Source organism: Thermogutta terrifontis, from assembly GCF_002277955.1.
Taxonomy (GTDB): domain Bacteria; phylum Planctomycetota; class Planctomycetia; order Pirellulales; family Thermoguttaceae; genus Thermogutta; species Thermogutta terrifontis.
Genome location: NZ_CP018477.1, coordinates 4,037,007 through 4,094,677 on the forward strand (window position 1 = coordinate 4,037,007; position 57,671 = coordinate 4,094,677).

The following is a 57,671-nucleotide window of genomic DNA, read 5'->3' on the forward strand; positions in this document are numbered from 1 at the left end:
CGTAACCGGTCGGAGCGTCCACGCCTCCGCTGCTGAGGCGGAACCGAGCGAATGTGGTTCCAAGCAATGCCTCGGCCGGTACATTGAACGTGAGGACGTTCGCGCCAGCCACGACATCACGGCGGGTGAAGATGCGTTCGCCGGGATCATTCCAGTCGCCATCCTGATTGAAATCAATCCAGGCATCCAGCTTGCCCGGTCCAGAAGCGGTGACCGTAATCGTGGCTGTAGCACCGACTGCCAGCGGAGTGTTGAACACGACACCGTCTTCATCATCGGAAATATAGGTATCATCTCCATTGGCCTGGGCACTGGGTCGGCCGTTAGGTTCCGCGTCGGCCAGACTACCCAGTCGGAGACCCGGTGTGATCAGATGGCGGGCACCGTTGTCGGCCAAGAGTGTCGGATACGGAGCCGGCGCATCACCATAATCCAAACTGCCGTCGTCGTTCAGGATGAGGATCTGAGCCTGCGGATCGCTGATGACGGCAAGCTGCGGATTGCTGATGTTCAGGAAGAAGTTTTCATCGGGTTCGATCCTCGTGTCACCAACGATTTCCAGCTCGATTGTGGCACGAGCGACAGCCGGCCTCTGCCGCGCCACCATGATCTCGTAATTGCCGGAGCGATAGCTGCGCCAGACGACGAGATCACTCGTGACGGCAGGATACCAGTCGTAGCCGGGGTCAGACGAGATATTGCGCGGGATCACATTGGCATTGAGATCGGTGTAGAACACCTCCCAATTGCCACCGACGAAGGCGTGCCAGACAAGCCGGTCGCCATAGACACGCGGCAATTCGTCGTGCACGGCGTTATCGGTAATCTGTTTGACAGCCGCCGGCCCGATGTTCAGGTTGATGTAATAGATCTCCGTGTCGAAGCCGTCATTGTGCTCGAAGACAACATTGTTACCCGAGATGTCGGGATGGATGTCGTCCTCGTTGTTGGCGGTGAGAAGTGTGGTGGTGCCTGATGGGATATCGTAAATCGCGATTTCCCAGTCGGTACCGTCATGCTGTTGCCAGACAACTTTACTTCCATCAATTCGCGGATAACGGTCGTCGAGGACGTTTCTGGTGATTTGCCGAGTGGTACCCGACGAGTAGAGGTAGATCTCGTTGTCGAACCCGTCGAAACCGTACCACGTGACATTACGTCCTGACACCTGCGGCAGATAATTGTTGAAGGAGTTATTGGAGATGTTGACGGGGCTCCCCCCAGCCGCCAGATCGTAGGCGAAGATTTGCTGCACACCACCCACGTTCGCCGTCCACACCACGAGGTCACTCGAGAGTTGCGGGTCGATGTCGTCGTAATCGTTGTCTGTGAGTTTCTGCGTGGTGTTGGTCGTGAGGTCGTAGAGATAGATCTCCCAATCCTGGCCGTCAAACCCACTCCAGACGACCCGATCACCGAACACGGCCGGCATGCGGTCGTCCGAAGTGTTGTTAGTCAACCGGCGTGTCTGGGTGCCGTCGTACAGATAGATTTCCCAATCCTGACCGTCAAAACTTTCCCATACAACCCGATCGCCCCAGGCACTGAAGTCGTAGTCATTGGATTGATTCTTGGTCAGGAACTGGATGTCCCAGGTTGGCCGCGGCACCCCTTGTGGGGTGAACACGAACGTTCCGGAGGCCGGGATGTAATCGTTGTCGGCCACGGTCGCTGTGCCGTCGGAGGTCTGATAGTTGAAGGAGATCGGAGCCCCGAACGAGTCTTTAACCTCGACCGTGACCTTGACCTTGGTCCTGCCGCTGTTGCCCTCAGCCACGGCAACATCCTGGAGCGACACGGTAGCCAGCCGGTAGTCACCGAAAGTGACGTTGTTAAGCTGCTCGCCGGTGCCGAGCGTGACAATGTAGGAGCCATCGGCCTGACTCCGCGAGGTGACGTCCTGAACCGGGCTGGTCTGCGGATTAAAGATCACCCTCGGACCAGCAAGATTAACGAGGTCACCGTCGGCTGTTGCGGTGATTCCGAATCCCGCAACGCCGTTGATCGCATTGGCAATCGCGGCAGCCACCACATTCGGTGAGTCGGTGGCAGTGAACGGCACGCGGCGATTGCCCGCAGCCACGGTGTTGTTATTGTCGAATTCAAAGACCACGGTTGTGGTGCCGTTCGACAGGGAGAACGTATTACCATCCACCAGCGCGCTCCCGGCCGGGGCCCGCAGGTGCCGGGTTTGACCATCCGGCAGCACGATGCCCGCCGACGGATATGTCTGAATCCAGTTCGTCGGCACCTGATGCCGCACCACATAGGTCCCGCTGAACAGGCCGGTGAACTGATAGAAGCCGGTCTCGTCCACGTTCGGCGTTAACGGATTGTCGTATTGCGTGTAGGTGACCGGCTCGAACGAGTCCGGCATACCGTTGTTGTTAAGGTCCACATAAACCAACACGCCTGCAAGACCCGGCTCGACGCCGAAGAGCTGACCACTATTGGGATCAAGGCGGAAAGAGTACTCCTGTCGAGCCATCAGGGTGGCGAGGTCGGCCGCACTGGCGGGCCGAGCGAACGTGGCGTAGTGGATCCCATCACCAGCGTCGTATCCAATGACAGCCCCAGGGGCACCAAACCCGTTGACACCCTGGCCATCTCCGGTGGTCCACTGCATGTTGAAGTAGTGGAACACAACGATGTCACCACCGGGATCATCCTCGATGTACAGGGAGAACGTGTTTTTCTTGTCGTTATGCTGGTTGAAGTAGCCAACGTCGATCCAGTCGATTTGCACGACCGGGTTACCCCGGGCACTCGTGGACCGCTGGAGCCGGATCTGGCCTGTCGCCCGCGTATCCACATCCGCCCAGAACGGCGCCAGAACTGGTTCGCCCTGTGGGAAGCCGCTCGCGGAGAAAGTGGTCACAGGATTGGCCAGCGACACGAGCCCATTGGTTGACACGTAAATCTGGTTGTACGTCTTACCGAAGAATTCGAAGTCGAACCCGAGAGGAATCGCCGCGCTGGCCAGATCGTCACCGGCTGGGACGATGATATTACCCGCACCCGGTGGCAAAACGTTCACCGGCGGAAGCTGTTGGCTGGGCTGCGTGTCCCAGACACCGTTGGCGTTGAGATCGTTGAAGATGTAACCGCTGAGGGACGAGGTCCCCGCAATGATGTTGACCAGGTAATCTTCTACTTCACCGTCGGGAAGTTGATCATCCGGGATCGACGGCGAGGTGTTGTAGGAAAGCCCCGGCGTGTGGCTGTACCGGAACCGAGCAAAGGTTGCCACGGACTGGAGATCGCGCGGCACACGGAACTGAATCTGTGTGGTCGCACTCGTGATAAGTTGGTCGATGACGATTTGCTCGCCGGGATCCGCCCAATCGCCGTCAGCGTTGTAGTCAATCCACGCATTTAGATACCCGCCGGTCTGGGAGACGGTGACCTGAACCGTCGCCAGCTCCCCAGTCAGCAGCGGCGTGAGGAACACGACACCGTCCTCATCCGCCAGGTCGCTGGTATCGTCACCGGTAGCCGTGGGGTTGGGCTGCCCGTCCAGTTCGTAATCCACGAGTCGGCCAAGGCTGAAACCGCGAACCACGCGGTGCCGGGCTCCGCCGTCGGCTCGGAGTGTCGGGTAGGGTGCCGGAGCATCGCCGAAGTCCACCGGCGCATCCACAATGCTGACCCGGTAATCTTCGACCTCCCCGTCGGGCGCCTGGCCTGTCGAGCCGATATCAGGCTGCGAGCTGATGCGGAATCGGGCGTACGTAATGCCCTTGACTGCATCAGTCGGAACCACGAACTGGAGGCTATGAACGCCCGAGTTGGTGATAAGCTCGTTGGTGAAGATCTGTTCGTTGGCGTCGAAAATGTTATTTGCGTTGAAATCCACCCACGCTTGCAGGTACGCTTCAGACATGCCGCTGGGCAGGTTAACGACGACCTGAACTTCGACGGGGCTTCCCGGCACCAACGCGTCGAGGAATGTGACGCCATCCTCGTCGTCGATTCCAGCCAGGTCGTCGCCCTGGGCCGTGGCCCCCGGCCGGCCATTCAGTTCGGCGTCCACACTCTGGCCCAGATACAGGCCGGAACCGAGAATATGTCGGGCGCCGTCGGCCGCCAGAGTTGTACCGTAGCTGTCCGGGGCGTCGCCAAAATCTTCATGGTAGGGCACCAGTTCCACCTGGTAGTCTTCGACCTCACCGTCCGGGGCGAGACCGGTGGGTGCCAGACCGCCAGTGCCGCTGAAACGGAACCGTGCGAACGTGGTGGTCGGATTGAGTCCCGCGGGCAATGTGATGGTGACAATGTTCTCACCCGCCATCAAGTGGTAGCTTGCCAGCACCTGTTCGTTGGCGTCGGCCCAGTCGCCATCTGCATTGAGGTCAATCCACGCGTCGAGATACCCCTCGGCAGAGGCGATCACTTTGATTTGAGTATCGCCACCAATCAGTAGGCCGGTGTCGAAGATGACACCGTCGTCGAAGGTGTCTCCGGTAGCGGTGGCATTTTGCCGGGCATCGGGTTCGTTGCTGACACCACTGCCGAGATAGAAACCGGGCACAATGATGTGGCTGGCACCGTTGTTTTTGAGAGTCGTGGGATAAGGCGCGTCCGGCGCATCACCGAAGTCGATGCCCGCCAGGTAGATGACGAAGTAGGTGGTGCCGTCAGGCCGATTCGGTTGCAGCGGGTTATTAGCAAGATCCCGAATTGTCTGATTGTCCAGCTCGATCTTGTAGGTATATCCGATCGACCATATGCCGGACGCCGGCACCAGGTAAATGATGTTGTCAACGGGATGGTATTGGAAGAAGTAATCCTTGCCATCCTCGAGCAGAACATTATCGCGGTACACCTTGACGGCACTGGTGACGACCGTCCGGTCATTGATTCCGACACCCTCCTCGTCTGATAGCCGAATTGCGAACCGGGTGATCCGCCGACCTGCGATGAACACGTCATAATTCGCCGGATTCCTGTCGATACCGGCGGGATCGTTGTCGAGCGGCTCGATCAGACCCGCCGTTGGACCACGGAAGTCCACCCGATCGACGGCACCCCGGTCTTTGTAAATGCTCAATCCGGAACCGGGACCAGGATTCACGGCCGGATCGTCTTTTCGGAGCTGGCCGTACAGATCGTACGACGGGGCAATGATCGGGGACGGAGCCAGACCGATCGGTTGCAGCACCGAGGTGTAGTATCCGAATCGCTCCTGCAGTGCGTCGATGGAGCTATCGATGATTTCCGAACCGCGGTCAGGAATGAAGTTGTAATTGGCGGGATCCACAAAAAGCGGAGCGCCGGGGGCCAGAACTCGGTCGAATGTCCCGAGACCCATGCCCTGAACATTCTGGTTGTTGCCCTGGTAGGCATTGCCGCCAAGGACCGTGTTCGGAGCTGAGGATGCATCGACGCGAATGCCCGTATTCAGATTGGCGAGCACGTTGTTGAGGAGCGTGGGACCAGCGTTATTGACCACTTCGATACCCACGCCCGTGGCAGCCAGCCCACCGTAGACCGTGTTGTTAACAACCCGCACGAACGGGATAGCACCAGTCGGCTGACCGGTGGAGCCACTAATCCGGATTCCACCCTGCCCATTGAATGCGAGCAGGTTGTTCTTAAGAGTCACACCCGACACGAGCTGGTTCGGAGCGTTGAGAGTCCGACCGGAGCCTGGATGCGGGTTGTTTGAGCCAGCATCTCGCGGGCCGGGCTCAACGCGAATTCCATACTGCGACGCGTTAACCACGCTTATCGATTCGACGACAATGTGTCCCTTCTCGCGATACTGGTTGCGATCACCGATGAGGGGATGACCGTTGGGGTCTGAATGGAAGAGAGTCACTCCTGGTGGCAGTGTGGGATCGAAGAATGTGGTATAGCGCACGCCTGAAACGCCACGAGCATTGGCCGAAAGATCCACTATCCCCGGTCCCGTCACAGAGGCAGTCACCATCAACCGCCCGAGGGCATTTGCCTGATTGATAGCTTGGGCCACGAGGTTGGCGATGGTAATGTTCGTCATCCCGAAGTTGAACGAGATTCCAATAACGCCCGGCGGTGGTGTCTCACCGCTGTTCTGATGGATGAACATGAAGGTGACCACATTGCCGTAAGCGTCCTCGATGGTGAAAGTGTCACGATGGGCAATGGAGTTTCCCGCAGGAGGTAACAAGCGGAACCGAGTGACACCCAGAACGTCCGTGGCGCCAAACAGAATCTGCTGAATAGGCTGCGGGTTCGCACCGCCCAGGTTTCCGCCTACATACGTTGCACCCCACAGATCAACCCTGTTGCTGGTTGGGATCGAGGCAGCGCTCACATTGAGCCGCCCTTGTGAACGGGCAAAATTGACGGCGTCGGCAACCGCGTTGGCAATCTCTCCGGCTGACATGACCGCCCGGAAATACACCGGAATTTCCGACCCATTGAGTGGTGGCGTGATAGGTCGGTTCGTTCCGATATCCTGATCGAGGAAAACAAACGTCGCACGGCGCGTCCCGTCTTCGATGAAGAATCGGTCACCGTGGGCGATCTTGGTTGCATCAGGAAAGATCAGTGTGATGTCCTGCGTCCAGCGATCGTTGGTATCGGCTTGCTGGGCAAGGACTACCACCCGATAAGGATCGACCACCAGAGTGCCGAACTCATCACCGCGGCGGATTTCCAGTTGATAACTTCCCTGCACAACAATCGGCTCATCCAGACGTGGCTGCCGGAGGAAGTCAAAACCCGTGACCCCCGCCGGGGCGTTTGTGACCATCTCGCCGCGTTCGGCGAAGCCGATGATGATATCATCGATGTACCAACCCTCATGGTTGTTATTCTGGCCGCGGCGATAGTCGAAGAAGCGGTTATTCGAGCGAGCCGTTGGACCGTAGTATTTGTCAGTGCTGTCGCCCTGCAGTACGTTAGAGTGGAACAATGGCCCGGCGTTGGTGACAGATACGCCGTACAATCTCATCAGGGGCTGAGTTCCACCAATTGTGTCTCCGCTCCGATCGTCGAGTTTGATCGACGTGCTATTGGGATCACTGGTCAACAGCGGACTGTTGGCCGGGTTAAGCAGATTTCTCCCGTCAAAGGCCACCTGCGGCCCAAACAGTTGTACAAACCCGGTTGTCGTACTCGTGGCCGAGACTTGCACACCTGTGTCACGAGCCAATAGATTGAGCGCATCACGGATGCGGTCCGCGATCTGGGCGGGTGTAGTGGCCCCCATCAGACCGACATTAAGTCCGTAATCAGCGCGCGCTCCCGCGGGAAGCCTTGTGAAGAACTGATTATTTGGATCGTTTGGATCATCCGGTCGTTTCACCGCGTAACTGCCCGTGTTGCCAGGATCGAAATAGAGAACCACAAAGGAGGGGACATTCAGCGAATTGAGCGCCACCAGCGTGGCGGTAGTGCCGGCCAGAGTAGCCACGGTATAGGTCGGCGGAATAAAGATCTGGTTGGGCTGAACTCGGAACGCCCTGTTGACGGCATCCGTGATCAGTTTCGACACTTCGAGCTGGGTCATATCCGGCCGAATGTAAACCGGCACGCGACCCGGTGTGTATTGCCCCGGCGTCGATCCTTCGATGGACCACTGGAGAGGCTGGCCGGATGAAGTACCCTGTGTGACGCCAGTCGCCGAGATCAGGAACACGCGATATCCATTAGGACCAGTAAAAATGCTGTCCGGCGGCACATAAGCCTGCACGCCCATGTTTGCGCCATTAACAGCAGCCGCGATGGCATCCGCGACCTGCCGGGTGGTCATATTATTGTTGATGGAAATTGCTCGCCGACCCGACTGCACGCTACCATCTTTATCGAATTCGAATGTCTCGACCTGCGGGCCAATTTGCACGGTGAAGTAGTCGCCGTCGTTGATTTTAATCCCGGCGACGTTGGGCAGGACGAGGGCATAGCCAAGGTCGAACTCGAACGTAATGCCACCGACAACGAAAGTCGCTCCATCATGGAGTTCGGCTGCTGCAGGGGCAGTCAGATATTCACCGCCGGTCGTAGGATCACCGATGTCCATGTCGCTGGCGGTGCTGAAGTCAAAGCGAAGCCGCAGGTTATCCAATCCCGCGAACTGGCTCAGATCCAGTCGGGCCTGACGCCAGTTCCCGCCCAGATCGATAATTTCGCGGATGTAACCGCCATAACCGGGTTGCTCACGATTGGGGGCAATGAGCATCCCGTCGTTGAGGTCCGTGTTGGTGGCGAGCAGCGTCCAGTTCGCGCCGTCGTTGGAGATGTAAACACGGAGACTATCAAAATCGTTGCTGTTTTCCGTGTCCGCGTAGTAGTTAAAGTAGAGGGTGGGCTTATCAGCCGGGCTGTAACCTTTCAGGCTGAAGGTTCCGCTTGTCAAACTCCCGTAGGCACCGCCGGGCAGATTATACGTCATGAGGCGGCTGCCATCGCTATTCTGACTGGTCGTAAAGTTGGTGGCACCGGGTTGCGTCTCGTTACCGATACCGTCGTCCGGAGCATCCAGGCCGAAGTAGTAGCTCCGGTTCCCTTCCAGGAGCGGATTATAACCCTCTTGTGGAACACGGCTGCTATCGAATGTGGAGTAAATGCCGTGTCCGTCGTCGTTTTCACGCCGGGCTGTCCAGTGCCACAGATTGTAATCAATTGGTGAGAAGGCAATTCCGTAGATATTGCCTACATATGGATCGGGATTGATACTCCTCTGCCCCTGCACAAACACGCCGAGCAAATTCCCGGTGATGTCCATCGCATACACATTGCCTGAAAGATCCGAGGCGAAGAGCGTGGTGGCATATTTGCCGTCCTCCACGTTCTGTGGACCGGCGGCCAGGCCGCTGAATTGTATTGGGGCCCCAGTGGTGGGATTACGAACCTGAGTGATGTAATGGAGCTGCGGACCACCGTTGGGGTTCCGTGTGAAGTAGCGTACACCCTGTTGTGGATCGACCGGGGTAAAGCCCCACGAACCACCGTTTGCGTGGGCACTTATATTGTCAACATAATACAAACCACCGGTGTTGGAGACTGCGAAGAGCCGCCACCCGGTTCCGGGGACGTTCAGCCAGGCCAGTCCCGTAATATCTCCGCCGACGCCCTCGCCCGTAAAGTCGAGCTGCGGGGCGTTGGTGAGATTGACGGGATTCGTCGTTGCAACATTGTTCCGGAGCTCAACAGTTGCTCCCACGGCCACAGCCGTACCGGGACCCATGGTCGCGTTGATGGCGTTGGCGATGGCCTGTGCCATTTGCTGGGCCGTGTCGCCCGCCCCAAACGTGATGCGAGTTCCATAGGTCGTGCCGTGAGTTCCATCGACCCAGGTCAGTCCAGGAGCGTTGGCAAAATTCGGAATCCCGGCGTTCAGGAAGGAGATGCGATCGCCGGGACTCATCGGATTTGTGGAATCCGTCGTTCGATAGGCGTAGCTCGCATCGACACCGATCCCTGACGCGTCAACAACTGACTCGATATTCTGCCCGAGTTGTCGACTCGTCCAGGTCTCTTCAAACGAGATGGGTTGGCCTGATGTCACGCCGAAATCACCCTGGATTTGCACTAGGGCCGGATTGCTGCTGGTAGGAAGCGTGGACTGCGAATCATTTATGAGGGAGACACGATTATTCACAGAGCTGGCGACCACCGTGAAGCCGGTTTGAGCGTTGATGGCGTTCACCAGGTTCGCCGCCAGGACACTTCCTTGGTCTCCATTGTTAAAGGCAACACGAACGTTTCCTGGATTGGTCAGGTTATTGTTGTTGTCGAACTCGAAAGAAATTGAAGCGGTACCACCACCTGGTGGCGTACCATGAATGGTCACGACCACGCCATCCAACGCCGCCGTGGCCGTCGCCGGCAGAACAATCACCGGCCCGCTGTTGAATTCGAATGTTTGCCATGCACCCGTGATGGCATTAACCAGTGTGAAGTTATCTCCATCGCGGAACGCCGCGGCTCCCTGCGGATCAATGCGAACATCGATACCAAGATCGAATTCAAACCTGTATGTCGTTCCAGCCGCATCTGTAATTTCGAACCAATCTCCATCCCGGAAATCCCGTGGTTGGACACCACCTGGGAACTGGTAAACCGGCTCAAGCTGAGAGGCTGGGTTGACAAGAATTGTGGGGGCTGAGAAGAGCTGACCCACCGGGACGATATTGCTGAACAATCGATCACCGGAAGCTCGCTGGCCGCTGTTAATCAGGTAATGATTGATCGCCGTTCCATCGGGGTTGAGGATCCAAACCAAGTTGTGTCCGGAGGTAACGCCTGTGAGGCCGCCACCGAGATCAGGATTAGGCACATTTCCAACGATCATCACCTGGCGGCCCAAATTGCCGGTATTTGAGTAATGATGGACAATCGCCTCCACATAGAGGCTATTATTGGGATCATTCTGCAAGGCATTCAAATTGTTTGGATCGCGGCGAATAATATTGATCCCAGTGTCGGTATCAAGGAGCAAGTTATTCGCATTACCTGTATCGAACTCGCGATAACGCGGATTGAAATCGTTCCCCGGTCCCTGCGTGACCGTCATCAACCGGCCATCGTTCCGCATGGCAATATCGTGATAAGCGATGCTGGGACTGCCCGGCAGATGGAGATCCGACCAGTCGGTCACGTCGGTTTCCACAGCCCCTGTGAAGGGATCGATGGTGAACAGGTCGGAAGGCCCAGCGGAAGGCCGGCTGGAACTCGTGAGAGCATAGAACACCACGTCACCCAGGTGGAATTCATCGGGGACAAGGCTCAGACGCTGTTGAACCGTGGTGACGCCCGAGTTTGCCCCACCCTCGATGTGCTCCTCGACAATCCGCGTGATGGAGTTGATCGGTTCGAGTCGTACCAGCGGATAGGCTGTGGAATCGGCGCTCCATGTTCCACCGATCACCGACGAGAGGACCTGCGGCGTTGCCAGCACAGAGGTCACAGCGATGTAATAGGTCGCCGTGTTGCTCTCCGGCAAATAGACCGGCCCGATGTAAGGATCGCGATTGCCAACTGATCCACGGTTCAGGTCTTCAATGGCGTTACCAATGACCAGGGCCATGTCATCCGCGATGTTGGAATCCGTGCTCCGGAGGATCAGACGCCCCTGGCTGTCGAAGACCCAGATCGACAGGTCCGGTCGGGCCATTCCATCGGCGTAATCGATATCGAAAATGGTGGACCAAATCGCACCCAGGTCGTTGAGACCAGCAATCGACTGGATGCCCTGGAGGTTGACATCAAAGCGGTACCAGTCAACGTCAGTCCGCCCGCTGAGATAGCCTGCCACGGAGATCGTGTTGCGGTCGTTGCTGAGGAGATTGCCCAGATATTGGGCATTGCCGATGGTATCGTTGTTTGCCGTCGTTTCGCTCGTTTCACCCAGCAGCGGATGATGCGCTGGCTGGCCGAAGATTTCGATACCGTTGGTGGCATAACGCACGTCAGCGTATTTGACCATGCCGCCGGCCACTTCCTGCATCTCCTTCAAGCGGATCTGAAGTTGGTAATGGCCGGACGTGTTGTTGATGACCCGCACCGGCGTGTTGAGGGCGTTGAACTGGGCGTGAACACCATCCAGGAAGATTTTGCCGCCGACATACCTGGCAGTGACCTCAAACCCTTTCGCGAGCTGCTGCCCATTGATGGCGGCCACGATGGCGTTCGCAACCTGGTCGGCCGTCATCGTGTTGTCAATAGTCACGGGAACGGCATTGGCGTCGTTCAGTGCCCGGTTCTTGTCAAATTCGAACACAATCGTCTGAAAGTTGTCGGAAACCAGGAACTGCGTCCCGTCGGCGATCTGAGAGCCGGAGGGGATATTCGTCACCGCCAGCGGGCTGCGAACCCGGACGTAGTATGTGTGGACCTCTCCGGCCGGGCCGGGCAAGACCACGCGCATTCCGGAATCCCGCGGATTGATGCTGTAGTAATCGCCCAACTCCGACCGATTGCTCGACGTCGAGCGAATCCAGGCGTCCCTGTTCATGGACTGGGCCTGGGTCGTCTGAGAGCCTTCCGGAAGTTCGTTCAGGGAGTTGTCGCTGCGGGCCAGGACGTTGCCGTCGGCATCGATCAACTCCACAATCGTGTCGAGCGCGAAAGTGGTCCGGTCGATGTCAATCCACACTTCCGTGCCGGCCGTGGCGTCAAAGCTGTACACGTCTGAGTCGTTGGGCGAGTTGAACCGTACGGTCCCGTACACATCGAAGCCCAACCGCAAATTGTCATCGCCAGCCTTCTCGTTGGGCGCGAGCTGTCCCAGATACTGCGCCTGTTGTGGATACGGATTACGGTCCACGCTGTCCTGACCGGTTTCGGCTTCCACAACCGTAGCCACATTCCGGTCGTGCGCGTACTCGGTGAATTGGATGCTCCGCCAATCGCCGGGTCGGCCGGTGCTTGTGCCGTTACCATTTGTGTCATACTGCGGATTGCCAAAAATATCCAGACCGGCGCCAACCGAATCATCGGCGAGCGAGGTGAAGATCACCGGATAGCCAGGCATCCCGATGATCTGCAGGATACCGCCGATGCGGTCATCGATCTCGGCGGGACCACCAGCTGCGGTGATGCCGGCATTCTGCCCCCACAACTTGACCACGAGGCTCTTATCGCGGCTGCTTTGCAGGCGTAAGCCACCCTCGTGATGGTAGTTGGGGATGACAATTTCGTCGTAGACGATATGGACGATATCCGTGTCGTCCCAGACTCCCTGGGCATTCAGCGTGCCGGCACGCACCTCCATGCCGTTGAACTGGTTGCCGGTCATGCGGTTGCCACGAACCAGGGGTCCAAAGTTGTCCGAGTATTCTTCGAAGGCGTCGATAAATCCCGTGCTGCGACCCCAGTCGGGTACTTCCCAAGCATTGAGGGAGTTCACATCGATGCTGACGACGTGGCCCTGGTTGTTGACGAACCGGTTGTTTACGATCACCGGTTGAGCGCCCCGGACATAGATGGTGGCAGGTGTGATGAACCCGCGGCCGTTGCGGTCGCCGGCCGAATTGGCCGCATTGTTTTCGAAGCGGGTGTTGGCAATGCGGACGTGTGCCTGACGGATTTCAATCGGGTCGAAACCGGCAAAACCACCCTCAATAGCAGACTGGCCGCCCGCGTACGCGATGATGGCCTGATCAATGCTGCCCTCAGACATCGGCGCGAAGCCAATCCCTGCCCAATCGCCGGGTCGGGGTTGCTGACCGCTCGTGTTCTGGGCCGTATTGAACGTTCCGCCAGCGCCATAGCGATTGTCGAGAACCGAAGTGAAGACCACCTTGTAACCAGGAACTGTTTCGGCAAAGCCCGGACGACCTTCGGCGATAAGCTGGGCGCCCACTTCGGTTTCAATGCGGCTGCCCTGCAATTTGACGATCACGCCGGGATCAATCATCAGCCGGGCGTCGATCCGGGCCTCTCGATTGCCCAAGCCTTCCACTTTCAGTTGCGCACCCAACTGACGCAGCGTCACGGTCGCGCCGGCACTTGTCGCCGTGACATCCAACCCTCGAGAAGTCCTTGCCGAATTGATCGCGTTGGCCAGCGCGGTGGCGACGTCAGCCGCCGTGCTGCTCAGCGTGTAGGGCACGGCAATTCGGCCTGGTAGCACGCCATCGCCGTTGTCGAACTCGAACACCACGCGGGTACGGCCATCGAAGATCGAGAAGTACTGGCCGTCGAGCGAGACACTCCCTGCCGGGAGCTGGATCTGGAAGTCGTTCAGCAGGGTGACTGCGGGAGCGGTGGAAGCCTTTTGGATCGGCCCGCCTGGCGTCCCAGCAATTGCCAGGTTTTCGGGAACATAGTGAACAATGTCCCAGTCATCCCAGCGGCCGAATGTGGTGAGTTTCTTTGTCGCGCCACCAGCCGGGGTTTTCACCCGAACATAAAGCCCGTTGATGGTGTTGTTGACGACATAGTTTCCGTGAATGACCGGGCCAATTCGCTCGTAATCGACGGTGTAGGGTGCATTCGGGTCCCAACTCTGATACTTCGTGTCGGCGAAGCTGTTGGGATCGGCCGACATGGCGGCATCCGCACTGTGGGTGACCCGGCTGAAAACAATGGTTGGCCGGGCTTCCACCATGTGGACCGGATCGTAGACCGAGCGAATACCGTTGACGATGACCTCACCGCCGCCGTATCGGATGTCAGCATTGCCGATGTAGTTGAGGAATATTCCCTGATCTTCCAGAACCTGACGCGGCGGAAGTCCAGAGGCCGGATCGTACGCCTTGATGAACTGGTAGTCCAGATCGTTCTTAAAGACGATGCCGCCCCAATCGCCCGGCATGGGAATTGTGGTGTTATTGGGTTCGGCATCCCGGCCGAGAGACTCGTCATAGTACGAAGTGAAATAGACCGAGTGGAATGGCGTGCCCAAGACCTGAAGAGCGCCGCCGCTTCGATCAATGCCTTCGGCAATGCTGCCCACCATGATGTTCGAACGGAACAGTTTGATGACTGCCCCGGCGTCGATCATCACGGTGACGCCTTTGGGTACATCCATCCGCACACCGTCGGCAAGCGGCGCGTTATCCACCAACCGGCGCCCGATTTCATAGGGGACATTATCCCGAAGGGTTGCCGGGTTGTTTGGGTCGTCGTTGGCAAAGTTGTTACCCACAATGCGCACAATCGTGCCCGGCTGTGCCGCAGCGAGTGCGCCGGCAATTGTGCTGAAAGGATTATCGATGGATCCCGTGGGTGAAGACGACCCGGAAAGCTTGTCGACAAAGATGGTCTTGCTAGCTGGTTGGACGTTGAACCAAAAGTTGTAGTCGCCGCCAGGAACGCCGTCCATGTCGCCATCAAAGTAAACTCCGGTGGCGTCAATCAGATGGGATGGACGGGCCGTGTTCGGATCGCGGAACGTTTCTGGGTTGTTAGGATCCACGCCGCCGGGCCTGTACGTCACCCGAAGTTTGTACTCGCCCTGGGTCACGCCGCCGATTCCGGAGTTGTCCAGAGTTGGGTCGTACTGCGTGTTCCCGCTGGCGCTCACTCCGATGTAGTAACGTCCCGGGGTGAGATAAACTCTCAGTGCCGAGTCGTCGCTGTAGAAGTCGTCATTGCGTGCCACGACCTCATAGGTTGTTTGGAGAAATTCCTTCTCGACGGGCACGCCATTCTCCATTACGATGTACTTCTGCGCGACCTGAACTTCGCGATAGAGTGTGACGGCTGCATTCAGGAGGCTGGAGTTCGTCATTCGCTCCGCCAGGACCTCGACATCCACCAGACCCCGCTCATTGAGGTCGAAGCGGTACATGTCGATGTCCATGTTGTCCGGCCGGAACATGTGGCGGCCGTGGATGATGTCGGCCACACCGGGGAACACCGGCTCAAATGAGCCGACGACGGCCTGGGCGTCTTCCGAACTGCCCATGATCACGAACGGAGGAAGATCGTAGCTGTGCCCATACCCCAGCAGGTGGCCGATTTCGTGCATCGCTACCTGGAACCAGGCGCCGCCGAATTCGCTGGCGCCCCAGTTCTCGGCGTAATCCATGACTGCCATGCCTCCTCCCGCCACACCGGCGACACCGCCCGGTGCAGACTGGAGGCCCATCAGCGCGAGGTCGCCGGTAACAATGGCCAGACCGCCCTGTTCCGATTCATAGAACTGAATTCCCAGATAGTGGCCAAAGATTTCGAAGATTTCCCGCGCCCGTTGCTTTTGTGCTTCGGTAATGAGATTCCAACTAGCCTTGGGGAAGGAATAGGGAATGGTCGGAATTTGCGTGGAACCGTCCGGGCTGGACTCGCCGGTTTGATAGTGGTCTTCAATCAAGATGCTATCGTAATCCGGTAGGTCTCGGTGGCCTGGTTCATCGATAGCGCCCGGCCATTCGAGGTTGTATGAAACCGAACTCGGAGTGACGATGGTGCCGCTGATGATAACGCTTTGACCAACCGTTCCGCTGCCGAATCCGTTCCCGATAACTACGGCGTTATAGAAGGTAGACGGTGCGTCGCCACCTTCTGACATATTCCAGGTTTGAATTGGCCGATATTCACTGCCGATTCGCAACCGCGCGGCTCCGGTGCCGAAGTTCGCCAGATCCTGCCCAAAGTCCAGTCGGACCACATTCTTGTTGGCGTCGTACGTGACGGAGACCGGATTGACAACGACATCATCATCGGGAGAGGCCGTCTCCTTCGTGAAAATAAGCTGGTAAAACCGGGGATCCTGGGCTGCATTCCGATCGAGCTTGTCATCACTGAAGTAAACTTCGATGATGTTGCGTTCCTGATAGAGACTTTTTACGGCCAAAGAGCTGTTTTGTCGGTCAACGTAGACCTGATTGCCCCGCAATGTGATGACTGTACCGGCGAGCTGAACAGTCAGGTTGAGACCCTGGCTCAAAATAGCGTTAGCGATTTTCTGCGCGATAACCTGAGCGCTATCTGAATTTGAATAGACAACGGGAACGTTGCCGCTGCGAACTCCGTTGCCGGTATCGAATTCGAAAGTGACTGCGATCGTCCCGTCGCTTACCCGGAATGTCTGTCCGTCGCTGATCTGATTGACCGCCGGGGCGGTGATTTGCCAGTCGCCGCGGTAGACCGGTTGCGGCACGACCGCCAGGACCTGAGGTCCAAGGTTTATGTCGAACTCCATTGTGAGATCCCGCCCCACCTTCAGATCCGGATCATACCGGAAAGGCAGCGGCGGCGAATCCAGGTTCATGAGCGGATTCGGGCCCGTTCCCTTGATAATGAGGCGATACTTGTCATCGGGAAGATTCTCGGCGAAGCGGACAATAACCTCGTTCGGCTTGTCGCCGATGCCGATATAGCCGATGGGAACCACGACCTCGTTGCCTTCATTGAACGAATCATCCCCGCCGGCGCGGACGAACTGAATAGCGCCCAACGTTCGGGGATCGAGCCGCTGGCCCTCATTGAAGCGGAGGATGAGCTCTCGCGGGGCAACATTGAGCTCCGTACCTTCTTCGATCAGGCTTCCCTCGTTGGGGATGACGGCGACGAGATCCGGTGGAGTACCGGGAACTTGCTGACCGTACACGGTCAACCGCCAGGAATTGAGTCGGCCGACGATTCCGCCGACACGGTCCCGGACAATGAGGGTCCAGTCACCGCCCGAGGTTTCTCCCCAGTTACGATTGGTTGTGAACGTCCATCGAATACCCGTGTCAAACGGATTATGGATGTGCGGTGTGGCAAGGACAGACTGCGTTCCGGAGGGAGATACAAGGACGATTTCCAGATCCCCAGGGCTCAGGTGAGAGATGTCGACCGTTACCTCAACCCATTCGACTTTATTGATGTCCGGCGCCATGCTGATGACGCTGGAAATACCGGCCGGATTGTTGTCGGGGATATTCTGATTGACCTGGAAGACGCCGGAATCGAGGGCAACTTCCGGTCCAACGGGCTTCCAGTTCCTGGCAGCCTGCACCGCCGCGGCGGCATCAATAGCTCCGAATCCATACTTGTGATTGATGTGGTAACCGGCGGCGTTGACTGTCCAGTCGGGATCAGTGGGATCTACCTGCCGCGCTGTTTGGGCAAGAATGTACTCGATATCCCGGTAGCTCAGGTTAGGATTCGCTTGGAGCATTAACGCGATGACGCCGGATACGACCGGGGCAGCGGCAGATGTACCAGCGAAGGTAGAGGTATAATCCGTGTTGACCAGCGGGTCACCATCCGCGTTGCCGGTGACGTTGTAGCCACTATCTCCCGTGATATCCGTTGTGGTGATGCCGTCGGCGTAAGCAGAAACAAAGAGATTAGCACCGGGCTCAGAATACCAGGCCTGGCGACCGTTAGCATCCAAGCTACCGACGGCGAGCGTGAATCGGGAGTTGGCATAGCCGTCGTAGTTGGAATTATCGCCGCCGGCTCCGCCGTTTCCTGCTGCCCAAACGTAGATTGTGCCAAGCCCGTTTCGACCGGTTGTCGCACCCTGCTGAAGCGCTGCGAGAGTCAACGGTCCGGGGCCAGCGAACATGGCAAACGGCAAGCCCACGCCCGCATCAGGAGGCCCCCAACTGTTATTGAACACCTGAATCGCATCCAGGCGATGGGTCAGAGCCTGGGATTCCAGAAGATCACTCGTTGGCCCGGCGATAAGGCGCAAACCCGCAAGCTGAGCATCGAAAGCCACTCCGGCTACTCCCAGGCCATTGTTGCCCGCGGCGGCACTCACCCCCGCCACCGCGGTGCCGTGAAAGTCCCCCGCGCCTGGTGCGGGATCCGCATCACCTTGATTAAAATCGTAGCTGAGGTCGGGGCGGTAATTGGGGGCCAGGTCGGGATGGGTGTACTCGAGTCCGTCGTCAACGATTCCGATGACGACGTTGTCACCCTGGACAGAATCCCAAGCCGACACCACGTTGATATCCTGCCCCGGAGTGCCCCCGCCCTGTCCTGTGTTCAGTAAATGCCACTGATCAGTGAAGAATGGATCGTTCGGAATAAAGCGGGGCTGACGCTCCTGCGGCACCAGAGGATAGAAATACTGAACGACCCCGCCACTGTTTTCCATCCGGCTGACCGCGGTTTGCCAGTTCACGCTGGAATCAAAGCGGAATACATACGCCCCTTTGATGCCGGTGGGCACCGCTACATACTGGGCCCCTAGAAGCGTGGCCACCTGGTTGGGGTTCAGGGAATCGCCAATCCCCACGACCCAGTCGGTGGTCTGCGAGAGTTGGTAGTCGGAATAGCGGTTGAGGTCACTTGCCTGCTGAATTGCACGATTCAGCGTGTCCTGCCACACTTGCTCCAACGTGGAGGGACTGATGCTCAGGAGCAAGCGGTCTTCCACGCGTTCGACACGCAAGTCGCGAGGCCGATGGGCCTTTGATTTCCGTTCTCTCTTGGCAGATGACTTCTTTGCCTTGCGGGTTCGGGACGAGAACAAGCGCATCGCATCCCAAATCTTCATTGCCGGTTCTCCCTCTCGCGGTGCCGGATCATGAATAAGAATGGCAGGATTGTTACCGTCGATTAATCCGAAAAAGTTACCTTTGCTAAGTGTTCACGAGTCCGGATTTGCAGCTGTATACCGATTAAAATTGCCCGGTCTCCAAATTGCAACCAAAATCCTCCAGATTGCCTAAAACTCCGTTTTTCCCGAGCAATCATTAAATTCGCCTCTTAGCGCGCGGACCATCCCAGGACTCCGTTTCGAACCATTTAGATGCGTTGACCGTTTCGCCAGTTCCCGCATTTCCCGCCAAATCGCCACAGTTGTTACGGAGTCGCCATTTTAATGGGGTCGGACGTACCCATTTGGTAGGGTTATAGCGGATTGGGCCGCCTGGATGGTCGGTTCGCGTCGGTGATACCCATTCGGGGCTTTGGGGAGGAGTGCGGACCGTCGAGGAGGGTCGAACCGCTGGTTGATGCCACCAGTCTTCCCGGTTTAAACTGATGGCGCCTGGGCGGTGTTTAGTCTGACAGTGCCCGGCCGGACGTGCAGGCTTATTGCCAGGGGTATGGGGCTACCTCGCAAAAGAGTGGATTTTTGTTGACGGCTAACTGGGTCGTTTTACAATGGAAAAGAGACGGCCCATCTGCGATTTTCCGAGGAAAGGACTTGTCATGAAGACGCACATTTTATTGGGGGTCGTCTTGGTTGTGGCGGTACTCGCCGGCACGGCGTTCCTTTGGGGTTCGAGTGAGTCGGGCGTGAGCCGTCGTGATTCGGGCACGCCCACGGCCGGGAGTGGTGGATGGATAACTCATTCCACGGCGACGGATCGGGTTCAGCAGATTGTTGTCATTGATCCATCCACTCAGGCCATGGCTGTGTACCACGTTGATCTGGCGAACGGCCGGATCAGCCTGAAGAGCGTACGGAATGTTCGGTACGACCTTCTGATGACGGAATTTAACACGGATGCGCCGTCGCCGCGGGAACTGGAGTCGCTTTGGAAAACACCCTGACTGGGAGACGGGAACGCGTCAACACTCATCACGTCGAGGACGGCAATCATGGCTCAGAAATTCTACACGACGAAAGAGGCTGCGGAGCTTTTGGGGCTCGCTCCGGCAGATTTGAATGCCATGCGGGAGCGGAACGAGATTCGCGGATTCCGCGACGGCAACGACTGGAAATATCGGGCGGAGGACATCGAGGCGTTGAAGCTCAAGCTTCGCGCCGATGCGACGCGTCCAGCTCACCATACGCCGTCCAGCGATGACGAAATTGTCCTCCTTGATGAGGACCTTGCTCCGGCCGATCTGGGTACAAGTGGCTCGGGTACGGTGATCGGAGGAACGCCGACCCCCAAGGAGTCGGCCAGCGATGTGAAAGTTACGGGGAGTGACATTGCGGCCAAAGGTGGCGGAACTGTGACCGAGGGGACGGACGGGCAGGGGATCGTATCACCGTTTGAGGACGAACTTCTCCCGCTGGAAGCCGAAACTTCTCCACCTGTCGCAGGCACGGATTCGGCAGTGAATTTGGGGGGTGAAAAGTTGGAAGACGACGATGTCGTCATCGGTGGCAGCGGCAGTGGAAGCGACATTACGCTGGGCAGTGACAGCGGGCTGTCGCTCATGGACACAAATGACAGCGGTATTTCACTGGAAAGCGAGCTGGAGCTGGTTCCCACCGACGATTCGCTGGAGCTTGATCATGACGACATGCTAGCGATAGATGAATCGGTGGACACCGAGGCCCCGACACAGTTAAAAAGAGACGATGAGTTCCAGCTCACACCTTTCGACGAGATGGAAGAAGAAGAAACTGAGAGCGGATCGCAGGTCATCGCTCTGGATACGGAGCCGTCGACCGGGTCGTCCCCGGGGATGGCCGAGTTGCTGGGCCCCACAGCGGAGGCTCCCTTTGGGGTGGCCCCAGGTGTCCCACCGGTTCAGGCGGGTGTTCCCCCTGTGGGTGTTACGCCGGTGACGCCAGCTTTAGCCCCGACCGCGGCTGCCGTCGCCGCGATGCCAGCTGCCGAGGCTCCCTGGGGAACGTTGTGGGTCACGATGCTGATCGTCTGCACGGTCCTGCTCGGATTGTGCGGGATGATGTGCTTCGACCTCGTCCGCAACATGTGGAGCTGGCATGGGCCCTTTTCCCTGAACAGCTTCATTATGGATTCGATCCTGAGTGTGCTTCCCAAGTGATGTAACAATTGCTCGACACTTTGAGGCAATAAAGTTTCCGAAACAGTTCCTGCGATGGTGGCCCCTCGAAACGTGTTGAGAGGGGCCGATTTTGTGCGCAATCGCGAAGCGACGTCGCCGGGACCTTGTCAGCCCCATGTGTCGTGTCTTTTCTTGCCATCCGGCCTATAATCGCTAAGAAGGATGTGTCCAGCGCCTTTCAACCTTTGGCGAGGCGTTTGAAGACCAACTCTGTGGCAGGCCTGGTTTTCACAAGAGTTCAGGACGCCGTCGATTGAGCCAAGGTGTGCCCGGCTGCGTACAGGAGAGGGAGATTCAGCCCGATAAATCGCTCTCCGGCTACCGCATGTTTTCCGAATGTACTTCCATATCATGTCGCACGTAACTGTGATTTACCCGGCGTGAGGGTTTTCCGGAGATGCCGCGTCCCCGCTTACGTCGTCCCGACCAGCCGTTTGCAATCCAACTTCTCCTCGCAGGGGTAGAATTTCTTGCCTCACTGCGGTTGGCGGTGATTGTCATCGTGAGTCTGATCATTGTGCTGGCGACGGCGACGTTTATCGAAACAACTTTTGGGGCGCCGGCGGCGCGATTCGCCGTGTACCGATCGTGGTGGTTTGCACTCCTCGGGACGCTTTTGGGTGTCAACGTATTCTGCGCTGCGGCGGTTCGGTTTCCGTGGAAGCGCTACCAGACAGGATTTGTGATTACTCATGCAGGCATCCTTGTGCTTCTCACCGGCTCATTGCTGACAGCCCGGCACGGTATCGACGCCCAGCTTTCGGTCTATGAAGGGACGATGAACCACCTCGCGTTCGAGGACAACCTCCACTTTGAGATTCAGCGCTTGCCGCCGTCGAACGCCGAGGGGGAACGAGTAGGGAAAGTGGTGCGTATCCCTTTTCGGGCAGGTCCATTCAATTGGCGGGATTTCTCCACGTCGTGGACACATCTTCTGTGGGCTCCGCCGGGTAAGCTGCCGATGCTGCCGTGGAGCCTCGCACACCGGGATCATGGAGTTGTTTACCGCGCCGGTGAGATCACACTGGAAGTGCTGGATTACTACGCCGATTCGCGGCGGATTAAAGGAGGGTATCTGGGAGGATACGTCTCGGTTCCCACCGGCAACACCTGGATCCGTCCTTGGCAACCATTGGAGTTGAACATTCAGCTTGGCCGTTTTCCGGGCGGAGAAAGCGCGGCCATCGGTTCGAGAATGTCCTTGCCGGACGGGACTCGTGTCATTTTGTGTGCCGCTCTGGATGAGTTCGAGAAGGATGCGTTTCTCCTGAGCTATCCCGAGGGCGAGGTTAGCGAGGTCGGTCAGGTCGTTCTGGTGCACAACAGGACCCGCTACGTCGTACCAATCCCGGAGACTGAAAACTCGGAGCAGCGCTACACCTTGGGCGAGTCGGGGTTTGAGATCATCGCTCTGTCGCGGGATCCCCGGCTTCAGTCTGTCCAAATCCGACTGAGGAATTCCGAGGGACAGGAGGACGATCTAATCCTGTTTGCGGATTTGCCGGAGTTTAATCGACCTGCTCGAAAGCTTCGCGTTGCTGGAGCGTACTGGGTTGATTTTTCCAGCGTGTTTCGCGATCGCAGGCTCGCCTTTCAATTAAGGCCGGAGACCACGGATGGCGCGGATCATCCCCGGATCGAAATTTGCCAGGGGCCCGAAGAAAAACTCTATTACCGGGCATGGCGTGCGCCACAGTTTTTGGGAACCGGCGTGGTGCCGCTGAATGGACGGGTTGTCTCGGTGGACACCGGCCGGGGCTATGCAGCACGAATTGTCGTCAATACTTTCCTCCCGTTTGACCCTTCCCGCCCAGATCAGGAAGTGGTCGTGCCGATGCCGTTCCGCAAGGGGGCTCGCATGACGGAGCCTAGGGTGAAGATTCGGCTCACAGCGGGCTCCAACACCCAGGAGATGTGGCTGGCGGTCTTGCCGCGTGGTGCTAGTGCTCCTCTCAATTTCGACGAAGCATGTCGGCTGGTACATGGCGGTGAACAAATTGAGCTAACCGCCAAGTATGATGCTGTGGATGTGGGGTTCTGGGTCAAATTGCTGGAATTTCAGCGGCGATTGGATCCCGGCACCAATCAACCGTCGCACTATGCTAGCCTGGTCGATCTGTATGTTCCAGAAAGAATTTTGAAGGCTACTGGGAAGGAGCTTGCCGGACCGGTCGAGATTGATCCCGAGACGGGGGAAACCTTGCGGCTTGTCCACTCCAAAGTTCTCATCACCCTGAATCATCCGATCAACGTGATCGATCCGCTTACGGGACGCAGTTACCGTCTTTATCAGGAAAGTTTCAGTGGGCCGTTTCGACCGGGAGATCCCATTTACGAGCGTGTCGTTGGGGGGCGCAATGCCCCCGATGAGCTCTATGTCTCGACGCTGAGTGTGAATTATGACCCGGGGCGGGGTTTCAAATACATGGGTTCTTTGTTGATTGTGGGGGGGATTATCGTCATGTATCTCATGAGGGCGTACATGTTTCGGCCTCGGAAAAAGGAAATCGAGCCAGAGTCTTCCGCTGGGAAGGCGACAATAGCGCGGGGCGAGCACTCAGATCGGGTGGCATTGCTTTCTTCGTGATAGGCGTGAAAAAACCTTCTTCGGGACGATATCAGTGTTTTCTCGGGAGCTTGTTCGAATGAAAAAACGGGCCCTCACTGGTTTCTGCATTTTTACGTTGCTGCTACCGTTGGCGGCATTTGGACTCAGTGGGTCAGTTCGAGGGGCTGAGCCGACTCGAATTGACTGGTCGGCGTGGCAGAAACTACCTCTGTTCGAGGACGGGCGTATCAAGCCGATGGATACCTTTGCCCGCCGAATTGTTGAGAAGATCACTGGTCGGGTCAATCCCACGTTGGCGCCCCCGGCAGGATTGTCCGACAACGAGGCGATGCGAAAGCTGTTTCCCGACGGGCGGCCGAGAACCTGGTCGGCCCCCGAATTGGTGTTTAGCTGGTTGGTCGAGCCGGAAAAGTGGGAGAATGTTCCTTTCCTCGCGGCAACGCATGAAACCTTGCGGAGCCAGTTGCTGGGCGTGCCGCTGACGGATGTATCCGGTCACCGCCTCAAGTACGTCACTCCGCAAGACGTCGAGAAGTCAGTCGCGTTTGAAAACTATCTGCGTGACCTGAGCCGGCGCCGCAAAGAGGTCGAAGATCGCGGTGGGCGTTTTCGCATGACGGGGTTAGATCTGCACGTCGCCAGGTTGTGGGATGCTTATGCCACGTACCGGCTGTTGACGTTCATCCCCCGACCGGACTCTCGCGTGGGTTTTTCGCCGCCAATTAAAGTTGTGCACCCGGTTCCCCGGCGAGTGGAACGCTTGGTTGATTTGTGGGAGAGTGTGCAGCCCCAGATAACGCAACTGGCAGAGATGGGAGCTCTCCGACTCGGTGAGGATGCTGGACAGACCCAATCAACCGATGATGCCGCACGGAATGGGAAAGAGGCTCAGCAGTTCGTGGAGGAAGTTGCTCGAGAATTCGCCGCGCTGAGCAACTCGATCGACACGATTTCCGTGAGTGAGCTTGATCGCCGCGTAGCGAGTCTCCAGCCAAAAGTACGGCGAATCGCCCTGGAGTTGGAGTCTCTCCGTCATCGAGCATTTCAGGTCAACGTGCGGAGTGAGGGTGATGCCCAGCGATTGGATTCGCTTCGCAGTCAGCTCCGCTTGCTGGCGAGTCGCGTGCATACCGTTGCCCAGGAACTGGAGGCCCTGGGACCGATGATCTACGACACGGGAAGCGTCCCGAATGTGCTGCCAGCGATGATTCCGGCGTGCCTCTCCACAGAGACGCAAACGGGAGAACCGGTGTCGCCGTGGTTGAGCCTTTGGGCGGTGCTCTATGGATCGCCCGACGTGTTGCGTGGCTATGACCTGGCTAGGATAAAGCAAGCTCGCCAGTGGTTTGAAAAGGCGGCGGCTGCGTACCGATCCCATGATCCGGCAGAAACGGACAACGTTTCGCAAAGTCTGGCCCAGTTCGCCGGGCTTTTGGCGGATCTTGGACGCTCTATAGAGCCAGAACGTCGCAAACTTCCCGTGGACGAGGCCCATCACGACTTGCTGGCGCAAACGGCCTATCCGCCTTCCGGGTATACGGATTTGGAAGTCTTTTATAACGCCTTCGACCCGTTCCGCTGGGCATGGATCACGAATCTTTGCGCGTTTGGAATTCTACTGCTTAGCGTCGGCCGCGTGCGCCGGGTAGCTTTATTTGTGGGGCTGGGTGTGTTGGTGTTGGCGCAGGTGATCACGGCTGTGGGATTTGGAATGCGGGTGGCCATTTCCGGTTGGGCGCCCGTGACAAACATGTTCGAGTCGATTGTTTTTGTGTCGTTCGTTATCGGGATTTTGGGGATCTGGTTTGTCGTCCAGCCGGTGCTTGGGGAAGCGGTGCGCCGTGCGTGGAGTTTTGTCTCGCTTCGCTTTGAGCCTTTGGCACGCATCGCGCCGGATGAGAATCTCGGTTCCGGAGTGATGGGAAGAGCAATTAAAGGGGGGATCGTCGCCGGACGGCTGATCCTCGGCGGGGTGCTGTTTTACTACTTGGCAGTTGTCCCGTACGACGTGGGCAAGAGTCGCGCCATGTTCGACCTGGTTCCGGAGATCACGCGATCCCTCGGCACACCATCCCTCACTTCGGTAGTCATGAATATTCTGGGATGGCTGGTGGGGATGTGTATTCTTCTGTGCATTGTGTGGCTGGCACCACGGTTCCTAGCGGCTGCCGCCGTCGCTGCTCTGTCCACGATTCCCGCAGCTCTTCGGGGACCTGAACTCCGTGCAAAGATCGACCATGTCGTCCAGCGGTCGCCGTTCGCCATAGCAGCAGCCGGCCTGGCGTTTCTGACCGCTGTCATTGCGTACTTTTCACCGGTTTGGGATAAGGGCATCGAAGCCCTCCAGCCCGTGTTGCGAGATCGGCTCTGGTTGTTTGCCCATGTGCTGACAGTCACGGCCGGCTACGGGGCCGGCCTCCTTGCCTGGGGACTGGGAAACATCGCCCTCGGTTACTATCTTTTTGGGCGTTACCGCTACCTTGAGCCGGGAGAACGTCGCTTGAGGGGAGAACGGCATCGGGCACAGGGAGGAACGACCACCACGGCCGCATTTGTCGAGGCACCGGAGCCTTGCTACACCCTTGCTCAGTACATTTACAAATGTGTGCAGGTGGCGGTCATCCTGCTCACAGCCGGCACAATCCTGGGGGGTGTTTGGGCAGATCGCGCCTGGGGCCGTTTCTGGGGATGGGACCCGAAAGAAGTCTGGGCGTTGATTTCCATTCTGGTTTACATGGCGCTTCTGCACGGTCGCTACGCAGGCTGGGTGAACACCTTTGGAATGGCTGCCGGCTCTGTGTTTGGTATGATCTCGGTAGTCTGGGCCTGGTACGGCACGAATTTCCTCATGCCTGCTGGGCTTCATGCCTACGCGGGTGAGGGCAGCGGGGGTGGTCTCTATGTGGTGGCAGCCTTCACCGCAAACTTGCTTTTTGTTGGCTTGGCCTGGGCGAGGTACCGTCGAGAAACCCATCGCGAACAAATGACCCCGCAGACGAGGGGCGCCTCCGCTGGTGAACAGCATCGCAAGCCGCACGAGGTTGGGGCGGTTTCCTAAAGCTGACACGTGGAGTTCAGTTGCAGCGGGAAGCCGCCTGGCGGAACGTCCAGTCGGGCACGGATAAAGTCCCGTGAAGTTCGGTGTGTCGTCGGTCGCTTCTGCTGGCCATTCACCGCCCCCAAGATGACCCGGGCTCTCCCGACCTGGTCATTGCCTGTTGCAAAACCCAACCCCACGGAATTCGTGAACCCAACGCCTCACCGTTGAGGGCCAGGACTGGAAGACCCTGCCAGCGGGCAACGATCCACGAGCTATCGCTCTCCGCTGAGGGCAGGAGCCGAATGCCATCGGCGTCCCAACTCACCCGCAGATCAAAAGAATCGAACGGAATACCGTCCCTGACGGAGAGTTTTCCGGTGTTCTCCCCTTCGAATGGTTGTTCTTCATCAATGAAGGGGAAGAATCCTGCTGCGGGGCGTTCTGTCACCTGGTTCCCGTCCTCAGATGAGCCAGGCGCACCATACTCCGTGAAAAGGACACGACCCGGCCAAAAAACACCCTCTTCGAGCGAACCCGGCGTTGCGAACCACCGTTCTAAAAGTGCGCCCGTTGTGATTGCCTGGTCAGTCCTGAGCCATCCCGTCTCAAGGTGGATGAGGTAATCAGCGAAGGTTAACCTGTCATCAATCGCTTCCATACGCAGGATGTCCAACCTGCCCGATTGATGAGGAATTCCCCCGAGTATTCCACTGATGCCCGGGGATGCGTCGCGCCACGCTGATTGACCGGCGACAGCGACATGCCATTGAATCCTTCCCGGGGCAACTAGGGTGCCGGAGCTGACAATGTTTCCGAAAAAGCTAAGCTCTTTCAGTTGAAATAAGCCACCGAGAGCGAATGCTACGGTAGGACCCGCGAGGGCGAACGTCCCTCCGCGTTCTTTCGGCTGCCAGTACACTTGGGCTCTCTCCATGGCTATGGGAAGCCACGGCTCAACGAGAAAAAACGGAAGTGGGGCGTTGACGGCGAGACGTTCCGAAATCCCTTCGCGAGTTCCCAACAGACTCCACTCGAGGAGTGCAGTGGCGAGGGCGGGCATGCTCTGCGAATCGGGCGACTCGGCGGAGCCGCGGGGCGGTGCGTCCGCTACCCTGGCACTGCCACTCTTGTCGAACAATCTGACGTGAAGCGTGCTTGCGGTGGGATCACACTCAGCCTCGAGCCGTCCTCTCCAAACGGCGGTGCTCGGAATTTGCAGATTCGTTTCGCTCCGGGCACCATGTGGCGCATGCTGGCTTTTTCCGTTCTGAAGGACGAGTTCCTGGCACGAAACAGAAATCCGGCGCCGCCCTGTGAGAGTGAATATGCGGTATTCGAGGGCTTGCCGGAGGAGGTTCAGGCCGTCGCAGGTCATCACGGCTTGGTCGACCAACCAGATTTCTTCCTCGGAGTGGGACGTTACCGTGAGAGTGCTCGCCTGGAACGCGGAAATGCGTGTACACGGGTCAATAAGGCATACGTTTTTTAAGCGCAGGACACCCGGCCGGGGACGTTCCACTGAACCAATTTGGACATTTGTGCCGAAGAGCAGGGCCAGGCGATCGGCGAATGGCAAGGTGGAGGACGCGGTCCTGGTCATCCACGCGCTGGTGCAAATGACGAGGGTAGGAATTATCCAGACGAAAAGGAGGCTGCTCGCCAGCACCTTCTTGACGAGGGTGTTCTTCATAATTGGCCTCCTTGCCCTGCCGTTTCCAGCTCCCTGTGAAGTTCCCGGCCGTATTAGTGAGGAACCTCCGGGTGCTCCCCCAGTTGCAGCCGTTCGCGGACCATCTTTTCAAACAGTTGCATGCGCTGCTGGATTTCCTCGATATGGTCGCCACCGAACTTCTCGATCACGGCGGCAGCAATTTCAAAGGCCACGACGTTTTCCACGATCACGCTGGCAGCAGAAATCGCACAGACGTCGCTCCGCTCGTAGGCTGCCTGCTCTGGCTGCTTGGTTCGCAGATTCACCGATTCCAGAGGCCGAGCGAGGGTGCTGATCGGTTTCATCGCGGCGCGGACAACCACCGGTTGACCATTGGTCATTCCCGCTTCAAGGCCTCCCGCATTGTTGGTTGGCCGAACGAACCCGAAGCACCGTTCGTGGATTCGCGCAGGATCAAACCGGATGGGGTCGTGGACCTCGGAGCCGAAGCGACGGGCAGCCTCGAAACCCAGTCCAATCTCGACCCCCTTGATTGCCTGAATCGCCATGACGGCTGCCGCCAGCCGGCCGTCTAATTTCCGATCCCACTGAGCATGGGTACCCAGCCCAAAAGGCAGGTTTTCCACGCGGACTTCCACAATTCCCCCCAGCGTGTCGCCACGTTTTTGGCAGGCGTCGATAAGCTGTTTGGCCTCGGGGTCCTTTTCTGGGCAAAGGGAATACAGTTCACTGCCGTCTCGAATGCTGCGAAGTTCTGCCAGCGTTCCCGACCGAGGGGGCAGTTGCACTGGTCCAATCTGGACGACGTAACCCAAAACGTCGATTTGGAGCGCGGATAGGAGTTGGCGGGCAAGAGCGCCAGCAGCGACCCGGCCGACCGTCTCTCGAGCACTCGCTCGCTCGAGTATCCCCCGGATGGAGGAGTGGTACTTGATACTACCGCTGAGATCGCCATGGCCAGGTCGAGGCCGATCTAGGTCCTCCATCTTCTCGATTTTGTAATCCCGATTGGGCACCCAAATGGCAATCGGACTTCCCAGGGTTACACCTCGCCACGTCCCGCTGAGAATTTCGGCCTCGTCCTTTTCAATCCGTTGCCGGCCGCCGCGACCATATCCCCCCTGCCGCCGAGCGAGTTCCTGATTGATGACCGTCACATCGATTGATATTCCGGCGGGAAACCCGTCCACTAGCGCCAAAATGCCTTTCCCGTGAGATTCACCGGCGGTCCAGTACCTTAGCATAGTGATATTCTTGCTGATATGGATCGAGTTATTCTGAGAGAAATAAACCAATTAGCTAGACTGCGTCAGTGCGGCAACTAAGGGCGTCTAGCCTATTCTGATCAACCTAATCAACTTGCACGCTGGAGCAGCTAATCGCGACGCAACCATGGCACGGAAATTTGCCATTCTGCCAGCATTTTATCCGAAACATCTCGGAAGTCCCAGGCCAAAGGAGTTGTCGATCTCAGAACGTCAGCTCCTAAAAATTCCGAGCCGGAGGCAACAAGGGATTTCTCTCAGCCATTTGCTTCACAAGCGGGAATAACTGCCCGTGCTGAAGTGTCCGATTAGATAGGGGCGATCAGAGCGGCTGCTGGTGAGCATCCGTCAAACGCAATCCCGCTTGACCAGTGGTCATGGCGGGCAACCCAAAAACTGTTTCCCGCAAAACAGGGGGCAGAGGGGCAACCGAGTATCCGGCGAATACCATCAAAGCGCGGAGTAACCCAACTATGGCAATTTACGGCTATCTTGCCGACCTTGTTGTGACACTGCACCTCGCTTACGTGCTCACAGTGATCGTCTTGCTTGTTCTTATTCCGGTGGGCAGGTTTTTGAACTGGAACTGGGTAAGATGGTTCTGGCTCCGCGTCGTCCATTTATTGATGATCGGGATAGTAGCCTTTCAGGCGTGGATCGGAGTCATCTGTCCCCTCACCCATCTGGAGAACTACCTTCGCTCCCTCGCCGGACAGGAGACCTACTCTGGGACATTTGTCGGTCGGCTGGTGGAATCGCTTCTGTATTACGAGTGCCCGAGCTGGGTCTTCTTAGTAGCCTATACGAGTGTGGCACTTTTGACCGCGCTCACCCTCATTCTCGTCCCGCCAATCCTTCCCGCGTGGCTGAGGCTTTCCGATCACCGGCCTGCCCTGAGGCATTGAAATGCAGAATGTGTTGGATACGCGCCGCACTTCTGTCACGATCGCGGCATTTTTGTCGCACTAATGGCCGCGTAAGACCTGCTGGAAAAAGTTCCGCCCGATACAACAAACGTTTCCGCATGCGTCTGCTGGCAGGTTTCACGTAATAGCTTTTCGACCTGCTGGAGGGTCACAGGCTCGGCCCATGGACTTTCCGGGCAAAGGCGCCCTTTTGCGACCGGTTCGATAATAAGCAGGCGACCCCCGGGACGGAGAATTCTGACCACCTCGAGAAGAGCCTGTTGGGGTAATAGAACATCGGCGAGTGTGTCGACCATGAGCACCCCGTGAAATGCCGCCTCTGGTACGGGGACGCGAAGAAGGCTGCCCTCGACGGTTTTGATCCCTTTTGGCACCCGCTCAAGGGCTTCAGGCAAGAAATCAATCCCCACCCACCGCAACTGCGGAAACCAGCTTGCCAAATAGCGCAAATAGCGGCCGGTTCCGCAGCCCAGGTCGGCCACAAACGCACCAGCGGGCAGCCCCTGTGCCCAACTCCTGGCTTTTTGCAATCGGGGATCTGAAGCGTCTAAGGGGACCTCTTCGCGAAGCTTAGCGTGGGCAAAACATCGGACACGCCAAAGTGTGGCATCTAGGTAGTATTTGAGCGCCAGTGGATCTTCTTCTTGATCCCTGTTTGTACCAGCGTTTACCGTTGCCGGAAGAGATCCATGCGGCATCAGATGGCGCTGCAAAAACCGCATGGCGTTTTCCCCCCGCGCCTGATTGTACAAACGAAACCAAATGAGGGCGGCTTGGGCCACCGTGGAAAGGTGCACCACACGCTGGCCTTCGCGCTCCGGGAGGGCTCCTGAAGCCAATTGGAGTCGATCCATTGTCTCGACCAGCGGAAGTGCCTCCTGTCGACGGTTCCACTCCAGGTACAGGAAGGCTCGCCGGACGAGAGCGGCGGTCGTTTCCGGTTGACTGTGGCGGTGTCCATGGGTCAACCAGTAGTCGATCCCCCGAAGGGCCGCCGTCGTCCAATCGGTGTCGGGCCAGCGACGTCCCGCGCGGAGAAGGGGGGTGAGGTCTGGAGGTTCCCGAAACGGATCAGCGCCCTCGTAATTCCAGCTTCTCGTCTTGGGTGGAACGACACGCCCCTCCCCACCAATCCATTGACGAAGAAATTGAGCGGCCTTTTGCGCGCAGGACTCAAATTGGGCCAGTTCCGGCAGACACGCAAGCCACGCCCGAAGGGCCGCCGCCGTTACCGTAAAAACCGCTTCCGGTGCCCGGGATTCCGACACGGACCCATCCGCAAGCTGGCGTGCTTCCAGCCACCTCGCCGTTCGCCAGGCTGCCTCCCGCTGCCCATACTCCATGAGCGTCTCGGTTGCGAGCCCGGCCAGCGTCACCACCGTGTGGGGAGCGCTACCTCGGTCTGCCCATTGCTGGCAGTGGTGTTGAAGTCTCTCGAGAGTTGTGGCCACCGTCACCGCGCGGCCACCAAGAAAGCCGAACAAGCGCCCGAGCCAGCTTGTATGCCGGTGGGGCTTTTCTACCGCTGCAGGCAATGTTTCGGGGGATTCGCCGTTAGCCATCACACCGTCAGTATCCACTAATAGCTTGCATCGTGTGCACCGGATGTGCCGCAGATCGGACGATGGCAAATCTTCAGCCAACAACGCTTTGATTCGCCGCCATTGCGCCTAACTGAAATAAGCGACGATCCGGATTTCACTCTTTCCAGGAGGTGTCGGACTCCGGAGTGCCTGGTCCTGGCTTCTGTGGGATCCCGTCCCATGAAGCGTCAGTCGCCGCATGGTCAGTAATGAGCCCCTCTCGCCAGGATCGCTGATCACTTTTCCGTCAAATTGCTCTTTGCGCGATCCCTCTCGATGCATATGATAAACACAGCAAAAAGGCGTCACAATCGGTGAAACCCGCACCGCTGCTGCCAGGGAAAGAAGGACCATGAACGACTGGCAGAACGAAACGCAATCCGCTCCGCAGCTAGAAGGCCGCGCGAAAAGCTGGGTCATCCGTTTGGCCATTGTTGCCGTTCTGATCTTGCTCGCCATTGCCGGACTGGCCGTTGCCGGTCTAATGTTTCTTGCCCGGCTCGGCGGTGAGCCACTCCATCTGGCCCTGGAAACCCTTCGCAAAGACCAGACGGTGGTTTCCCGTTTAGGGGAGCCGATCCAGATGGCAAGTTGGTTTCCGGTGGGCAGCGTCAGGGTCAGTGGCGAGCGAGGGAACGCTAATCTAACCTTCCGGGTTAAGGGTTCGCGAGAACAAGCAGTCGTCAATGTTGTTGCCCAGAGAATTGCCGGAAAGTGGGGGCTTACCACGCTGGAAGTGAAGTATTCGAACGGAGAACGGCAGTTGGTTGACTTGAGTGAGCAGGCGGACAAAGAGCTTGAGGCCCCGAAGTGGACTCCTCCGGCTGCTTCGCCTGCCGTCCCCCAGAGCCCGGATCAAGGGGATAAATCTTCGCCATCGGAGGAAACTCCCCCAAATGTTTCGATTCCCGCCCCATCCGTGGAGATAAAGATTCCCGAGCCACCGCAGAAATGAGCATCCCCTGCACCGGGGAAAAACAGATAGCTTATGGGGCGGTAACTGCCACGTCGAAACCATCGTGTTTCCGTTTTCAGCCTCCGCGAATTCGTCGCAGAGTGGCCTCGTACATCTCAACGTACCTCGGAGCACTGCGGGCCCAGGACCAGTCCTGACGCATTCCCGTGAGCACGAGTTGTCGCCAGATCTCAGGCTGTCGGTAGGCCTCGCATGCCCGTCTCAGTGTCTCGCTCAGTGCCTGAGGGCTCTCTTCCGTGAAACTGAAGCCATTGGCGGTGCCATTTGCCAGGGTTTCGGGCCGACAATCGGTGATGGTATCTGCTAGTCCGCCGATTGCCCTCACTACGGGAACAGTGCCATATTTAAGGGCCTGAAGCTGTGCCAGACCGCACGGCTCAAAGCGGCTGGGCATAAGAAACATGTCGGCTCCACCTTGGATACGATGGGCCAGGGGGAGATTGAACTCGAAAATGACGGCCAGCTTATCGGGATATCGATTGGCCAGTTCACGGAAGGTCGTCTCAAGCTGAGTCTCGCCAGTGCCTAAAATGACCCATTGTGTCTCCATCTGTTCAAGCCATTCGGGGAGAATCTTGGCCACAAGATCGAAGCCCTTCTGATGGGTCAGCCGTCCAATCATCGCAATAAGGGGGACGTGGGGACGCTGGGGCAGGCCGACTTCGCTCTGAAGTGCTGCCTTGCAGAACGGTTTCTGCTGCCATACGGTATGCTCGTCGTACGGAGCGGGAAGATGAGGATCTGTGGTGGGATTCCAGACAGTGTAATCGATTCCATTAAGAATCCCCCATAACACATCCCGCCGACTTTGAATGACTCCTTCCAGGCCGGCCCCGAATTCAGGTGTCTGGATCTCCTGGGCGTAGCGGGGACTAACGGTACTGACAGCATCTGCAAACACGATCCCCGTTTTCAGCAAATTGAGCTGGCCGTAGGCCTCCATCTGCTGCCAGTTGAAATACTTCCAATCCAGACCCGTCAGCAGCATGTCCCAGTGCCAGAACCGCCCCTGGTAGGCCATGTTGTGGATGGTGAAGACGCTACCCATCGAACGATAGAGCGGAGAAGACGCGTACTCGATCTTCAGGTAAGCGGGAACGAGACCCGTCTGCCAATCGTGGGCGTGAATGATATCGGGATAAAAATCGAGCAGGCGAATGGCTTCCAGGGTGGCTCGCGAGAAGAACACGAACCGCTCACAGTTGTCGGCGTAATCCTGGCCGTGAACACTGTACAGGGCGTCTCGGTCGTAATAGTAATCCTGCTGGACGAAATAAAACGTAACGGACTCCGAACGGTGCTCAAGGAGCCGCCCGGAGACCGTCTTGCTTCCCACAGCCACGATGAATTCTACATTCAACGGTCGGATTTCCCGCCCCACGTACCAAACGCATCGGTAGGCCGGGAGAATGACTCGCACATCGTGGCCAAGGTCGGCCAGGGCAAACGGCAAACTCCCGCAGACGTCCCCCAGACCACCAGTCGTGGCGAACGGGACAGCTTCACTCGTGGTGAACAAAATCTTCACAGGACTGACCTCCCGGTACAAATCAATTTCGGCAATTCAGGAAGGGCGGTCACAGGCCCCGGCTGGCCCCGATGGAGAGATTGGTTCTTTGACTGCTGTTCCTCCCGATTGGTACGCCCAATATTAATCAGGGGTTCCCTACTAGTGTAGCTCACCGTTGAGTGAGAGGCGGTTCGGAAAAACGCGGCCTTCCGTCCTTATACGGGGCGGCTCGCTCGCCCCTTCATGTATAAAGCGGAACGCGTTGTGTAAACTCCCCTCCAAGCGCAGTTACGTAGGCGGCGGAGGCCACACAACCAACTGGCTGTGCCGAAATTGTGGGTGGGTGTGAACTCATCAGGCTTCGGAAAGCAATTTTGTCGGGTTTGTGGAAGAAAGTGATCCGAAGGATTATCGGCGTTGACGGTGCGATGGAAACCGTAACTGACGTATCGGGTGGAAGGACGATCGGGCGAAAAGTTTGGGAACCGTCTCCTCCACGCCGAATCAGTGAAGAAGGGGCGTCATGCCGCCCCCAGTTCCCGCCAAAGGATGGCTCTTTTCCTCCGCTCACGGCTGTGGAGGAGCACGGATGCCGCAGGGATGGCGAACCTTTGAATGAAACACCACGTGCGGCACACCGGCTCGATCATCCAGTGATGTCTCGGCCGGCACAAAACACCGCTCACGGAGCGCAACGGCATGGACCGTTCCGCACTCGCGCCAGGAGGCTGCCGCGGCTGACCGAACGAAGCTAAGCAGCGTAGGTTACGATGTTCCAATTGCAGGTTCGAGCGTCGTGTGGGAGCGGTTTTCCGAGTCTGTTTTGAGCAGTCTTAGGAACTTTCGAGTGTCGGAATCAATGTGAAAGCACAGCGTGCAACCGGCTACCTGTTGATCGCCGTTTTGACCGTCGCGGGATGGGGACGTTCCGCGTCAGGTTGGTTCTGGAATATCGGAACCCCTGCTACTCCCCATCCGGCGGTTGCCCGAGTGATTGCCCTCGATACACGCGGGGCTTCCCTGGGCACGGGCACCCTTGTGGCGGTCAACGAGTATCACGGCCTGGTGGTGACAAATTGGCACGTCGTGCGAGATGCTCGCGGGAGTATTCTTGTTCAATTTCCGGATGGATTCGCGTCACCGGCTACTGTTCTTAAGGTGGATCGGGAGTGGGATTTGGCAGCGCTCGCCATTTGGCGCCCCAGGGCCAGGCCCGTGCCGATCGCGGTTGAACCGCCGAAGCCAGGTGATGTCCTCATGATCGCTGGGTACGGCCAGGGGGATTATCGCATTTCTTACGGGCCGTGCACACAGTACTTATCGCCCAGTCCCGGTTTGCCTGCTGAATTGGTCGAGCTTCGAGCGACCGCCCGCCAGGGAGACTCAGGAGGCCCGATTTTCAACGGCCGGGGAGAATTGGCGGGCGTTCTTTTCGGATCGGGTTTCGGCGAGACAATGGGGGCCTACTGCGGCCGAGTGAGGAGCTTTCTTTTTCCACTCAAGGAAGTGTTTGACAAGTTGCCGCCCCCCGATCCTCTGTTGCTCGCTGCCAACAGTGTAGGACCGCCGGGGCGAACCGCAGCTAACGGTTTAACAACTCCGCAAGGACAAGGTCTTATTCCCGCTCAGCCAGCCTCCCCCGTTGGATCGCCGCCGGTGACTCTTCCTCTGACGGCTTCAAATAACACCCCGGAACGTGTGGAGGTGAACACATCCCAGGGGACCGGAACAAATGGGGCTTCTCCAACGTCCTGGCCCGGGTCGTCCCTCTCCCAATCCTCGCTTCCGAGCAAGAATTCGGAAAGGTCTTGGACGGATACGGGAACGCGCGAAGACGCGGCCAGCGACGTCAGCGCTTGGCGACCAGCGGAAACAGTGACCGACTCTCATTCCAGAACTGATCTTGCCGCCGGTGGTTATTCCTCCAGTAAAACACCGGGTGAAAGTGCGTCTTCCGGACTCGGTTCCGTGGCGGGGTCATCCAACTCACCGCGTTCCTCGACGGGATACAGCGATGACTCCAAAACAAACGCCGGCTTCGGAGATGGATATGCTCGTGCTCAGAGGGGCAAAGACGCATTGGACAATTCCTCGAACTATTATGGGCTGAGTGCTTTCCAAAAATCTGATGAAACGAATTCCAATTCTTGGCCGGACTACGAGCGGCGGTCCACATGTAATGACGCGGGAAATTCCGGGGATCTCTATGCCAAAGATGACGACTCGGGGGCATATTCGCCCGGGAAATGGGACGCCCTGAGCAGCGCGGGGACTGGGAAGGATACGGCGCAGCAGCAGGTTGAGAGTGGGCGTCGGCCGTACGAGGCCTGGAATAACTGGTCGAATGGACCCTACGAGTCTTCGGAAGAGCCATACGCCGACCGGAGAAGCGTGACTGAATGGGGCGATTCCGGCAAAAACTCCTCCAGCAGTGGGAACCGATACGCGCAAGATTCTCGCGAAGAACGGCGTTCCCGCGCAACGACGACCGCTAGCATCAACACGCACTCGCGCGGCATTGATTCTTCCTCGCAAAGTGCAGATACGGCGAGCGGAAAAGGTGCACGGGATTCTTACCGACAGGACCAGTTGACCGATAGTCTTACGGAAAAGCCGTCTGAGGACCTTTCGCGGACTATTAAAAGCCGAGAAGAAACTAAGAAATACAGCGATTCGGGCTCCAATTGGGACTATTCGCCGATCCCCGTGTATGATGCAAACTCTGATTCTGAGGAATCACAAGCTTTCGGGGACGGGTCTAAATTCGGAAGTTTGAACTGGTCTCGCGAGGGAAATACCGGGGCGGGTACTTCGGAGAAATATTCGGAATTCGCCGGTTCTCAGTCCGGCTCGTTTACAGGAACCAGCGGCGGGGGCGACAACATGAAGAAGAGGACCGGAGTATCTTCCTCAAGAAATTCAGCATCAAGCGGGGACGCCACATACAGGAATAGTGAGTATTACCGAGACGGGACGAAAGAATACTCTTCGACAAGCGGGACTTATTCGGCCGGTAAGAACGACACATCATGGAATGATGGGGAAAATCACGCGGAAAATAAGATCACAGGGCGAAATAGCATTATTGGATCGACGCAATCGGGCAGCGAGAATTCGCGAACGACTCCTGCAAGCGAGCGGAGTTCTGCCACAGTGGCAAAGGGAGTGGAACAAAAAAATAGCGACCAAGCCAATAGGCCGGCCTCCAGTACGCGATTCTCGAACGGCGACGAATCAACCAGTTCCAGGCAGTCTGGTTCCCCCGAGACGAATGGCGATTCGAACATTATCAGTGGTGCCAACCCGACGACGGATGCTAAAGCCACTTCGGAGCAGCCGAGTGCAAGCACGAATAAACTCAACGTGGGATGGGAAACAATGATCGGAATTCTCGGTTTGCTCGTCCTGTTCGTGCAAAGCATGCGCTGGCTGAGCCTGCTGTATGATCGAAGTTACTACCGGCGCCGAAGCTACCGCACCACCCGCCGGAGGACAACCTGGCCACCGCCACCGCCCTCTGGCTACCGCTGGTATTATTGACGGCGGCGTGAGCCGGGATCGACGGTTGGCCTCGGATGCAACTCGCAGTTCACCCGAGCCAACGCACTTGGTCGCGAACCGTTTTTCTGCCCACGTCTGATGCTTGGTTCCTGCATCGCGGGTCTCTCTCGGTGCGGATCCCGGCAAATGCTGAAAGAAACCTTGTTGATCGACGGCGAGAGCTTTGAGACAATCACATTTTTGACAGGTTCTGTGTGCTTTGACAGGTGTCTTGTGTCCACGGATGCAGGGCGGCTCGAGGCGCCGATGCAACGTACGAGCGTTTGGTAACTCCGCATGACACTGCTGTACTACGACCCCATTTTTCTCCAGCACGAAACGGGAGCTCATCCAGAGCGGGCGGACCGGATTCGGGGGGCTCTGGAGCGCTTCGAAGCGAGAAATTTGCTTTCCCGATGCGCCCGACCCCAGGTCAAACCTGTGTCCCGAAGCCGGCTCACCCTGATCCACTCCCCGCGGTATATCGACGAGGTCTGGGCGGTTGCCAAATCCGGAGGCGGTGACCTCGATCATGACACCATTTGCAGCCCCGCTTCCTACGACGTTGCCCTGGCAGCCGTCGGAGCCGTATGCGATGCCGTGGAACGGGTGGTCAAAGGAGAAGATCGCCGGGCTTTCTGTCTGATCCGACCACCAGGGCATCATGCACTCCGCGAAAGGGCGATGGGCTTTTGCATCTTCAATAACATTGCGGTGGCGGCTGCCGTGGCGGTGTGGGAACTGGGGCTGGAGTCAGTGTTGATCGTGGATTGGGACATCCACCACGGAAACGGAACACAGGCGGCGTTCTGGGAGGATCCGCGGGTGGGATTTCTCTCGATCCACCGGTATCCCTTCTATCCCGGTACTGGTGCCGCGGACGAAATCGGCGAGGGTGCTGGACGCGGCTATACCAAGAATATTCCTGTCTCCTACGGGATATCGCGGCGGGAGTATTTCGCTGCCCTGGAATCAGCCCTGGACAAATTCGCTGCGTTCGTAAAACCTCAGTTGGTGCTGTTGAGTGCCGGATTTGACACCCACCGGCTGGATCCCATCGGCAATTTGGGGTTGGAAACCGAAGACTTCGGACCACTTACTGCTTTGGTCCTGGATGTGGCAGATACTTATGCGGAAGGGCGTTTTGTCAGCGTGCTGGAAGGTGGCTATAATCGTCTGGTCATGCCCGACTGCCTTGCCGTCCACCTTGAGGAAATTGTGCACAGGGATGAGAAGAGCCGCCAGTCCGCAAATTCCTGAATGCTCTCACCACTCGATCGACGATGCGATATGACGTCCATCGTTCGTGGACCTGTTCTCGAATGCCATCGCATCGGCAAGCGTTTTGGCGGCATCGTTGCCCTGGAGAACGTGGATTTTGACCTTTATCCGGGCGAGGTCCACGGGGTTGTGGGCAGCAACGGGGCTGGAAAAAGCACTCTCATGAAGATCCTGGCGGGGGCGTTGGCTGATTATGAGGGCGAAATCTCCGTAGCCGGCCAGCCGGTGAAAATCACCAGCCCTCAGATCGCATTCCATCTGGGCATGGCCATGGTGTACCAGGAGTTTTCGGGCGTCGGCCAACTTTCTGTGGCGGAAAACCTCTTTCTCGGACGCCAGCCGCTCAACCGGCTGGGATTCGTGGATTGGCCTTTGATGCGGCAGAAAGCCCGCGAGTATTTGAAAGAACTGGGGCTTCATCTCGATGTTGATCGGCGGCTCGATACATATCCACTCGTAGTGAGACAGATGGTGGAGATCGCCCGGGCAGCCCACCGGGGAGCCCGCATCCTTATCATGGATGAGCCCACCAGTGCTTTGAGCCCTCCGGAAGTGGAGCGACTTTTCGAATTGATCAAGACGCTTAAACAAAGAGGCGTGGCCATCGTTTTTATCAGCCACTTTTTGGAGGATGTTCTGGCAATTTCAGATCGGGTCACCGTCTTGCGGGAGGGACGACGTGTGCTCACGCTTCCCCGTGCAGAGTTGACCAAACACAAACTGGTGGAAGCGATGATTGGCCGTGGGGTTTCAACAGGTGCTGAACGCGAAGAATGGGCCGAGCTCCCTCCACGTGTCTCCGCACCGCCGGTGCTTATTGCGGAAAAACTCACGCTGCCGGGGATATTCGAGGACGTGAGTTTGGCCGTCGCTCCCGGAGAAATCTTGGGGCTTTATGGATTCGTGGGAGCAGGGCACCAGGAAGTGGTTCAGGCTTTGGGGGGAGCGCTGGCACCACGTTCCGGGAAGATCATTCTTGGGGGGCGAACGATTCCCCTCGGCAGACCTCAGAAAGCGGTTCGTGCGGGGATGGTTCTCGTAACGGCGGATCGAGCTGCGGGACTATTTCTGCGGGGCGAGGTGTACAAAAACGTCACCATCGCCCATCTACGCCACGCCGTGGGAAATTGGGTCACTCTCGCGAAAGAACTTCGCGCGGTGCAACCGGTCCTGCAACAGGTAGGATGTCGGCCGGCGAATCCGCTGCTCAGAGTCGAGCATCTGTCCGGAGGCAACCAGCAGAAGGTGGTGTTTGCCAAATGGTTGCTGGGACCGGTTCGCGTGCTGCTTCTGGAAGAACCCACGCGGGGCATGGATATTGCGGCAAAGGCGGAGGTGATGCAATTGGTAGAGCGGCTTGCCAGGCAGGGGACGGCCGTGATCCTGGCGTCCACGGAGCCGGAACTCATTCTCGCGCATTCCCATCGCGTGATGGTCATGAGTCGAGGAAAAGTGACTGCGGAATGGGCGGGATGCCGGTTAGAAAAGGCCGAACTGCTCAGGGCGGCTTGACCCCGAGAGCGACCCCGAGGTAACTGCCCCCTCCACGCGTTGCACCAAAAGTAAGGAATTGGCTCGCCCAAGGCATCCGTAGGACTTTAGCAATGGCAGCATTGGCAAAGGGATTCAAATTCCGCTGGGAACCGCAGGATATCGCACCGGTGGCGTCGCTTCTTGCGCTGATCGTCTTTTTTGGGATTGCCGCCCCTGGCTTCCTTCGGCTCTCTACCTTGGTGACCGCCTTGCAGCAAGGGGCGGTCCTCGCGATTGTCAGCACGGGATTAACGTTTGTCCTTTTGGCTGCGGAAATCGATCTGGCTGTCGGAACCGTGGCCCTGTGGACGGCCTGTTTTTGTGGGTGGCTTTACCAATCGTGGGCAATGCAAACCGCGGAAGGGCGTTTCGTAGCGTCGGCCGAAATCGTCGCAGCCGTCCTCATCCTGCCATTGTGCACAAGCCTCTTGCTGGGAATTCTTTCCGGTATCTTAACGGTGAAGTCGCGACTGCCGAGCTTTATCATCACGCTGGCCATGATGTTCATCTCTCAGGGGGCTGCCCGATACATCACCCGCGGTCAAGCCTTTCGGGTCCCGGCCCTGTTGGGAGACATTGGAAATCGGGGCATCGAGCACGAGGGATTAACCGTCATCCCTTACAGTGCCCTTTTGGCGGGTGCCATCATGATCGTGGGACATGTGGTGCTCCAGTACACGCGATTTGGTCGATACGTGTACATGACTGGGGGAAACCGCCAGGCGGCCCGGCTGGCTGGGGTACCAACAGGGCTGGTCGTCACGGCGTGCTTGGCGATTTCGGCGGTCACCGCGGGTGTCGGCGGTCTGGTCAATGCAGGACGCATGACGAGTGTGACTCTCGATCAGAACCAGGATCTTTTGCTCAGCGCTCTGGCGTGTATTGTGCTTGGGGGAACAAGTCTTTTTGGCGGTGAAGGAGGGATTGGCAAGACGCTCGTCGGCGTCGCCACGTTCACGGTCCTCAACATCGGGCTCAACTCGATTCGGCTGGACGATTTCGCGCGGCCTTTTGTGATGGGTGTGATATTGATGGCGGCGCTGCTTCTCAATGCGGCACTCGCTCGGCGGCGGCCGTGATTCTCACGGAACGCACACCGACGGTGAGGGCTTGGCCAAAGATTGGGTCGCGGATCGCCTGATCAATTCCATGGACAGAATAAGGAGAAGCACTGCCAGAATAAAGGGACCAGCGGACAGGAAGGCCCTCACCTGAAATGCGAGGAGAACCCCCACAATTCGCGCAACGGCACTCAAACTGTTGGCGATCCCAAAAATCCGCCCCTGGTGATCCGCATCCACCCGTCGCGAGATGAGGGATTGTACGGCGGGCATGACGAAAGCCATTCCCGCTGCCACGATGCCACTGCCGATGATCACAATTGTTGCAGCCAGTTCAGCGCTCAATCGAATTGGCGGCAAAAAACGAGCTATCTGCGGATGTTGTACAGCCAAGCTGATTCCCAAAAAACCGGCTACCGCTGCCGTCAATCCAATATTGGAAAGTGTTTTTTCCGACAATCGAAGACTGAGCCGACGCACAAGGAAACCCTGAGTCAAAGCTTGCGTCAACCCGATCAGAACAAAGACCCACAAGATGTCTCGGCTCAGATGCAGCATGTGCAGATCTCCCTTGAGTTGCCGAAGATCGGCCAGGGTGACGGAGAGCGTGGCTTCAAACCCCGAAAGTGCGAAAACGATCAGAAACCCCGTCCAGAGCAGCGCCGCAAGTCCCGGATCCGCAAGGACTTCCTTCCACACTTTGGGGTTGAAAAGCAGGTGCCAATTAGCGTGTGATCGGGGTACATGTCGATGGGCGCCTTCAGCGGTTCTGCGGCGAAGTTGAGGGAGCGATTCTGGCAAAAACAACAATGCGGTGAGGAGAGCCATGGCTGAGAAGCCCGCTCCCATGAACCCCGGCAGGGTACTTAACGCCGCCTGCTTTCCAGGAGCCACCGACATGGCGAGGGCGCCGAGAAGTGGTCCGAACGTGAGCCCCACTCCAAACGCAGTACCGATGACAGCCATGCCACTTGCCCGATGTTCGGCTTTCGTCACGTCTGCAACGAAAGCCTGAGCGGTGGAAATCGTTGCGCCCATGATTCCTCCTCCGATGCGTGCGAGGAACATCAGCCAAAGGGAGCTCCAGGCGCAGGCAAGAGCGAAAAGGGTGTAGCAAAAGGTTGAACCGGCCAGTCCGACCAGCAGAATCGGGCGTCTGCCGACCCGATCGGAAAGACTGCCCCAAAGCGGACTGAATAAAAACTGCATGAAAGAAAAACTGGTCATCAGAAAACCAAGAAGCATTCCCTGAATCGTCGGGCTGTAGCCCGCCATGAGATGCTCGGCATAAACCGGCAGAAGGGGCAAAACAAGTCCAAACCCCAGCAAATCCACAGAGACGACAAGAAAGACAATGCCTACACCGACGCGTCTGGGAGGCTGCAAACGTGGGGACAATCCATTCAGTGCGAAATCTTTTTTTTGCACAGTCGCTGTAAGCTTCACAATTGACCTCACCAATTTTCCCAAAACGACGATTTCTTTACCAAAACGTGTAACAGTGTGCCAAGCTGCCTGCAGTTTGTGGTTTGGAAACCCGTCCAGCGCGTCACACCATTGCCTATACTAAGTGGTGTGGCCGACCAACCCTATAGCTGGAGTGAGACGGCATCGGACGGCGTAAACGCTGGGGCCGTTCAAGTCTGCCCTGCGAGAGGGCCAGCCTTGCGACCGATGTTAAGGCGTGACAATTTAGCGGCCCCACTTGGCTCAACGCGGTCGGAAACCCGTATGGTGAATTGTTCGCGGCTTGCCGACGGGAGACAATTGCCGAATACGGTTGAGCTTCGCAGGAAAAGGAGGTTTTACAGCTATGAGTCAAACGTCGGTTCGCCATCTGGATGTTCTGGAATGTCGTCGACAGTTTCCGGCCCTCTTCCGCAAGCATGGCGGGCTCCCGGTCGTGTATTTCGACGGGGCTGCCGGCACCCAGGTGCCACACCGAGTCCTCGACGCTGTCTGCCGGTATCTCGTGGAGACGAATGCCAACCGGCACGGTGTGTTTTCTACCAGTCAGGACACTGATCGGATGATTGAAGAGGCGCAGCAGGCCGTGGCCGATTTCCTTGGCACGGATGATCCGCAAACCGTCATTTTCGGTCCCAATATGACCAGCCTGACCTTTGCGTTGTCACGAGCTCTGATGAAAACCTGGAAACCGGGGGACGAGATTGTCCTGACCCGACTGGAGCACGATGCAAATTTCACGCCGTGGATTCTCGCTGCCCGAGAGGTAGGAGTGGTTCCCCGTATCGTCGATATCCATCCTGAGGACTGCTCCCTGGACTTGGAGGACTTGGCGAGGCAATTGTCCCAAAAAACTCGACTCGTGGCTGTGACATGTGCTTCAAACGCCGTGGGCACGATCACGCCGGTGGCTGAAATCGTCAAGCTGGCCCATCAGGTAGGCGCCATGGTGTTTCTCGACGCCGTGCACCTGGCCCCGCATCGGCGTATTGACGTGCAGGCCTGGGATTGCGACTTCCTGGTGTGCTCCGGTTATAAGTTCTTTGGCCCCCACGTGGGCGTCCTTTGGGGAAGGCGGGAGTGGCTGGTGTCGCTGCCTGCCTATAAGGTGCGACCCGCGCCAGACGATATTCCCGACCGCTGGATGACGGGTACGCAAAACCACGAGGGAATCGCCGGGCTTTACGCCGCGGTGGAATATCTCGCCGAGATTGGGAAATCTGTGGCCCCCGAAGTGACGACCCGGCGGGAAGCCCTCGACGCCTGTTTTCAGGCCGTCCAGGTTCACGAGGAAACTCTGACCAGGGAACTCATCGAGGGACTTCAGGCACTATCTGATGTGCGGATCTGGGGAATTACCCAACGTGAAAGGTTGCACCAGCGGTTGCCGACCATCGCCATCACCCATGCGCGGTTCTCTCCCCGCGAGTTGGCGGAATTTCTTGCCACCCGCGGAATCTTCGTGTGGCACGGGAATTTCTATGCCCTGCCTTTGACGGAGAGACTGGGCCTCGAACCCGAGGGCCTGCTGCGCATTTCAATGGTGCATTACAATACCGTGGATGAGGTCCGCCGGGTCCTTGCAGCCATGCGGGAGGTTGATTAGCCTGTTGGCCCCGGTGTGTACGAGTTCAGAATAGAAACTGGGTAAACAGGCATTGTGTTATCAAGGCCAAAAGTGTAAAAAATCTGTCTTCAATGGAAATCATTCGTGGTAATATTTACGACTATCCCAAATATTATGATGTTTTATTCGGTGCAGACTGCCAGGCCGAGATCAAGTTCTTGCGCGCTTGCTTTGAACGTTATGCGCGAATTCCCGTCCACCGCGTGTTCGAACCCGCATGCGGAACCGGCCGTCTTCTCATCCGTCTGGCGCGACAGGGATTTGACGTCGCTGGTTTGGATATCAATCCCAAGGCCGTGGAGTTCTGCAATAAACGTCTCAATCGGTATGGATTTCCCTCCACGGTTTGGGTTGGGGATATGACCGACTTCCGCGTGAGAAGAAAATTTGAGGCGGCTTTTAACACGATTAATAGTTTTCGCCACTTACCCGATGACCGAGCGGCTATTTCGCATCTGCAATGCATGCGGCATGCCATCCGAAAAGGTGGGCTGTATGTCCTGGGGTTTCACCTCACTCCCAATCGTCCGCCAACCTGTACGGAGGAAGCATGGGTGGCCCGGAAAGGGTACCTTCAGGTCAACTCCTGGATGAAAACCATCAGCCTTGACCGAGAGCATCGCAAAGAACGAGTTTACCTGCAATTCGATATCTATACTCCCACCCGTAGCTTACGGATTGCTGACGAGTTCATCTTTCGTACCTACGACCGTCACCAGTTCTCACGACTTTTGAAAAAAGCCGGAGGGTGGGAGGTTGCGGCGACCTACGACTTCGCCTACCGCATTGACGATCCTATTGTTGTGGATGATCAGACAGAAGACGTCGTGTTTGTCTTGCGTGCTGTTTAGGCTGCCACCCGTTTAAATCTAATAAGCCTTGCGTTGTATGCTCATCCGGCAATTTCAAGTCAAGAGTTAACACAGGGGAGCAAGTAAAGAATTTAAAAGTAATTCGGTGTGGTTAGTGGCAGCGATAGCTGTACTCGATGAATAAAAGGAGGATTTGTAGCCAAATATGGAAGCCGCACGCGTGCAACCAAAGGAGCTTGAACATTTCTTGCGGATCGCAAACAAGGCGGTGGACCTTGCAGCGGAGGTCTTGCGGGATAAGTTCGGACGAGTGGAAGCGAGATTGAAGGGGCACGCGGATTTCGTCACGGAAGCTGATACTGAATCGCAGCGGGTGGTGTGTGAAGTGATTCATGCAGAGTTTCCCGATCACGGTTTCCTGGGGGAGGAAGGAGGTAACTTTCCACCGGAGGAAGAAAGCACGTACTTTTGGATTCTCGATCCGCTTGACGGAACCACCAATTACATCCACGGCGTACCGTTTTTCTCCATCTCTTTGGCGCTGGCATATAGGGATGAGGTTCTCGTAGGGGTTGTATTGGACCCGATGCTCAATGAGCGCTTTACAGCGGTACGCGGCGGCGGTGCATTTTTAAACGGAAGGCCCATCCGCGTGAGCTCGGTAACGACCCTTGGGGAGGCCCTGGTGTCGATTGGTCTTCCGCCTCGGGTGATGGCCGATTCTGCCGATGTGCGCTGGATGGTGCAATCCGCGGTCCACTGCCTTTCCTTACGGCGGACCGGTTCGGCTGCTTTGAACATGGCTTACCTGGCGGCAGGTCGGTTCGATGTCTCGTGGGCTTTGACCACCAAGGTCTGGGACGTGGCGGCTGGAAGCCTCCTCATCGAAGAAGCCGGCGGTGTGGTGACCAACCTCAAGGGAGAGCCGCTCAGCGTGAAAGGGGGGCCGTACGTCGCTGCGGCGAACCGCGGATTACTTGAAGAGTTCTTTCGGGCAGTTGGATTTCGCTCCTGAGTATCTTGTTGGGGCAGGACAGCCAAGGCAGCGGGCGCTCCGACTCGCATTGTCCGCCTATATTTGGTGCGCATTGCAAGCAGACTGCCGTGTTACCCCTCCGGGTATGGTGACGGAGAACTCGCGTCATCCCCGTGAGTTGCAGTACGGCCGGGCTGACGATATAACGGAGGCAAGCCTGGGACGGGACACCGGCCTCAAAAGAAAGGACGATGTTTAATCATTCTTCCGGGAGGTCTGAGTCATGACGTATGAGCACGACTATTTGGCGGGTAAGGTGCATCCTCGTTGCTGCCCGTGTCATGAGACCAGCACTCTGAGTACCCTGGGAACTCTAACACGACGGACCTTTTTGGGAAGTGCGGCAATTGGCTCGAGCATTCTTTCGGGTTTAAGCTGGGCCAGCCTGGCCGGTCAGGCCCCCGAAGTACCGATGCCACCTCCGCGACAGGCCCTCAAAGTAAAGCCCGTCTTCCTGTATCGCGTGTATCAACCGCGTCCCCAGACGAGTTGGCGAAACTGGGGTGGCATTCACACAGAGGAAGCGGCGGCCCAGGAGGTTGCGCGAATCCAGGAGGAGCTGAAGCAGCTTCAAGCCTCCGCGGACTTCCCTTTGGAACTCGCTCCTCTCACGGCAACGAAGGACGCTCGCCAGTTGAGTGGTATGGAGGACGTCCAAAGTGCGGATGCGCTGCTGGTCTACGCTAATGATGGTGATCTCAATGCGATTGCAGCACTTAAGAAGGACACGATTTTCTTCATCCGCCACAAGTCTGGTCCACTTTATCTCTACTATGAAATCATCAGCCCACGTTTTCTCCGCCAGCACACGGATGAATTGCAAGTTCCGGGAATGGACAACGAGGATGTGGTGATTGACAAGTATGACGAAGTGCTTTGGCGGCTTCGCGCGCTCTGCGGCCTCAAGAACGCACGCAACCAGGGAATTGTGGCAATCGGTGGTGCTGGGGCGTGGGCGCAACCTCCCAAGGTGGTGCCCGAACTGGTCAAAAAAATCTGGGGGACGGAAATCATTGATTTTTCCTACGAAGAACTCGGCAAGCTTATCAGGGCAGCTCGGGCGGATGAAGCCGCCGTCAAACTCGCGAAACAACGCACCGACGAATACTTGAAAGATTCCAACGTAACCTTAGAAACGGATCGCGCATTCCTGGAAAATGCGTTTTTACTGGACCACGTCTTCCGGAAGATCATGGCCCAGGCTAATTGCCGCATGATCACAATCAACGGGTGCATGGGGACGATCATGCCGATTGCGGAAACGTCCGCCTGCATGACTCTCAGCCTGCTCAATGACGACGGCTATCTGGCCTTCTGCGAGTCCGATTTCGTGGTCATACCGGCGGGAATGCTCTTGTGCGGAATTTCGGGGTTGCCGCCATTTCTCAATGATCCCACCTATCCGCATGATGGGATCATCACCCTGGCGCACTGCACTGCACCGCGGAAATTGAATGGCCGTGAGCGGGAGCCGGCACGTATTCTCACCCATTTTGAGTCCGACTACGGTGCTGCGCCCAAAGTAGAAATGCGCAACGGCCAGATTGTGACCAACGTATTGCCGGACTTCAAATCGCAGCGCTGGGTGGGACTGCGCGGGGAAATCGTGGCACATCCGTTCCTGCCCATTTGTCGTTCGCAGATTGATATCCGGTATACATGCGATGATAAACTCCTCGCTGACCGCATGCCCGGCTTCCACTGGATGACCATTTACGGCGACTATCTCCGCGAGACCGGTTACGCCCTTAAACGCGTGGGAATTAAGTTCGAAGTCCTTGGTTAGCGGGCAATAAAGCCTGCGGCGACACGATCTGCCGAGATTCTGGCCACAAAGGCTGACTTCCTTCTGCGACTCGTTTCTGCCGGGCGGATTGCGTTCGGGTCCGCCCGTTGCGCTTTTATGGTTCGGAGGACGGGGAGGCTAACGTGATCGCCGAAGTTCGTAGAGGTCGTAAAGGTCGAACAGCATTTCGCGGAGGTTGCCCTGGTGCCGGGCGAAGGATTCGTGAACGTCTTCCCGGCTGATGAGGGGTTCGCCACGTTGCAGAAGAAGCTGCACGATTTGCCAAGCGAGGTCTTCATTCGGTTCCGGGGCATAAAGAAGAGGAAGCTCTACGTCGGAATGGGCTGTTCCGATCAGTCCCAGACGCCGCTTCCGGCACAGCCGTCGTAACTGGTATCGTGCCCAGGCGCTGAGCTGCTCGTAGCCATCCACCGTGAGCACAATCTCGGATCGGTCTTCCAGTAAGTTCCAGGTTTCCTGGTCCAGTGTCCGCTGCCCATCATGGAGTTCGAGACGCAGACACGGAATCTGGTGCTGTTCCATCCAGTCTGCGAGGGCCGTGATTAGCGCGGATTTGCCCACGCCGTGCGGCCCGACCACGGCCCCCATTCTCTGCAGTCGTTCGAACGTCTGATAAAGCGACTCGGCGGAGCAGCCGGGGGGAAAAATGTAGGGAATCGCTCCCGGTCGAACGAATCGCGCGGAAAACGGATTTTCGACTTTTCCAGAAATTTCGGTCACTGGATTCTCACTCTCGCCGGCGCGACGTGTCCCAATCGAAAAGTGATCTCTTCCACGATCTCACGACCTTTGACCGGAAATACCCGCACCCGCACACACCACCGAATACGGATGATCAGCCCGTCGTAGCTGAGAGGCGTCTGCGGAAGGATCGTTTGAAAGCGGAGAGGAGCCGAGATTGACAGGGGCGAGTCCCCGTCCTGCGACCAGCGCCGAAAATGGTGGACATGGAGATCCTGATCGCCCTTGCCATCCGTGTACCAGAGTATGGAAAGCTCGACCGCCTTGATCGCCTCACCACAGTCAGCAGGGGTAATAATGACCTTGCCGGAAAGAATCTCTCCGGGCTCGTAAACGGTCTTTCGATGGTCGAGATGGATGACAATTCGCGGTTCCATCGCTTTCCGGCAGGAGATAAATTTTTTGGAACCTCAACTCCTCAGGAGAAATTTCGGGACTGTTTGCGTATCACGGCGACCTTCCAGCTTCCCACTAAACCGTTTCCGAGTTATCGTGGCTCGTGCCCTCGGAAGACGTCGCTCCGCCCATGCTTGTGGCCTGAACAGGCCGCCTGGGCCAGGATGCTGTGTCGGACTTCCTCGAAGGCTCCGGCAAAACAACGAGCGGGAAAATGCGCTCGAAAACGGGCCAGTCCTGCGCACTTCCCCGCACGCAGAGACGCCATCGGACTTCGTTGTGTGGGGAACGGAAAGAGTGCATCATTCCCGACGGAATTTCGATTTCTGTTTCGATTTCAAAGGGGACGCTGTGGAAAATGTCGAACTTCTCGTGCCGAGCAAGCGTCTTCTGCCAGATTCGGCGCGTTTCACGCCGGGTGTTGGTGCCGTGCTGAAAAGTGGCTTCTTCTTCGCACACAATGAGCATTTCCAGCCAGTTCATCTTGAGCCAGCCGGTTTGTTTGAGGTACACTCGGTACCGCTGGCCGCAGATCAGGGGAAAGTCGGATATCTCCACAATGGTTTGTCCAATGGCCGTGGTTACCATCCACTGCCGGAAGAACGCGGCCACGAGCGTCAGGCCGATCATTAAGCACGGAATCAAAAATAGAGTGAAACTCCAATCGAATTTTCCCGAATGGTAAACTGCCAGGGCGAGGGCCAGCACGGATCCGTTCCAGAAAAGGGCGGCACCGAGCCAGCCCATCAGGGCTCGTGATGGAGTTCCCAGTACGGGGAGTCGATAAGGTAGATGCTCGCCCGGTTGTTGAATGCCGGAGGGAATTTCGGGGACAAACGGAAAGAGCGCCGCGTCCGGGTTGGCGCTCAGACTCAGCGCGAGGGGCTTGCCCTGAACTGCCAAACGTTCCACCGACTTACCCCACCGCCAAACATGGTAACTCACCCCGCCTGCCCCTAGAACCACAAAAGAGAACGGGATAAGAAGTACCAACCAGGTCCACCAACGAAACCCCCGTTCCAGCACCGCGATTTCCGGGTTGGTTGGATCGTACCACGCTGTTCTGCTTTCGCCGACTCGGTAATCGTTCAAGCACCGTTCCGCATGGCGGCGATCCACGGAGTACCCATTCCCGCGAACCGTATGGATATCGTAGGTCCAAAGCCGGTAGACACGCTCTCCCACGCGATACTCGATGCAGACCTCCGGCCGATAAAGCGTCTGGCCTTCTCGCAGCGTTGTTCCCAAACGCGTTTCCAAAACTTTACAGGGGACAGGCAGAAAGTCCTTGCCGGAGCGCCACTCGGGCAAGAGCAGAAAACGCAATACAAGCCAAAAGCCCAGACAACCCAGGAGAAACAGGTTGGCAAAGAAACCTGCCTCCCAGAGTCCGGCAATCCTCTCTGAACCAGTTCGGCGATTGCCGCGTTTTTTCTCAAACAGGCGGAACCAGCGAGCCAACTGACACCTTCCCGGTCAAGGTTAGAATGCTGACTCCGCCGCTGGCCATGGGCGATTGCACAAAAACAGCCATTCGCGGCCCCTTGGGCAGGGCCCATTGAATTCGGTCGACCAAATCACAGAGGGGCGGAGTCAGCCCGTCACACCTTCCTGTTTATTTTGCTCAAAAACCGGGACGGTTGTCGAGTCATCCATGACCACCCGGAATTGAATAACACAGGAATCGGAGAGTTCGGGAACAAAAGGAGTCGGACGATCAGAAATTCCCAGGGCCTGCAGGCGACTCCTCCTGTAAAACCCCAGGCGTTCCAGTGCCTGGTACACTTCCTCCAAAGTTTTTTCGCCGAAATTGGCGATTTTGAGAAGATCCTCGGGCTTTGTGTTCAGCAACTGGGCCACCGTGAAAATGCCTCGATCCTCGAGGCAGTTCGTCGTGCGGACCGAAAGCCCGATTTCCGCCGTGCTCATCTCCAACCGTTTCTGCAACTCGGCTTCGTAAACGGCGGCAGGGCTGATGCGAACGCGGGAACCCATCGCATTCCCTCCTTGGAGAGTTTGTCTGTGGCAATCCGTTGCCCGGGACAGCAGAAACCACCTCTTTTACACCAGCACCAGAAGCCTTCTGGAGAACCGTCCGGCTACTCACTTCCACGACACCGAGAAGTGATTGCAACGGGATTGCCACGGGGTCAATAAATCGGTCTCCAGCCGGCCGTGGTGCAGACGACTTAGAATGCCCATACTATATCAAGTTTTCGGAATTTGCGGAAGATGCCGGTTACGCAGAGACGTATCCGGAGGCCCGTCCTGCGGAGGGGTTGGCCTGCCCTTCCCGATGGCTCGGCTCTCCTCCGCTCGCGGGATTTTAGAATTTCGTTTGGCCTGAATTGTGGCAGTTGGCATAGAGCATTTGTGAGGGACGGCAATGGAGACTACTGGTTGGTTCCTTCCAGCCGCGGTGATGGTGGGGCTGATGGTGCTCATCTCTGCGGTGATGCTGGTCAGACGTTGGCGGCAGCGCAGACGCAAGCCAAAATGGGTGGAGCCCGACCTCCGGATCGATGTCGCGCGGTTGGAATTGCGGCCGGTTCCAGAGGTCCCGATGCTTCTTTTCCATGGCGAGCCCGTTCGCCTGGACATCGTGGTTCTTGCACCTGCGGGTCGAACAGGTTCTCTGCCGCCTCCACAAAGCTGGCCGATGCTGATGGAAGCCGTCGCCCCAGGACTGATGCGGGTGGTCCAGACACACGAGCCACAGTTTGTCCGGTGGCCATCGCAGCTGAGTGTCAACGGTTTCATTCATCAGTTCTTTCGCAACGTGGTGCTTCCAGGGGATCGCGGGCGTGGCACTCCGTTCTGCGCCGCCGTCGGTCCGGCGCGCGGCACAGACGGCCAGCTTTTCCTGGTAGGGATGATCATGCACGCCGACCATCCTCTGTTTCTGTCGTTTGAGGAAGTTGAATCCGAAACGATGTGGCGGAGACTCATCGAGGTTCGCACAAGCTGACACATCCCCTCTTTTCCTCGGCCGATAGGCACCACGCCGACGTCCACACGGGCTCGCGTGGGTGCGGAATTCAACCCCGAGGCACGTGACGGTAGGGGCAATTCATGAATTGGCGCTACAATGAATTGCCCCCATGCCATTTCAGCGGCTTTATAAAAGTGGGACGTTGATCGGCCGCACAAGGCCTTGATGGAGCTCGCCAAGCCGACGAAACTTGAGAAATGCCCTCTTTGCAATTGAATCGTGTCGCTGAGCTCTATCCCGCTGTTTCTGACAAAGGACGCGGGTTCCGCAAAAGAGGCGCGAAGCATCTGGATGCGGAAGAGGGAGGACAACGTTTGAGGGAGCGTCTGTGACAGAACTGACCAGAGAAGAAATTGCCGAACGTTATTTTGCTCAACTTCCTTTTACCCCGTATCCTGTTCAGGAAGATGCCCTGCTGGCCTGGTTCTCTTCCAAGCAGGGTGTTCTTGTGTGTGCCCCGACCGGCACCGGGAAGACCCTGATTGCCGAGGCAGCCCTGTTCGAAGCTCTTCACACCAACACGGTGGCGTATTACACCACCCCGCTCATCGCGCTGACTGAGCAGAAATTTCGGGAAATGCAGGAGGCTGCGGTTCGTTGGGGATTTTCTGCCCGCGACGTGGGACTTGTCACCGGCAACCGCCGGGAGAACCCTGATGCTCAGATCCTCGTGGTTGTCGCCGAGATCCTCTTCAACCGGCTGCTTCACCCTGAAATATGGGATTTCAGCGTCGTCAGCGCTGTGGTCATGGATGAGTTTCACAGTTTCAACGATCCCGAAAGGGGCATCGTTTGGGAATTTACACTGGGTTTGCTTCCCCCTCATATCCGCACTCTCCTCCTGTCTGCAACAGTCGGAAACGCGGTGGAGTTCCTGCATTGGTTACGGACAGCCCACAGACGGGATTTAGAATTGGTCATCAGCACGGAACGGAAGGTTCCGCTTGTCTTTCAGTGGGTACCGGACAGGTTGCTCACGGAGCAGATTGAAGAGATGACAGCGGGTGACGAAGAATCCCGCAAGACGCCGGCCCTGGTGTTCTGTTTCAACCGGGAGGAGTGCTGGACGATCGCTGAACAACTCAAGGGCCGGGACATGGTGACACGTGAGCAGCAGGCCGCCATTCAGGAGGCGCTCAAAGAGGCCGATCTTTCCCAGGGAGCCGGTCCGAAACTCAAACAGCTTCTTTTGCGGGGTGTGGGGGTCCATCATGCGGGTGTGCTGCCCAAGTACCGGCGCCTTGTGGAAGACCTTTTTCAGCGCAAGCTGCTTTCGGTAGTGGTGTGCACCGAGACGCTCTCCGCAGGAATCAATTTGCCTGCCCGCTCGGTGGTTTTGCCAACTCTGGTGAAAGGGCCTCGCGAAAAACGCCGCCTCATTGATCCGAGTTCCGCGCACCAGATGTTCGGGCGGGCGGGGCGGCCTCAATACGACAAGCAGGGGTATGTGTTTGTGCTCGCTCATGAAGATGATGTGAAGCTCGCTCGATGGAAGGAAAAATACGACCAGATTCCCGAAGACACCAAGGACCCTCAACTTCTCAAGCTCAAGAAGGAACTGAAAAGAAAAATGCCGCAAAAGCGGCCTGACGAGGTGTACTGGACGGAAGCACAATTCTGGAAGTTAAAGAACTCACCACCGGCCAAGCTCATCAGCCGAGGACATGTTCCCTGGCGTCTGTTGGCTTACATGCTGCAGGCCTCGCCGGAAATAGAGCCCATCCGTCGGCTGGTCAGTAAGCGCTTGATGGAGAGCGGTCGCATCCAGGCGGAACTCCGACATTTGGAGCGAATGCTGTTGACACTGTGGCGAGCTGGTTACGTTCAGCTCGAACCCCCTCCCCCCGCTTCCGCGCTAGTCGTGGACCGACCTAAAAGCACGGTGGACCGAAACCGGACGAGCTGGGATTTTCCCGCGCAAAACACGCCGGAACAGACTTCAGATGAGACTTCCGCCAACGAACAATCGAGTGAAGCCGTGCCCGGCTACAAACCAGAACGGGCGATACCGACGGAGCATATCTGGAAGATTTCTGCGTTTCGAAGCGTCAATCCACTTTATGGAGTCTTTCTGGTCAACCAACTGGGTGTGGCGGACCAGGCCGAGCTCCTCCAGGCTATGGAAAGTGTTCTCGAAATGCCCCGCTCGTTGCTTTCCGCCGTCAGAGTCCCGAGCTACGACGAAATGCCGCCGGGCCCCTTGGCCACCACGCGGCTCGATCCCCTCCTTTTGGAGCATGGGTTGGCCCTCCCAGAACAGCTCACAGGGCGCCGCGAAGATGAGGATGAGGAAGAAAGAGAAGAACGGCGACGGCGACAGCGTCGCGGGTTTGTCGAAGATCGGCCACGCGTTTTCACTCTGGCCGAGAAACTCGAACTGCTCTTCCGCTATGATTTTCCGGATGTCACGGACGTCAAGATCACTCCAGTCTGGGCTGCCGGCGAGATTTTGGAGTTCGGGGGCGACTTCAATAAGTACATCACCAGCAAGTCGCTCCAGAAGCAAGAGGGGATCATCTTCCGACACCTCCTGCGGCTGATCCTTTTGCTCGGAGAGTTCAAGCAGTTGTGTCCCGTGGAGCTGACCCCGGAAGTTTGGCAGGGCCAGCTTGACGAGTTGATTGCTCGATTCAGCGAGTGCTGCCGCCGAGTGGATCCCACCAGCACAGAAAAAGCCCTCGAACAGGTGGAAGGTGAGGAAGTAATCGACGATTGAACCGCTCGAAGGGAATTCCCGTCGCGCAGTAGTTGTTGACAGACTGAAACCCCCGGGCAGTTGCTCGCTTCAGATCATCCAAACCATGTTTGTGTTACTGCGACCTGGGTTCTGCACTGGCAGCCCAATCACCACCTGAAGAAACGGTAGGGATCATCCCACTCTTGTGGCCGGTCCAGGTAGAGCCCGTGCAACCATCGGCCCTCTGTCGGAGGATCGCACGGCACAATCGCGACATCCGCAAGGTACAGTTTGCCACTCCCTTCGAACCAGAGCTGGAGCCGAGTATTTTTCGATTCTGTTCCCCGGCCGACCAGGAGATACGTGTAACGCTTCCATTCCTGGCCGGGGACAAATCGCTGATACTCAAGCAATGCCCGCCACTTTGTGGTTTCCTGGACGGCGATCCAGGCTTGGCGTCCGGAAAGATTCTCTGCCCGGGCCAAGAACGATACTCGGTACCACTGCCCTTCTTGAATCGGGACGTCATGCTGGGCCAGCATTGCCGTGGTCCGACGATCACTGGTTCCCGCGGGCACGTCAACGCACACTACGGTCTTCCCGGGGACGTCTTCTTCATGCTCGAGAGTGCACGAAGCCTGGGGTACCTCGCACGAGAAGGTCCAACCATCAGGCATCTTGTCGTGATCCTGATCCTCGGAAAAATTCCCGTTTTTCACCAGTGATTTCTGGTTCCCCTGCTGGACGGGTTGGCTGAACCACTCAAGCAGCGGTGTTGTCGGCCGAAGCCCCATATTGGCGAGAACTCGGCTGAACATGACGGCCGTCCGGCGGAACGTCTTCCGCAGGTTCTGTTGCTCGGTTGTCCAATTGAAGTACCAGGGGTTTGTTCCATCTTCGAAGTCGCCGTTGACAAACAGGTTTTTCGAGGTCCCAGCTCGCGACTTGGGATCTCCAGATTCTTCAACAAGCCGCATCGTGTCCACGCGGAGACGTGCTTCCGGTTGGCCCACATGGAGATAAGCCTGCCAGCCTTCTGGATAAGCATTCGTCACTGTGAAACTGAGCCGGACTTCCGACCACTGATCCGGTGGGAGGATCACGTCTTTACCCCGGGCCAGTCGAGTCCACGGTGGCCCAGCCTGCTCCACTTCCAGACGCACAGACGCGGGTTTTCCTAGCGGTTTGACCCACGCGCTGAAGGTGTACGTCTTTCCTACGGATCCGCTGGCTATTTTTTGTCCGAGTTGCGCCCAAGGTACGGTGGCCATGGTAATTTCGGCACAGGCACGACCCTCGTGGTGGTCGACCGTGACGACCCGGAAGTCGGGTACAGCGGCAGGTTCCTTTACAAAGTCGAAGGGGAGAAGCTGGCAGAACACGATTCGTCCTTGTTTGGTTTCCCCAAGGACATCGCTTAATTTTTCCACCCCGTCAGAAAGGACTGGAATGTTTCGGGGATCCCGATTGTGAACGTCTGCCGGGGCAATTCCAGCAAAAACGCTTGAAAAGGATGGTTGGGTGAAAAAGGAATTGATGTATTCCCTGGATTCCGTTCTTACCATAACCGGGAGGAACGAGTTCGCCTCGTCCCCTTCCATCCCCAAGAGGAGTATGCGACCGCCAGCCGCCATCCAGCTTGCGAGAATGTCTCGCTTTTCCAGGAGCTGCTTCCCCGCATCTCGTCCGACAACCAGCACGTCTTCAGAAGTGAGTTTTTCCACCGGAACTTCAGCAAGTGGGACTCCCAGTCGGGTCAGGTACACCCTGCCGGACTGGTCGCCCACATAGACGGCGCGCCGTTCCGGAGGTGTTGAAAAGTCGGCTGCGGTGAGGTAGCGAAGCATATTTACAACTATCTGTTCCGCGACGGGGTCACGTTCCGTCCGGCCGGTCACATCCAGTTGGCAGAACAGCACGCACCCTTTGCCTTCGCGATATTCCACAAGCGGGGTGTACTGCAGGGCGAAACCACCATCCAGAATTGGAAGGAAGTCACCACGCTGCGGCTTTTCCAGGAGGACGGAGGCGACGATCCCGCGGTTGCCGCAGCGCCAAAGCCTGGTGACC

Annotated in this window: 27 protein-coding genes (2 of these 27 cut by a window edge); 16 read left to right on the forward strand and 11 right to left on the reverse strand. The window is 57.4% G+C overall.

The features are described from left to right. Positions 1-18,874 carry the 5' portion of a GEVED domain-containing protein gene (locus tag THTE_RS14955; protein ID WP_095416187.1) on the reverse strand. Its footprint begins 1,403 nt before the window's first position, so 18,874 of the gene's 20,277 nt are visible here — the first part of the coding sequence; it begins with the start codon at positions 18,872-18,874; its stop codon lies beyond the left edge, outside the window. A 659-nt stretch (positions 18,875-19,533) separates the two neighbouring features. Between THTE_RS14955 and THTE_RS14960 the strand changes: the two genes are divergently transcribed. The 4 genes from THTE_RS14960 to THTE_RS18575 all read left to right on the forward strand — a co-directional run bounded on the left by THTE_RS14960 (position 19,534) and on the right by THTE_RS18575 (position 26,717). Then, a complete protein-coding gene (locus tag THTE_RS14960) occupies positions 19,534-19,878 on the forward strand; it encodes a hypothetical protein (protein ID WP_095416188.1) in 345 nt (114 codons plus the stop codon). Between the two features lie 48 nt (positions 19,879-19,926). Next, on the forward strand, positions 19,927-21,069 hold the full coding sequence (locus THTE_RS14965; RefSeq protein ID WP_095416189.1) for a helix-turn-helix domain-containing protein: 1,143 nt from the start codon (positions 19,927-19,929) through the stop codon (positions 21,067-21,069). 418 nt (positions 21,070-21,487) lie between these two features. Then, positions 21,488-23,677 (forward strand): hypothetical protein, encoded by a 2,190-nt coding sequence (locus tag THTE_RS14970; RefSeq protein ID WP_095416190.1) that lies wholly within the window; start codon positions 21,488-21,490, stop codon positions 23,675-23,677. Positions 23,678-23,735: 58 nt separating this feature from the next. Further along, entirely contained in the window at positions 23,736-26,717 is a 2,982-nt protein-coding gene (locus THTE_RS18575) for a cytochrome c biogenesis protein (RefSeq protein WP_095416191.1), read from the forward strand. 112 nt (positions 26,718-26,829) lie between these two features. Here the strand turns inward: THTE_RS18575 and THTE_RS14980 are convergent, their stop codons facing one another. Both THTE_RS14980 and aroC read right to left on the reverse strand, forming a co-directional pair. Next, entirely contained in the window at positions 26,830-28,389 is a 1,560-nt protein-coding gene (locus THTE_RS14980; RefSeq protein WP_095416192.1) for a hypothetical protein, read from the reverse strand. A gap of 53 nt (positions 28,390-28,442) precedes the next feature. Further along, on the reverse strand, positions 28,443-29,615 hold the full coding sequence (gene aroC / locus THTE_RS14985; RefSeq protein ID WP_095416193.1) for a chorismate synthase: 1,173 nt from the start codon (positions 29,613-29,615) through the stop codon (positions 28,443-28,445). Positions 29,616-30,109: 494 nt separating this feature from the next. On the opposite strand from aroC, the gene THTE_RS14990 reads away from it, so the two are divergent. Next, entirely contained in the window at positions 30,110-30,541 is a 432-nt protein-coding gene (locus THTE_RS14990) for a DUF2784 domain-containing protein (RefSeq protein ID WP_095416194.1), read from the forward strand. A 35-nt stretch (positions 30,542-30,576) separates the two neighbouring features. On the opposite strand, the gene THTE_RS14995 is transcribed toward THTE_RS14990, so the two are convergent. Further along, positions 30,577-32,124: a class I SAM-dependent methyltransferase gene (locus tag THTE_RS14995; protein WP_095416195.1), complete on the reverse strand. Its 1,548-nt coding sequence runs from the start codon at positions 32,122-32,124 to the stop codon at positions 30,577-30,579. Between the two features lie 373 nt (positions 32,125-32,497). Between THTE_RS14995 and THTE_RS15005 the strand changes: the two genes are divergently transcribed. Further along, positions 32,498-33,100, forward strand: coding sequence for a cytochrome c oxidase assembly factor Coa1 family protein (locus THTE_RS15005; protein ID WP_095416197.1), 603 nt, complete (start codon positions 32,498-32,500; stop codon positions 33,098-33,100). 76 nt (positions 33,101-33,176) lie between these two features. Here the strand turns inward: THTE_RS15005 and glgA are convergent, their stop codons facing one another. Then, the gene (glgA, locus tag THTE_RS15010) at positions 33,177-34,649 is read right to left on the reverse strand and encodes a glycogen synthase GlgA (protein WP_095416198.1); all 1,473 of its coding nucleotides are present in this window, start codon (positions 34,647-34,649) and stop codon (positions 33,177-33,179) included. Between the two features lie 843 nt (positions 34,650-35,492). Here glgA and THTE_RS15015 point away from each other — a divergent pair. From THTE_RS15015 to THTE_RS15030, 4 genes are all read left to right on the forward strand, one after another. Further along, complete coding sequence (locus tag THTE_RS15015) at positions 35,493-38,171, forward strand: S1 family peptidase (protein WP_157732140.1); 2,679 nt, start codon at positions 35,493-35,495, stop codon at positions 38,169-38,171. A 297-nt stretch (positions 38,172-38,468) separates the two neighbouring features. Next, positions 38,469-39,431, forward strand: a complete 963-nt coding sequence (locus tag THTE_RS15020; protein WP_095416200.1) for a histone deacetylase family protein — start codon at positions 38,469-38,471, stop codon at positions 39,429-39,431. Between the two features lie 30 nt (positions 39,432-39,461). Continuing rightward, positions 39,462-40,964 carry a sugar ABC transporter ATP-binding protein gene (locus THTE_RS15025; RefSeq protein ID WP_168175869.1) on the forward strand — a complete coding sequence of 501 codons (1,503 nt, stop codon included), beginning with the start codon at positions 39,462-39,464 and terminating at the stop codon, positions 40,962-40,964. 92 nt (positions 40,965-41,056) lie between these two features. Further along, positions 41,057-42,064 (forward strand): ABC transporter permease, encoded by a 1,008-nt coding sequence (locus THTE_RS15030; protein WP_095416202.1) that lies wholly within the window; start codon positions 41,057-41,059, stop codon positions 42,062-42,064. A gap of 3 nt (positions 42,065-42,067) precedes the next feature. Here THTE_RS15030 and THTE_RS15035 read toward each other — a convergent pair whose 3' ends face one another. Continuing rightward, positions 42,068-43,492: an MFS transporter gene (locus THTE_RS15035; RefSeq protein WP_157732141.1), complete on the reverse strand. Its 1,425-nt coding sequence runs from the start codon at positions 43,490-43,492 to the stop codon at positions 42,068-42,070. 367 nt (positions 43,493-43,859) lie between these two features. Here THTE_RS15035 and THTE_RS15040 point away from each other — a divergent pair, with 367 nt between their 5' ends. The 4 genes from THTE_RS15040 to THTE_RS15055 all read left to right on the forward strand — a co-directional run bounded on the left by THTE_RS15040 (position 43,860) and on the right by THTE_RS15055 (position 48,774). After that, entirely contained in the window at positions 43,860-45,119 is a 1,260-nt protein-coding gene (locus THTE_RS15040; RefSeq protein WP_095416204.1) for a cysteine desulfurase-like protein, read from the forward strand. A gap of 92 nt (positions 45,120-45,211) precedes the next feature. Continuing rightward, complete coding sequence (locus tag THTE_RS15045; protein WP_095416205.1) at positions 45,212-45,991, forward strand: class I SAM-dependent methyltransferase; 780 nt, start codon at positions 45,212-45,214, stop codon at positions 45,989-45,991. A gap of 166 nt (positions 45,992-46,157) precedes the next feature. Next, on the forward strand, positions 46,158-46,967 hold the full coding sequence (locus tag THTE_RS15050) for an inositol monophosphatase family protein (RefSeq protein WP_095416206.1): 810 nt from the start codon (positions 46,158-46,160) through the stop codon (positions 46,965-46,967). Between the two features lie 244 nt (positions 46,968-47,211). Then, complete coding sequence (locus tag THTE_RS15055; protein ID WP_207651726.1) at positions 47,212-48,774, forward strand: hypothetical protein; 1,563 nt, start codon at positions 47,212-47,214, stop codon at positions 48,772-48,774. A 138-nt stretch (positions 48,775-48,912) separates the two neighbouring features. Here the strand turns inward: THTE_RS15055 and THTE_RS15060 are convergent, their stop codons facing one another. The 4 genes from THTE_RS15060 to THTE_RS15075 form a co-directional block, all read right to left on the reverse strand. Next, the gene (locus THTE_RS15060; RefSeq protein ID WP_095416207.1) at positions 48,913-49,515 is read right to left on the reverse strand and encodes a P-loop NTPase family protein; all 603 of its coding nucleotides are present in this window, start codon (positions 49,513-49,515) and stop codon (positions 48,913-48,915) included. Beyond that, a complete protein-coding gene (locus THTE_RS15065) occupies positions 49,512-49,913 on the reverse strand; it encodes a vacuolar protein sorting-associated family 26 protein (RefSeq protein WP_095416208.1) in 402 nt (133 codons plus the stop codon). Before THTE_RS15065 ends, THTE_RS15060 begins: the two co-directional genes overlap by 4 nt. 94 nt (positions 49,914-50,007) lie before the next feature. Further along, a complete protein-coding gene (locus tag THTE_RS15070) occupies positions 50,008-51,393 on the reverse strand; it encodes a DUF3592 domain-containing protein (protein WP_095416209.1) in 1,386 nt (461 codons plus the stop codon). 132 nt (positions 51,394-51,525) lie between these two features. Further along, positions 51,526-51,927 carry a DNA-directed RNA polymerase subunit alpha C-terminal domain-containing protein gene (locus tag THTE_RS15075; RefSeq protein ID WP_095416210.1) on the reverse strand — a complete coding sequence of 134 codons (402 nt, stop codon included), beginning with the start codon at positions 51,925-51,927 and terminating at the stop codon, positions 51,526-51,528. A 391-nt stretch (positions 51,928-52,318) separates the two neighbouring features. On the opposite strand from THTE_RS15075, the gene THTE_RS15080 reads away from it, so the two are divergent. Both THTE_RS15080 and THTE_RS15085 read left to right on the forward strand, forming a co-directional pair. Beyond that, positions 52,319-52,900: a hypothetical protein gene (locus THTE_RS15080; RefSeq protein ID WP_157732142.1), complete on the forward strand. Its 582-nt coding sequence runs from the start codon at positions 52,319-52,321 to the stop codon at positions 52,898-52,900. A 352-nt stretch (positions 52,901-53,252) separates the two neighbouring features. Beyond that, positions 53,253-55,640, forward strand: coding sequence for a DEAD/DEAH box helicase (locus tag THTE_RS15085; RefSeq protein WP_207651727.1), 2,388 nt, complete (start codon positions 53,253-53,255; stop codon positions 55,638-55,640). A gap of 128 nt (positions 55,641-55,768) precedes the next feature. Here the strand turns inward: THTE_RS15085 and THTE_RS15090 are convergent, their stop codons facing one another. Continuing rightward, a protein-coding gene (locus THTE_RS15090) for a carbohydrate binding domain-containing protein (protein WP_168175870.1) crosses the window boundary here: on the reverse strand, positions 55,769-57,671 show its final stretch. The gene runs 3,035 nt beyond the window's last position; only the last 1,903 of its 4,938 coding nucleotides appear in the window; its start codon lies off the right edge, out of view; it ends in the stop codon at positions 55,769-55,771.

Coding starts and splice junctions, on each gene's coding strand:
- THTE_RS14960 (WP_095416188.1), top strand. CDS start 19,534: ATGAAGACGCACATTTTATTGGGGGTCGTCTTGGTTGTGGCGGTACTC.
- THTE_RS14965 (WP_095416189.1), top strand. CDS start 19,927: ATGGCTCAGAAATTCTACACGACGAAAGAGGCTGCGGAGCTTTTGGGG.
- THTE_RS14970 (WP_095416190.1), top strand. CDS start 21,488: ATGCCGCGTCCCCGCTTACGTCGTCCCGACCAGCCGTTTGCAATCCAA.
- THTE_RS18575 (WP_095416191.1), top strand. CDS start 23,736: ATGAAAAAACGGGCCCTCACTGGTTTCTGCATTTTTACGTTGCTGCTA.
- THTE_RS14980 (WP_095416192.1), bottom strand. CDS start 28,389: ATGAAGAACACCCTCGTCAAGAAGGTGCTGGCGAGCAGCCTCCTTTTC.
- aroC (WP_095416193.1), bottom strand. CDS start 29,615: ATGCTAAGGTACTGGACCGCCGGTGAATCTCACGGGAAAGGCATTTTG.
- THTE_RS14990 (WP_095416194.1), top strand. CDS start 30,110: ATGGCAATTTACGGCTATCTTGCCGACCTTGTTGTGACACTGCACCTC.
- THTE_RS14995 (WP_095416195.1), bottom strand. CDS start 32,124: ATGGCTAACGGCGAATCCCCCGAAACATTGCCTGCAGCGGTAGAAAAG.
- THTE_RS15005 (WP_095416197.1), top strand. CDS start 32,498: ATGAACGACTGGCAGAACGAAACGCAATCCGCTCCGCAGCTAGAAGGC.
- THTE_RS15020 (WP_095416200.1), top strand. CDS start 38,469: ATGACACTGCTGTACTACGACCCCATTTTTCTCCAGCACGAAACGGGA.
- THTE_RS15025 (WP_168175869.1), top strand. CDS start 39,462: ATGACGTCCATCGTTCGTGGACCTGTTCTCGAATGCCATCGCATCGGC.
- THTE_RS15030 (WP_095416202.1), top strand. CDS start 41,057: ATGGCAGCATTGGCAAAGGGATTCAAATTCCGCTGGGAACCGCAGGAT.
- THTE_RS15040 (WP_095416204.1), top strand. CDS start 43,860: ATGAGTCAAACGTCGGTTCGCCATCTGGATGTTCTGGAATGTCGTCGA.
- THTE_RS15045 (WP_095416205.1), top strand. CDS start 45,212: ATGGAAATCATTCGTGGTAATATTTACGACTATCCCAAATATTATGAT.
- THTE_RS15050 (WP_095416206.1), top strand. CDS start 46,158: ATGGAAGCCGCACGCGTGCAACCAAAGGAGCTTGAACATTTCTTGCGG.
- THTE_RS15055 (WP_207651726.1), top strand. CDS start 47,212: ATGACGTATGAGCACGACTATTTGGCGGGTAAGGTGCATCCTCGTTGC.
- THTE_RS15065 (WP_095416208.1), bottom strand. CDS start 49,913: ATGGAACCGCGAATTGTCATCCATCTCGACCATCGAAAGACCGTTTAC.
- THTE_RS15075 (WP_095416210.1), bottom strand. CDS start 51,927: ATGGGTTCCCGCGTTCGCATCAGCCCTGCCGCCGTTTACGAAGCCGAG.
- THTE_RS15080 (WP_157732142.1), top strand. CDS start 52,319: ATGGAGACTACTGGTTGGTTCCTTCCAGCCGCGGTGATGGTGGGGCTG.